The sequence below is a fragment of the Pseudomonas sp. PAMC 25886 genome (assembly GCF_000242655.1).
In the GTDB taxonomy this organism is placed as follows: domain Bacteria; phylum Pseudomonadota; class Gammaproteobacteria; order Pseudomonadales; family Pseudomonadaceae; genus Aquipseudomonas.
In genome coordinates this window covers 56,835-111,532 of sequence record NZ_AHHC01000083.1, presented here as the reverse complement: position 1 = coordinate 111,532, position 54,698 = coordinate 56,835, and the positions used below count along the sequence as shown (strand labels likewise).

The following is a 54,698-nucleotide window of genomic DNA, read 5'->3' as shown; positions in this document are numbered from 1 at the left end:
GCTGGTGACCGCCCGTTCTGCACCTTCCCACGAGCGGGTGATTCGCACGCTGCGCGAATGGGATATCCGTCTCGATGAGTCGCTGTTTCTCGGTGGCCTCGAAAAGTCGGCGTTCCTCGAAGCCTTTGCCGCCGATGTGTTTTTCGATGACCAGGAAGGGCATTGCGAGAAGGCCAGGGAGTTCGTGGCCACCGGGCACGTCCCCCATGGGATCAGTAACGAGTTGAAAATTCAGACCGAGGGCTGAGCACTGCCAAAGGCGCTGCTAAGCTGAATCAATCTCCGCCATCCTGGCTGTCCAGGAGGTTCTATGATTCGTTCGATGTTGTACGCCACGGACCTTGGTCTGTACGCGCCTTATGTGATGCAACATGCCCTGGCGCTGGCACGAACGTTCAAGGCTGATCTGTATGTGATTCATGTGGTCGAGCCCATCGGGCTGTTCGCCGAATCCGTGTTGCAGAGCTACCTTGATGAGCGGGCCTTGAGTGAATGGCAAAGCCAGGGGCTGACCACGGTGATGGCAACCATCGAACAACGGGTGCTCGACAGTTTTCGCGAGGAGTTGGGGGAAGGGGAGCAGGACCTCAAGTTGATCCGTTCGGTGCGAGTGATCCAGGGCGATCCCTGCGAAGTGATTCTCGACCAGTCGCAGAAACTCTCCGTGGATTTGTTGATCGTAGGTAGTCACAGCCAGGCGGTCGGGGTGGCGACACCCCTGGGGAGAACCGCCGCACGGGTGTTGCAGCTGTCTCAGGTGCCGGTGTACCTGGTGCCGCTGTTGCAGCGTCGACGCAGTGATGACGTGTGATTGGTAGAAAACGATAAAAAGTTCTAGATTTATCCGTCTAACCTTTAATATAGTTATATACCGTCGCTGATACCCGTGGCGTCTATCCGCTTTGAGGGACACATATGAAGCTTCAACAACTGCGCTACATCTGGGAAGTGGCGCACCACGACCTCAACGTTTCCGCTACTGCTCAAAGCCTTTACACCTCGCAACCCGGTATCAGCAAGCAGATCCGCCTGCTCGAAGACGAGCTGGGCGTTGAAGTGTTCGCGCGCAGCGGCAAGCACCTGACCCGCGTCACCCCGGCCGGTGAGCGCATCATCACCACCGCTGGCGAGATCCTGCGCAAGGTCGAAAGCATCAAGCAGATCGCCCAGGAATTCTCCAACGAGAAGAAGGGCACCCTGTCGATCGCCACCACCCACACCCAGGCACGTTACGCGCTGCCACCGGTGATCAGCAGCTTCATCAAGCAGTACCCGGACGTGGCCTTGCACATGCATCAGGGTTCGCCGATGCAGATCGCCGAGATGGCCGCAGACGGCACCGTCGATTTTGCCATCGCCACCGAAGCCCTGGAGTTGTTCGGCGACCTGGTGATGATGCCGTGCTACCGCTGGAACCGCTGCGTGGTGGTCCCTCAAGGTCACCCGCTGGCCAAGCTGCCGAAGCTGACCCTGGAAGCCCTGGCTGAATACCCGATCGTGACGTACGTATTCGGTTTCACCGGCCGTTCGAAACTCGACGAAGCCTTCAGCCACCGCGGCCTGACGCCGAAAGTGGTGTTCACCGCCGCCGACGCCGACGTGATCAAGACCTACGTGCGGCTGGGCCTGGGCGTCGGCATCGTCGCCAAAATGGCGGTCGACACCAAGCTCGACAGCGACCTGGTGGTGCTCGATGCCAGCGAGTTGTTCGAATCCAGCGTGACCAAGATCGGTTTCCGTCGTGGCACCTTCCTGCGCGGCTTCATGTGCGACTTCATCGAGAAGTTTGCGCCGCACCTTACGCGCGAAGTCATGGCCAAGGCCATCCAGTGCCACAACAAGCAGGAACTGGAAGAGCTGTTCGACGGCGTTGAACTGCCGGTTCACTGATCGGCTTATTTCACCTCGGTAACAGCAAACTGTTGCCGAGCGCCTCCCACCAGAATCTCCACCTCATCCCCTTCGAACTTGCCCAACAGGCTTTTGCCCAGGGGCGAGCGTGGGGTGATGACGGTCACCGGTTGCCCCACCACATCGACTTTCAACCCTGCGCCGTCCGGTGCCAGGAATAGCCACTGCTGGCGATCGTTTTCATCCACCAGCCCGAGCAATGCGCCCACCTCGATCCCGCGTTGGTCATCGTAGGCGTGCAACTGCATGTTCTGGCAGAGCATCAGCGCCTGCTTGATCTCTTCGACGCGCCGGGCCTGGCCGGCGGCCAGGTAGGACGCCTCCAGCCCCAGGGTGTCGTACTTGTTCTCGGCGATGTTTTCTTCGTGGGTTGCGGTTTCGTACGCAGTTTGCGCAGCGCGCTGGGCGATATCGAGATCGACTGCGAGCTTGTCCAGGACCAGTTGGTGAACGGCGTGCTTATTCATGGGCGGCTTTCGTGATCAATCGCAAAATTGCAGGACGTTGGCCCGGCTCTTGTCGTTGGGGGCGTTCTGGTCCTGTTGCAGCCAGAACTGGCATTTGGGGTTGGACAGGTTGCGCGGGTTATTGCGGGCCTGGTCCAGGGTCTGCTGTTGCTCCTGCTTGCGCAGGTTCTCCTGGTACTGCTCGAACATACGGTTCGGCGGCTCCGGTGCGACCTCTGCGGGTTTGCTCAATTGCTGCACCACCCGGGCCACCGGTGCCACGGTTTGCTCAGGCAAATAGCGGGACACCAGCCATACGCTCAGCACGATGGCGATAAACCCCAGCCACAGGCCGAAGGCCACGGCGATACTGAGCTTGAACAGCGAGAACGAACGATCAGACATGGTGGCCTCCTGGCGGGCACGTGCGGCATGGCGCCGATTGTCCCACAGCCGCGTGCAGAATAATCGTGATCAACCCTTCGCAATCGAGGCTTTTATGCGGACAATCGAGCCTTTGAATGTTGGAGCCCGGAATGAAAGCCCGCTGGGATATTTTTTGCAGCGTCGTCGACAACTACGGCGACATTGGCGTGACCTGGCGCCTGGCCCGGCAATTGGTGGCGGAACACGGTTGTGCGGTGCGCCTGTGGGTCGATGACCTGCGGGCGTTCGAACGCATGTGCCCCGAGATTGATGTGCAGGTGCACCAGCAATGGCAGGAGGGCGTCGACGTGCGCCACTGGCCTTGCGACTGGCCGCAGGCCGACGCGGCAGACGTGGTGATCGCCGCATTCGCCTGCCAATTGCCGCCTGACTACATGGAAGCGATGGCCGCACGCGAACGCACGCCGTTGTGGATGAACCTGGATTACCTGAGCGCCGAAGACTGGGTAGTTGGCTGCCACGGGCTGCCCTCGGTGAAATTCAAGGGCGTGCAAAAGTACTTCTTCTTTCCCGGATTCCGTCCCGGTACCGGCGGTTTGCTGCGCGAAGCCGGGCTGCTGGAACAGCGCGATGCCTTCCAGCAAGACGCCGCCGCCCGGCAGCAGTTTCTGCAGGCGCTTGGGGTTTTCCCGACCACGGGCGCGCGGATCATGTCGTTGTTTGCCTACGAAAACGCCGGGCTGGCCAGTTGGCTCGACGTGCTGGCCGCCGATGGGCGCGCCACTCATCTGATGGTGCCGGAAGGGCGGATCCTGGGTGATGTGCAGCGCTGGCTGGGCGTCGCGTCGTTAAGCGTGGGCGACGTGCACCAGCGCGATGCCTTGACGGTGCAGGTGCTGCCGTTCGTACGCCAGGAGCAATACGACCGATTGCTCTGGTGCTGCGACTTCAACGCCGTGCGCGGCGAAGACTCCTTTGTGCGGGCGCAATGGGCCGGTCGGCCACTGCTGTGGCACATCTACCGCCAGGACGAAGACATTCACCTGGACAAGCTGGATGCCTTCCTTGAGCTGTACACCGAGGGCTTGTCGCCGGCCGCGAAAGTCGCGTTGATCACCCTTTGGCAAGCCTGGAACGCTGATGGCGATATGGCACAAAGCTGGAAAATGCTCCTCGAACACTGGCCGGAAGTGACCGCGAACGCCGAAAGATGGGCTCTGGAACAAGGCTCGCGGACCGATCTTGCGACGGCGCTGGTACAGTTTTATGTAAATTGGATATGATACGCGACCTTGATTTTTGTAAATCCCATCCAAATTTCGGATATTCGCAATGAAAACTGGTAAAGAACTGAAACCCGGTACAGTGATCCGTCTCGAAAACGACCCTTGGCTGGTTCAGAAAGCTGAGTTCACCAAGTCTGGTCGTAACAGCGCAATCATGAAGACCAAGCTGAAGAACCTGCTGACCGGTTACAAGACCGAGATCGTCTACAGCGCCGATGACAAACTGGACGACGTGATCCTCGACCGCAAAGAAGCGACCCTGTCCTTCATCAGCGGCGACACCTACACGTTCATGGACACCACCGACTACACCATGTACGAGCTGAACGCTGAAGACATCGAAGCCGTTCTGCCGTTCGTGGAAGAAGGCATGGAAGACGTCTGCGAAGCTATCTTCTTCGAAGACCGTCTGGTTTCCGTAGAGCTGCCGACCACCATCGTGCGTAAGGTTGCCTACACCGAAGGTTCCGCTCGCGGCGACACTTCGGGCAAAGTGATGAAGCCTGCCAAGCTGGCTAACGGTACCGAACTGCAAGTGGCCGATTTCATCGAAATCGACGACCTGATCGAGATCGACACCCGTGAAGGTGGTTCGTACAAGGGTCGCGCCAAGAAGTAATTCTTGCGCCACCGGTACGACAGAAAAAGCCCGACCATGAGTCGGGCTTTTTTGTGGCTGCCGTTTTTTACTTCAAGTGTTGCTTCAGTTCCTCGGACGCTTGCAGCAGCGCCGAGCGAACTTCCGGAACCTGGCTGACGACGTTCAGCAAACCGTAGTCATGGATCATGCCGTTGTAGCGCACGGCGGTCACCGGTACACCGGCTTCATCCAGCTTGCGGGCATAGGCTTCGCCTTCATCACGCAGCACGTCGGAGCCTGCGGTCTGAATCAGTGCCGGAGGCAAACCCTTGAGCTGTGCGGCAGTTGCCCGCAGGGGCGACGCATAGATCTCGGCGCGCTGGTTGGCGTCGGTGGTGTAGTTGTCCCAGAACCACTTCATCATGTTGCGGGTCAGGAAGTGGCCTTCGGCAAACTGGTTGTAGGACCCGGTGTCGAAGTTGGCGTCCGTCACCGGCCACAACAGCAGTTGGAACTTGATCGCCGGAGTGCCCTTGTCCTTGGCCATCAGGCTGACCACGGCTGCCATGTTGCCGCCGACGCTGTTGCCGGCGACGGCCAGGCGTTTGCCATCAACGTTGATCTCGCTGCCATGTTCGGCCACCCACTTGGTTGCCCCGTACGCCTGGTTGATCGCCACCGGGTAGTGCGCTTCAGGTGATGGCGTGTAATTGACGAACACCGCCGCCGCTCCCGAACCCACCACCAGGTCACGCACCAGCCGCTCGTGGGTCGGGAAATCCCCGAGGACCCAGCCGCCGCCGTGGAAGAACATGAACACGGGCAATGTGCCCTTGACCCCGGCCGGACGCACGATGGTCAGGCTCAGCGGCTGGCCATCGACCTGAATGGTCTTCTGGCTGACGTCGGCCTTGGGCAGCGTGAGCTTCACTCCCGATTGCGCGCCAGTCAGCACCGCCCGCGCTTCCTTGGGCGTCAGTTGCTCCATCGGTTTGCCGGTGCCGGCGTTCAATGCATCCAGAAACGCCTGGGTGTTGTGCTCCACGTCACCGCTCGCCGCAAAGGCGTTGGTGATCGAGAAGGCGAGCAGGGTGCCGGTGAGGACTTTGCCAAATGTGTTCATGTTCTTCTCCAAAAAACCGCGTGGGTTAGACGGTTACGTGCAGGCGTACATCGACGTTGCCACGGGTGGCGTTGGAGTAAGGGCAGACCTGGTGGGCAGCGTCGACCAGGCTTTGCGCATCGTCCTGGGCCAGGCCAGGCAGGCTGATGTGCAGGTCGATGTCCAGGCCGAAACCGCCGGGGATTTGACCGATGCCGACGTGGGCAGTGATCGAAGCGTCATCCGGGATTTTGCGTTTGGTCTGGCTGGCGACGAATTTCAGGGCACCGATAAAGCAAGCGGAGTAGCCGGCAGCGAACAGTTGTTCCGGGTTGGTGGCCTGGCCGCCTGCGCCTCCCAGCTCTTTTGGCGTGGAGAGTTTTACGTCAAGGATGTTGTCGCTGGAAACAGCACGACCATCACGGCCGCCGGTGGCGGTGGCTACTGCGGTGTAGAGAGTTTGCATGGTGATTTCCTCGTCAGTATTTGCGCTAATTGTTTGCGCGCTAAGTAAGTGGCGAGGTGAATGTATCGCGCTAATAGTTAGTGCGCAAGATAAATTTACAAAAAAATCCGCGTGTGAGAGTTGGAGCCCTCTGGCACGCGGATTCCGGGGTTAAACGCTACGCTGCAAATTCCCGCGCAGCGCCAGCAAATCGCCCTGCAGCTTGCGAAGCTGTTCGATGTCCAACCCGCTGGCACCCAGGATGCACTGTGGGATATCCATGGCCTTGTCCCGCAGGGCGCGCCCGGCCTCGGTCAATTCAACCACCACCACGCGCTCGTCTTCGCGGCTGCGGGTGCGGCTGAGCAGGCCTTCGGCTTCCAGGCGCTTGAGCAGCGGCGTCAGGGAGCCGGGGTCCGTCAGCAGACGATTGCTGATTTCCCCGACGGTCAGGCCATCTTCTTCCCACAGCACCATCATGGCCAGGTACTGCGGATAGGTCAGGCCGAGGGCTTGCAGCAGCGGTTTGTAGACCTTGGTCATCAACAACGACGTGGAGTGCAGGGCAAAACACAGTTGGTTGTCGAGCAACAAGGATTCGCAGGTATCGAGGGGCTTGGTCATGGCAGTGCCTTAAAACGTGTCTGGTTTTGAATCTAGCGGGCAAACCTTTAACGCGCCAGACAATTCTGTCCGGCCGGTCAGCCCAAGCCGCTTTGCAGCGCCAGATCCCAGGGTGGCACGGGGCTGAAGCGTGCCTTGAGGTATTCCAGCAATAAGCGGCTGCGGGCGTTGGCCTGTTGCTCCAGGCGCAGGGCGTAGATGCCGGCGGTTTCAGGTGTCGGCAAGCCGTTCTCGCAGAACAGCGGTACCAGTTCGCCGCGCACCAGGTATTCACTGGCGAGCCAGGTGGGCAGGTGCGCCACACCCAGCCCGGCCAAGGCGCCTGACAGCAGGGCTTCGGCGTTGTTGGCGCTCATGCGGATGCGCTGCGGGCGATAGGTGGCCTTGCGCCCATCCAGTTCAAAGCGCCAGGCGAACATGGGGGCCAGGCCTTCCCAGTCGAGGCCATCGTGTTCGTTCAACTGGCTGGGATGGGTCGGTGTGCCACGGTTCTTCAGGTAGCCGGGGCTGGCGCAGGCGATGCGCACGATGCTGGCCAGGGGCGTGGCGATCAGCCGGGTGTCGACGATATGCCCGGCCCGCAGCACCAGGTCGACCTTGCCCAAATGCTCGCCCTGCATGTCGACAAAGCTGTCGATCAGGTGCAGGTGCACGTCGAGGCCCGGGTACACGTTAAGAAAGTCGGCGATGGCAGGCGCCAGGTGCCGCCTGCCGAAGGCGGCCGGTGCGTCCACGCGGATCAGCCCTTCAGGTGCATGGCTCAGCGACACCGCTTCGGCCCGCGCCAGTTGCAGCTCGCTGACAATCCGCCGGGCGCGCTCGGCGAACGCCAGGCCGGCGGGCGTCGGCACCACAGCATGAGTGCTGCGCTGAAACAGCCGGCTGCCCACCGAGGCTTCCAGGCTGTCGATGCGCCGCGCCACGGCCGAAGGCGTGAGCGGATGACGGCGGGCAGCGGCAGAAAAGCTGCCGGCTTCCAGCACATCGAGAAACAGGCTCAGTTGATCGGTCAGGGTATTGGGGTTCATCAGTGGCTGCTTGTGCGAAGTTGGCATAGCCATTGTGCGTTGCTGTGCGTTTCCGCGCCAGAGCGGACTGCGTAGCATGCAAGGCCTGGGATCGGCGGGAGCGAAGTGGTGGCAGATTTAGCGTTGTATTTGGTCATGGGCGTGGCGTTGGGCACTGTCGGCGGCTTGTTCGGGATTGGCGGTGGGTTGATTGCGATTCCCGTGTTGGGCGTGTTTTGCGGCCTGGACCAGCAGATCGCCCAAGGTACGGCCCTGGTGATGGTGGTGCCGAATGTGATGCTTGCCTTGTGGCGCTATCACCAGCGCAACCGGATTGAACTGCGCCATGCCTTGCCGCTGGGCGTGATGGGCTTCTCCTTTGCCTGGCTGGGTTCGATCTGGGCGGTGGGCATTGACGCGGGCGTGATGCGGGTGGGGTTTATCGCGTTCCTGTTAGTGTTGGCGTCCTACAACCTGCTCAGAATGTTTACCCATAACGCGCCGCCTTCAGCGCAGATGCGCTATTCCTGGCCATGGCTGGGGGTGCTGGGTGCGGCGTCCGGGTCCATGGGCGGTTTGTTCGGGGTAGGCGGCGCGGTGGTGGCCACGCCGGTGCTGACCAGCATTTTCGGCACCAGCCAGGTGGTAGCCCAAGGGCTGTCGCTGGCACTGGCCTTGCCGAGTACCAGCGTGACCCTGGTGACCTACGCCTGGCACCATGAAGTGGACTGGCTGATCGGCGTGCCCCTGGCCGTCGGCGGACTGCTCAGCATCAGTTGGGGGGTGAAGGTCGCCCACGCCATGCCGGAGCGCCTGTTGCGCGGGCTGTTCTGCGGTTTCCTGGCGGTGTGTGCGGTGATGCTGACCTTTAAAGTTTGAAGCCTTCGAGGATATATTCCGCGAGGCATTCGGTGATCGGCGAGGTGGTGCGCGGGTTGCGCAGCAGCCGCAGATTGACCGACGGCAGCGGCGGGAAACCGTCCGCTGCGCCCAATATGCGCAGGTCTTCGGTCACCAGGCTTTCCATATTGATCGTGACGGCCAGGCCGGCACCCACCACCGCCAGGATCGCGGCGCCGTTGGAGCTGTGATACGCCAGTCGATACTCCTGCCCTTGTGCATCCAGCGCGGCGCGTGCCCACTGCGTGCAAAAGCTGTCGAGGCCGGAAATGGCCAGGGGCAGGGCGCTGTGCTCGTCCATGCAAAAGCAGGGCGCCGCCACCCAGACCATGCGTTCATGGCGCAGCAGTTCGCCGATTTCATTTCCCGGTTCGCGGCTGATAACGGTCAGGTCGAGGTCCCGGCGCTGCATCAGGACCGGTGACGATTCACAGTGCATTTCAATCTGGATCAGTGGGTAAGCCTTGGAAAAGCGCTTGAGAATCCCCGGCAGGTAGCGCATCACGTAGTCGTCTGGCGTGCCGATACGCACCAGTCCGACCATGTGCGGCTCGCGCAGGGTGTTGAACACCTCGCTGTGCAGCTTCAAAATCCTGCGGGCATAGCCCAAAAGCACCTGGCCCTCGGGCGTCAACCGCACCTGTCGGCCATCGCGCTCGAACAGCTTGCGCTGCAACACATCTTCTTCCAGGCGTTTCATCTGCATGCTCACCGCCGACTGGGTGCGGTTGACTTGCTCGCCGGCGCGGGTGAAACCACCCTGATCGGCGATGGCGACGAAGGTGCGCAGCACTTCGGTGTCGATACTCGGGTAGCTGGACAATCGATCAATCTCCGAGATGTATTGCATAAGAAACATTCGTTGGATTGATCATAGCGCCAGGCACAGACTTCAGTCATCCCCACTGGAGGGCGAGATGATGAAAGGTCAAAGAGGTTTTGTGTTGATGGCGAAGCGGCCGTTTTCCGGTTTGCTTCAGTTGGGTTCCCGCTGGATCGCCGTGCACCGTGAACGCCAGTTGTTGATGGGCATGAGCGATGAGGCGCTCAAGGACATCGGGCTCAACCGTGGCGATGTCGAGCAGGAAAGCCGCCGGCATTTTTGGGAAGACCCGCTGCGAAAATGACTCGGGATGCAGTAGGGTGGTTCGCGAGCACACAAGGAGATGCACATGCCCGCAGAACTGTCCTTTTCCCTCAAGCAGGCGCGACGCCTGGCGCTGGCCGCCCAAGGCTTTTCCGGGCGCCAGCCGCCGGCGCTGATCAAGGCCGCGCAGGTCAATCGCCTGGTTGAGCGTTTGGGCGTGTTGCAGATTGATTCGGTAAACGCGGTGGTGCGCTCGCACTACCTGCCGCTGTTTTCCCGTTTGGGTAACTACTCTCCCTTGATTCTTGAACAGGCCGCGTGGAGCTCGGGTCGGCGCCGTTCACTGTTCGAGTATTGGGGCCACGAGGCCTCGTTGCTGCCAATGGCGCTGTACCCGTTGATGCGCTGGCGCATGGAACGGGCGGCTCAGGGGCAGGGCATCTATCAGCAGATGGCCCGCTTTGGTCGCGAACAACAGGCCACCATCACCCGGGTGCTGGGCATCGTCGAACAGCAGGGCGCCTTGGGTGCGGGCAGTTTGTCGACCCGCGAGGAGCGCGCCGGTCCCTGGTGGGACTGGAGCGATGAAAAACATGCCCTGGAATGGTTGTTCGCAGCAGGCTTGGTGACCGTCGCCGGACGCCGGGGGTTTGAGCGGTTGTATGACTTGCCGGAGCGTGTGATCCCGGCGGACATTCTCCAGCAAGCCCCCTTGAGCGAGGCCGAGGCCCAGCGCGGCTTGCTGCTGCACAGCGCCACGGCGTTGGGGGTGGGTACTGAAAAAGACCTGCGCGACTACTTCCGCCTGGACCCGGGCGACAGCCGTGGACGCCTGGCGGAGTTGGTCGAGGACGGGCAATTGGTCACGTGCCAGGTCCAGGGCTGGAAACAGCCGGCCTATTGCCTGCCCGAGCCAAAAGTCCCGCGCAAGGTGCCTGCCAGTGCGCTGTTATCGCCTTTTGATTCGCTGATCTGGGAGCGTAGCCGTACCGAGCGTTTGTTCGATTTCCGCTATCGGCTGGAGATCTACACGCCCCAGGACAAACGTGTGTACGGCTATTACGTGTTGCCGTTCCTGCACAATGAGCGGATCGCGGCGCGGGTGGATTTGCGCGCGGAGCGGGCGGCAGGGCGCCTGGCGGTGCATGCCGTTCACGAGGAAGAGCCGGGGCTGGACGAGGAGGGCATGCAGGCGCTGGCCCTGAATCTGCGGCAGATGGCCGACTGGCTCGGGCTTGAGCAGATACAGCTCAATTGCCAGCGGGCCAGTGCGGCGCGGTTGCGCGTGGCGCTCTTAGCGCTTGACCTGTTTTAGCGTCTCGGCAATCAGGAAGGCCAGCTCCAGCGACTGATCGGCGTTCATCCGTGGGTCGCAGTGGGTGTGGTAGCGGTCCGACAGACCGTCCTCGGTGATCGGTCGCGCGCCGCCGATGCATTCGGTGACATTCTGCCCGGTCATTTCGATATGAATCCCGCCGGCGTAAGTGCCTTCGGCTTCATGCACCTGGAAGAATTCCTTCACCTCGCTGAGGATCTGCGCGAAGTCCCGGGTCTTGTAGCCGCTGCTGGCCTTGATGGTGTTGCCGTGCATCGGGTCGGAGCTCCACAGCACCTGCTTGCCTTCGCGCTGTACCGCGCGGATCAGGTTCGGCAGGTGGTCGCCGACCTTGTTCGCACCCATGCGCGCAATCAGGTTCAGGCGGCCCGGATCGTTGTCCGGGTTGAGGATGTCGATCAGGCGGATCAGGTCGTCGGGGTTCATGCTCGGACCGACCTTGACCCCGATCGGGTTGTTCACCCCGCGCAGGAATTCGACGTGGGCACCGTCCAGTTGACGGGTACGATCACCAATCCACAGCATGTGTGCCGAGCAGTCGTAGTAGTCGTTGGTCAGGCTGTCGCGGCGCACGAAGGCTTGTTCGTAGTTGAGCAGCAGCGCCTCATGGGCGGTGAAGAAACTGGTCTCGCGCAGTTGCGGTGAGCTGTCCATGCCGCAGGCGCGCATGAAGGCCAGGGTTTCGTCGATACGGTCGGCCAGTTGGCTGTACTTCTCGGCCAGGGCCGAGTTGGCGATGAAGTCCAGGTTCCACTTGTGCACCTGATGCAGGTCGGCAAAACCGCCCTGGGCAAAGGCTCGCAGCAGGTTCAGGGTGGCGGTGGACTGGTGATAGGACTGCAGCAGGCGGTCCGGGTCCGGCACGCGGCTTTTTTCGTCGAAGCCGATACCGTTGACGATATCGCCGCGGTAAGCGGGCAGGGTGACGCCGTCGATGGTTTCATCGTTGGAAGAGCGCGGCTTGGCGAACTGGCCGGCCATGCGCCCGACCTTGACCACCGGGCAGCCGGCGGCGAAGGTCATCACAATCGCCATCTGCAGCAGCACCTTGAAGGTGTCGCGAATTTTTGCCGCCGAGAACTCGGCAAAACTCTCCGCGCAATCGCCGCCTTGCAACAGGAACGCGCGACCCTGGGTCACCTCGGCAAACTGACGGCGCAACTCACGGGCCTCGCCGGCAAACACCAGCGGCGGATAGCTCGCCAGGTTTTGCTCGACCTGCGACAAGTGTGCAGCGTCAGGGTACTGGGGTTGTTGCTGGATCGGCAGGGCGCGCCAGCTGTCGGGGCTCCAGGGTTGGCTCATCATGAACTCGAGTGATTTGCGGTCGGGGCTGCCATGTTATCAGCAATTAGTACGTGACCTGCTGCCGCCGGTTCGCCCACAATCCCGGCTTTCCCGTTGGCACGCCGTTAGGAGTTGCAATGTCTGAGGAGCGCGTCGAGCGCCTGCTGGCCGAGGTCCATGATGACTTCGGCATGATCCGCGTGCTGGAAGTGGCCGATTACCGCTTTCTCGAGTTTGGCGATGCCATCGAGCAGAGCTGCGTGTTTACTGCCGACCCGAGTTGGCTGGAATACGACTACACCCGCGCGATGTTGATTGGGGCGTTGTGCCATGAGCGGCCGGAGAGTGCGTTGTTCCTTGGGTTGGGGGCGGGGACGTTGACCCAGGCGTGCCTGAAGTTTCTGCCTCTGGACGATGTTGAAGCCATCGAGTTGCGGCCGGATGTGCCGCGCCTGGCCATCGAGTTTTTGGGGCTGGACGATGATCCTCGGTTGTACATCCGCGTTGGGGATGCCCTGGAGTTACTGCCCACTGCGGAGTCGGCGGACCTGATTTTTGTCGATCTGTATACGGATGTTGGTCCTGGGGTGGGGCATCTGGCCTGGACGTTTCTGGAGAACTGCCAGAAGAAGCTCAATCCTGGTGGGTGGCTGGTGATTAATCAGTGGGCTACCGATGATGGCAAGCCGTTGGGGGCGGCGTTGTTGCGTGGGTTGTATCACCGGCATTATTGGGAGCTGCCGGTGAAGGAGGGGAATGTGATTCTGCTGGTGCCGGCGGATCTGGATCAGGGGCTTGATGTGGCTGCGTTGTCGGCTCGGGCGGAGGTCTTGGCGCCGCGGTTGGGGTATTCGCTGCAATCGCTGATTAAGGCGATTCGGCCGGCTACGTAGGTTTTTGGGGGTGTACATATCCGTTATTTGGGTAACGGCGGCTTATGGTTCCGCTCTTACAGCGGGTCACTTTGCAAAAGCGGCAAAGTAACCAAAACGCTCTGCCCCGCCTGTCGGCACCTCGCCTAGGCTCGGTGTTCCCTCACTCCGGCATTGCTCCGCGGGTCGCCGCGACGGGGCGTCCCTGCCCCGTCGCGGCTAAACCGGCGTCCTGCCGGTTTACCCGCTCCTCAATCCCTGCGTTCGGCCTCGGGCTTATTGGGGCAGTCAGAGCCAGATCAAGATCAAAATCTACAGCACAGCGGCCTACAGGCCGGCTTGAGTGGTAGAAGCCAGAGCAAAAGCCAAAGCCAAAGCGAAAGCCAAAGCGAAAGCCAAATCTGAAACTGATGCAGCTCTGCTTTTCTGTGGGAGCTGGCTTGCCTGCGATGCAGACAACTCGGTTTTTCAGATGCACCCAGTTGATGCTATCGCAGGCAAGCCAGCTCCCACATTTGACCGTGCCCGCTCTGGCTTTAGATTTTGATGTTGCCTTTGCTTCACACCACTCAAGCCGGCCTGTAGGCCGCTGTGCTGTTGATCTGCTTTTGATCTTGATCTTAGGCGCCCCGTTAAACCACGCTGGCCGAACGCTGGTAGTACGGAGCGGGTAAACCGGCAGGACGCCGGTTTAGCCGCGACGGGGCAGGGACGCCCCGTCGCGGCGGCCCGCTTCGTGCTGCCGGAGTGAGGGCACACCGAGCCTAGGCGAGGTGCCGAGTGGTGGGGCAAGAGCCTTTTGGTTACTTTTGGGCTCCTTTCAAAAGTGACCCGCTGTAAGAGCGGAACCCATAGAAGCCATAACCAAAAAAACGGATATGTACCCCGCCCCAAGCCCCGATCAACAGCCTTTAAACACCCCGGGCCGCTTCTCGACCATCGCCCGTACGCCCTCCTTGGCATCCTCACTGTTCAACAGTTTCTCCACCAACACCGGCAACCCGGCCGCCGCGGCGGTCTCCCCCTCAATCCTGGCCTGTCGCGCCGACATCAGCGTGGCCTGCACCCCCAGCGGCGCCTGCTGTGCAATGCGGTTTGCCAGCGCCACCGCCCGGGGCAGCAAATCCTCGCTGGCCATCACCTCCTGCACCAACCCCAACCGCAGCGCCTCATGGGCATCAAATTCATCCCCAGTGAGCAACCAGCGCATGGCGTTCCCCCACCCGGCAATCTGATGAAACCGCAACGTCGCGCCCCCAAAAGGAAAGATCCCACGCTGCACCTCCATCTGCGCAAAGCGAGTGTTGCTGGCGCACAGGTTGATATCCGCCGCCAGCATCAGCTCGATCCCGATGGTCAGGCAATAACCCTGGGCCGCGACAATCACCGGCTTGCTCACCCGGGGCCCCGCGAAAACACCCCACGGATCACAACCACCCAACGGCGGCTGCCAGCCTTGTGCCATGGTCGGGCCCACATTGGCCAGGTCCAGCCCGGCGGTAAAGTGGTCGCCATGCCCAAAGACAATGGCCACCCGCGCTTCCTCATTGCGATCAAATTCGCCATACGCCAGGCTCAACTCATTGAGCAATTCCAGGTCGAACGCATTGCGCTTGGCCACGCGATCCAGGCCCAGTAACAGGATATGGCCCTGCTGTTCACGGCTGACGCGGCTGCTGGTGGCTGGGTTCATGGCGTGTGCCCTCGGGCGCAAAGGGAGGTTTCGGACCGAAGGGCCCGCTGTTCAGGGTGAACCGTTTAAGCGTCATGACCAACAGGGCCGGGCCTTTGAAAAATAGACCCTGGCGCCCGGATGCGCAAAGCCTTTGATGCAGAGCCGTTCACCTGGGTTTTCCGATAAAAAAAGCTCCCTTTTTCAGCGATTTCCGGTATAGTGCGCGCCGGCCTTTAACCGGGCCGCGTTTAGGTAGCGCAATTCCCCGAAGTCAGCTTCGGCTGCACGTCCGCACAGCGGACTCTTCCTTGACGAATCTTTTTCATTCATTCGTTTTCGCAAATCCCCGCCGACAAAGCAGCCAGGGCGACTCTTGAGTCTCAACACGGCATGCGCAGCTTTGGAGCATGGGTCTTTGCGGATGCACTTAGAGGCAGACCCATGACCCAGGAAACCGGCGGCTTCGCCGCTTTTAATCTTAACCCGAATATTCTTGCTGCCGTCATCGCGACTGGCTACGAAGAACCTTCGGCTATTCAGCAGCAATCGATCCCGATCATCATGGCCGGCCAAGACATGATTGGCCAAGCGCAAACCGGTACCGGTAAAACCGCCGCGTTCGCCCTGCCAATCCTGCACTGCATCGATCCTGCCAAGCGCGAGCCGCAAGCCCTGATCCTGGCGCCAACCCGTGAGTTGGCGCTGCAAGTAGCAACCGCTTTCGAAACCTACGCCAAGCAAATGCCGGGCGTTACCGTTGTGGCCGTTTACGGCGGCGCGCCTATGGGCCCACAACTGAAAGCAATCCGTAACGGCGCACAGATCGTTGTCGCCACTCCGGGCCGTCTGTGCGACCACCTGCGTCGCGACGAAAAAGTGCTGTCGACCGTGAACCACCTGGTTCTGGACGAAGCTGACGAAATGCTCAAGCTGGGCTTCATGGACGACCTGGAAGTCATCTTCAAGGCGCTGCCAGCGACCCGTCAGACCGTACTGTTCTCGGCTACCCTGCCACAGTCGATCCGTGCCATTGCCGAACGCCATCTGCGCGATCCGCAACACGTGAAGATCCAGACCAAGACTCAGACCGTTACCGCGATCGAACAGGCTCACCTGTTGGTTCACGCTGACCAGAAGACCTCGGCTGTATTGAGCCTGCTGGAAGTCGAAGACTTCGACGCCCTGATCATGTTCGTGCGCACCAAGCAAGCGACCCTGGACCTGGCCAGCGCCCTGGAAGCCAAAGGCTACAAAGCCGCTGCGCTGAACGGTGACATTGCCCAGAACCAGCGTGAGCGTGTGATCGACTCCCTCAAGGATGGCCGTCTGGACATCGTTGTGGCGACCGACGTTGCTGCCCGTGGCCTCGACGTTCCACGTATCACCCACGTGTTCAACGTTGACATGCCTTACGATCCAGAGTCCTACGTTCACCGTATCGGCCGTACCGGCCGTGCGGGTCGCGAAGGTCGTGCACTGCTGCTGGTGACTCCACGTGAGCGCCGCATGCTGCAAGTGATCGAGCGTGTAACCGGTCAGAAAGTTGCTGAAGTCCGCCTGCCGGATGCCCAGGCCGTTCTCGATGCCCGCATCAAGAAACTGACCAACAGCCTGTCGCCGCTGGTGGCTGACGCTGAATCGACCCATGGCGACCTGCTGGACCGCCTGACTGCCGATATCGGTTGCACCCCGCGTGCCCTGGCTGCAGCCCTGCTGCGCAAGGCTACCAACGGTCAGGCCCTGACCCTGGCTGCCATCGAGAAAGAACGCCCACTGGTACCGAACAACGCCCCGCGCGGTGATCGTCCAGAGCGTACCGGTGACCGTCCGGACCGTGGTGATCGTGAGCGTCGTGCTCCGGTTCCATTGGCTGAAGGCCGTGCTCGCTGCCGTACCGCGCTGGGCGCGCGTGATGGCATCGCCGCCAAGAACCTGCTGGGCGCTATCCTCAATGAGGGTGGCCTGGCACGTGAAGCGATCGGTCGCATCCAGGTGCGTGACAGCTTCTCCCTGGTGGAGCTGCCGGAAGATGGTCTGGAGAAACTCCTGACCAAGCTGAAGGACACTCGCGTTGCCGGTAAGCAGTTGAAGCTGCGTCGCTACCGCGAAGATTGATCCGCCCCTGGGCTGATTGATCGAACATAAAAAATCCCCGACTGGTTCGGGGATTTTTTTTGCCTGCAATCAAGCGAAACGATAGATATCCATGCCCAGCGCGCCCAGGGTGAAGCCTTGGTGGGCGGTGCTGAATTCTCCGCCGGCGCCCCGGGCGAAATACAGCGGTAGCAGATGCTCGTCGCTGGGATGACTACGCACGGCATGGGGGGCCTGGCGGCGATAGTCGTGCAACGCGGCTTCATCGTTGGCTGCCAGTTTGCTGACCATCCAGTCGCGAAAGTCCCGCGCCCAGGGCTCGATGCTTTCCGGCCCGGCGTGCCAGTCCAGTTCGCCCAGGTTATGGGTGATGCTGCCGGAGCCGATCAGCAGCACGCCTTGTTCCCGCAGGCTCGCCAGTGCGTGCCCGACGCGGGTTTGCAGGGCAGGGCCCATGCGGCTTGGCAGCGACACCTGCACCACCGGGATATCGGCAGCCGGGTACATCAGCGACAGGGGTACCCAGGTGCCGTGGTCGAAGGGGCGTTGGTCATCAAGGCGTGCCTCCAGGCCATCAGCCTTGAGCAATTGCACGATTTGGGTGGCCAACTGCGGGTCACCGGGGGCCGGGTACTGCACGGCAAACAATTCCCGGGGGAAGCCGCCGAAGTCGTGCCAGGTCTCGGGGGCCGCGCTGCCTGTCACGAGCAAACCCTGGCTTTCCCAGTGTGCCGAGACCACCACAATGGCCTTGGGTCGTGGCAATTCGGCCGCCAGGCGCTTGAGGGCCGGGCCGCTGGCACCGGGTTGCAGGGCAAGCATGGGCGAACCGTGGGAGATAAACAGGCTGGGAAGCATGAGTAGGGTCCTGAGGGTTAAGATGGGACCATCTTCAATCAGATCATTGATCTAAATCTAATATAAGTTTTAGCGCTATTTGATCAAGTTTTAGGGTGAATCATGGAACCTGGATTTTGGCATGAGCGTTGGGCGCGCAATCAGACGGGTTTCCATCTGCCCGAGGTGAATCCTTATCTGCTGCGCCACTGGCCCGATCTGGGCGTGGCGAGCGGGGCGCAGGTGCTGGTGCCGTTGTGCGGCAAGAGCCTGGACCTGGTGTGGCTGGCGAGCATCGGGCATCGGGTGGTGGGGGTTGAGCTGTCGGAAAAGGCCGTTGAAGAGTTCTTCCGCGAGCAGGAGCTGACGCCGCAGGTTAGCCAGCGGGGCGCTTTCAAGGTCTTCCAGGCGGGCCCCATCGAACTGTGGTGCGGGGATTTCTTCGCGCTGGATGCCGGGGCCGTGGTTGATTGCACAGCGCTTTACGATCGTGCGGCGTTGATTGCCTTGCCACCGTTGATGCGGGCGCGGTATGCCGCGCATTTGAGCGGGATCATGGTCGGAGGCAGTCGCGGCCTGTTGATCACCCTCGACTATGAACAGACGCAAAAGGCCGGCCCGCCATTTGCGGTGAGCCACGAGGAAGTGAAGTTGCTGCTCGGCGCGCAGTGGAGCCTGGAGGTAATGGAGCAGCAGGACATTCTGGACGACAGCTGGAAGTTTGTTCAGGAGGGGGTCACACGCCTGGACGAGCGGGTTTATCGGTTGGCCAAGGGCTGAATCGCGCCCACAAAAAAGGGGCGATTGAATCGCCCCTTCTTCTTGTCGCTGTCAGCCGCGACGACGCAGTGCGTCAATCCGCTCTTCCAGCGGTGGGTGGCTCATGAACAGGCGAGCCATGCCCTGCTTGATGCCACCGTTGATGCCAAAGGCCGTCAGGGTGTTCGGCATGTGCACCGGCAAGCCCTGTTCGGAGCGCAGGTGTTGTAGGGCGCTGATCATGGCGCCGGTACCGGCCAGGCGTGCACCGGCTTCGTCTGCGCGGAACTCCCGTTTGCGCGAGAACCACATCACGATCGAGCTGGCGAGGAAGCCCAGCACCAGTTCGGCGAAGATGGTCGCCACGTAGTAGGCCATGCCTTGGCCCTGTTCGTTCTTGAAGATCACCTTGTCGACAAAGTTGCCGATGATCCGCGCGAAGAACATCACGAAGGTGTTCACCACGCCCTGCACCAGTGCCAGGGTGACCATGTCACCGTTGGCGACGTGGCCGATCTCGTGGGCCAGCACCGCCTTGATCTCGTCGGGCGAGAACCGCTCCAGCAAGCCCTGGCTGACGGCTACCAACGCGTCGTTCTTGTTCCAGCCGGTGGCAAAGGCGTTGGCTTCATAGGCCGGGAAGATCCCGACTTCGGGCATCTTGATCCCGGCTTCGCGGGACAGTTGCTCGACGGTTTGCAGCAGCCATTGCTCATGCCGGGTACGTGGCTGGGTGATGATCTGGGTGCTGGTGCTCATCTTCGCCATCCACTTGGAGATGAACAGCGAGAAAATCGAACCGGCGAAACCAAAGACCGCACAGAAGATCAGCAGCTGATTGAGGTTCAGATCAACCCCGTTGGCCGCCATGATCCCATTGAAGCCGAAAAGGCTCAGCGTGATGCTGGCAATCAGCACGACCGCCAGGTTAGTGGCCAAGAACAGCAGAATGCGCATCATGGTTGTAGAATTCTCCTCATGCTTAATATGTCGCGTACTGCGGGGTATATAAGGTGCGGCATGGGGCTATTCAACCGAGGGACTATTTCAAACTGTGTCCTACAGCTTGAATGTAGAGCCTTGAAGGGAATTTCCGAAGCCACGGGTGGCCCGGGCGTTCCGCTCCATTGCCTTGCGGCCCTGTAATTATAGGGTGATGCCGGAACAAGGGGCGAACCGGTAAGTGTAAAAGGTGAAGGGGCCCGCACAGGGCAGAGAAGTGTTGCCAGATAATCGCCGTACGACCGCGAGTGGGCCGTACGACGCAATGTTCGTTACTGGCGATAGGACTTCAGGAAATGGCCGATACGACCGATGGCCATCTCCAGGTCATCCACCCGCGGCAAGGTTACCACCCGGAAGTGATCCGGCCACGGCCAGTTGAACGCCGTGCCCTGGACCACCAGCAGCTTTTCCGACAGCAACAGATCGAGCACGAACTTCTCGTCGTTGAGGATCGGGCACACTTTCGGGTCGATCCGCGGGAAGGCGTACAGCGCGCCCATGGGTTTGACGCAGCTGACACCCGGAATCGCGTTCAGCAGTTCCCAGGTACGGTTGCGTTGCTCTAGCAGGCGGCCTTGTGGCAGCACCAGGTCGTTGATGCTCTGGTAGCCGCCCAGTGCGGTCTGGATGGCGTGCTGGCTCGGCACGTTGGCACACAGGCGCATGTTGGCCAGCATGTCGATGCCTTCGATGTAGCTTTGGGCATTGTGCTTGGGACCGGAGATCGCGATCCAGCCGGAACGGAAGCCCGCCACCCGGTAGGATTTCGACAGGCCGTTGAAGGTCAGGCACAACAGGTCCGGGGCCAGGGAGGCGGTGCAGATGTGCACGGCGTCGTCGTACAGGATCTTGTCGTAGATCTCGTCGGAGAACACCACCAGGTTGTGCTGGCGGGCCAGTTCGAGCATGCCCAGCAACACTTCCTTGGAATACACCGCGCCGGTGGGGTTGTTCGGGTTGATGATCACCAGGGCTTTGGTGTTCGGGGTGATCTTGGCCTTGATGTCGGCCAGGTCCGGGAACCAGTCGGCGCCCTCGTCACACAGGTAATGCACCGGATGGCCGCCGGCCAGCGTCACGGCAGCGGTCCACAGCGGGTAGTCGGGCGCCGGCACCAGCACTTCGTCGCCATTGTTGAGCAGGGCCTGCATGGACATGACAATCAGTTCGGACACGCCGTTGCCCAGGTAGATGTCTTCAATGCCGACACCTTCAACCTGCTTTTGCTGGTAGTACTGCATGACCGCCTTGCGCGCGCTGAACAGGCCTTTGGAGTCGCTGTAGCCCTGGGCGGTCGGCAGGTTGCGGATCACGTCCTGGAGGATTTCGTCCGGCGCTTCGAAACCAAAGGGTGCCGGGTTGCCAATGTTCAGCTTGAGGATGCGATGGCCTTCCTCTTCCAGGCGTTTGGCGTGCTTGAGCACTGGGCCGCGAATGTCGTAGCAGACGTTGGCGAGCTTGTTCGATTTGCTGACCTGCATGGCGATGTGATCCTGAAAATGAACGATCCAGACGGTGTGAAGACTACCGTGCTGAGAATCCTGCGTTGGCCTGATCCATAAATACGTTTGAATGCCGGTAACGCGGGTGCCAGACTGGCGCTTTGAAGAGGCGCAATCATACGTGCCGCCTGATCCATGGAAAAGACACAGATCAGGCTTTTTCAGTTGCCGAGGTGTACCGATGGAAAAGTTGCAGAAAACCGTTGATGAATGGAAAGCCATGCTCGACCCGGAGCAGTACAACGTGTGCCGTCTCAAAGGCACCGAGCGACCGTTCAGCGGCAAGTACAACGGCACCAAGACCGACGGCGTTTACCACTGCATCTGCTGCAATGAGCCGCTGTTCGATTCCAGGGCCAAGTTTGATTCCGGCTGCGGCTGGCCCAGCTTCTACGAGCCGATTGCCGAGCAGGCGATGGTCGAGATTCGGGACATCAGCCACGGCATGATCCGTACCGAAGTCACCTGTGCCAAGTGCGATGCGCACCTGGGCCACGTGTTCCCGGATGGCCCGCCGCCGACCGGCTTGCGGTATTGCATCAACTCGGTGTGCCTGGACCTCGTGCCACGCTAGACCCTGCGCCGGCTGCGGACCTTTGCGTCCGCAGCGGCCGTTATATCCAGGTATAAGTCCGGGCAATTCAATTGCACACAATTGAATTGTCTACTATCTTTTGGTTCTTCCTGTTTATTACGAGGCACTGCCATGAGCGACAACCTGCTGAGCATTCCTTGCACCACCATCAAGGGTGAGCAAAAGACCTTGGCCGACTTCGCCGGCAAGGCGATTCTGGTGGTCAACACCGCCAGCAAATGCGGCTTCACCCCGCAATACAAGGGCCTTGAAGAACTCTGGCAGCACTACAAGGACCAGGGCCTGGTGGTGTTGGGTTTCCCCTGCAACCAGTTCGGCAAGCAGGAGCCGGGCAACGAAGGCGCCATTTCGGAATTTTGCGAGCTGAACTTTGGTGTCAGCTTCCCGCTGTTCAAGAAGATCGACGTCAACGGCAGCGAAGCGCATCCGTTGTTCGTCCAGCTTAAAAAGCAGGCCCCGGGTTTGCTGGGCTCCAAGGGCATCAAGTGGAACTTCACCAAGTTCCTGATCGGCCGCGACGGCCAGGTGGTCAAGCGCTTTGCGCCTACCACCAAGCCCCAGGATCTGACCCAAGAGATTGAAGCCCTGCTCAAATGACCGACCTGTCCCTGGCCCTCGATGACCAACTGTGCTTCAAGCTGTACGCCGCCTCCCGCGCAGTCACCCGGGCCTACAAGCCGATGCTCGACCGGTTGGGCCTGACCTACCCGCAATACCTGGTGATGCTGGTGCTGTGGGAATGGCAGGCGGCAGCCCTGCCACAACCTACGGTCAAGGCGTTGGGCGAGCGCTTGTTGCTGGACTCCGGCACGCTGACGCCGCTGCTCAAGCGCCTGGAGCAGCTTGCGCTGGTGCGGCGTCAGCGCAGTACGCTGGATGAGCGGGAAGTGCACCTGAGCCTGACGGATGAAGGCCGGCACCTGCGTGATCAGGTGCAACCGCTGAAGGCACAGCTGTTGTGCGACAGCGGAGTTGATCTGAACCAGGCTGATGCCTTGCGTGACGGCCTGGATGAGTTACTGCGCCAGGTCAGAGACTTGTCGTAGTCGGCACCCACAGGTCGAGCAAGGCCTTGAGTTCTTCCCGGCGAAACGGCTTGGCCAGGTAGTCATTCATGCCTGCCGCCCGGCAGCGCTCGCGTTCCTCGGACATGGCGTTGGCGGTCAGGGCGACAATCGGCAGGTCCGGCCAGCGCCCGCTGCGGCGAATCTGCCGGCTGGCTTCATAGCCATCCATCACCGGCATGTTGCAGTCCATCAGCACCATGTCGAAGCTGTGTTCTTCCAGCAGCTTGAGGGCTTCGCCACCGTGGGCGGCGACGGTCACCTCGCAGCCAAGCTTGCCAAGCATGCCCTTGGCCACCAGTTGATTGACCGGGTTGTCTTCCACCAGCAGGATGCGCGCCCGGTGAGCGAGGGGGCCGGTTTCCAGCTGGATCAGGTCAAGGACCAGGTCCGGATCGATGCGCAAGTTGCGTTGCAGTATCTGGTACAGCGCCGTGCGGCTGAGAGGTCGGGCCTGTTGCTGCAAAGGCGCCAGGGCTGCGACCTCTTCACTCGGCATGAAGTTGCCGTAGGCGGTCACCAACAGGATCGGCGCGGTGATCGCCGGGCGCAGGCGAAACAGGCATTCGGGGCAGTCGGTGATCAGCAGGTCGGGATTCTGCCCGCTCAAGTCATCGTCGATGGAATAGAAGCGCGGCGCCAGCCCCCAACTCGGCAGCAGGCTGTCGAGCAGTTCAGCCAGGCCGCTGCTGGTGCTGGTGATCGCGATCACTTCCCCTGCCAAAGGTGCCAGGCGCGCAGCCGGTAAATGCGTCGGCAATGGCAGGTCGGCGCAGAACTGGCTGCCAAAGCCTGCCTCGGAACTGATGCTCAGGCGGCCCTTCATGGCCTCGCACAAATTGTGGGTCAGTGCCAGGCCCAGGCCGGTGCCGCCGAATTGACGCGTGATGCCCGCACCGGCTTGGGTGAACGGCTGGAAGATTTTGACCTGGGCGTCCTGGGCGATCCCGATGCCGGTGTCGCAGACCTCGATCCGGACACGGCCGGCCTGGGCGCTGAGGCGCACGTCCACTCGGCCAAAGCGTGTGAATTTCAGGGCGTTGGACAGCAGGTTGCTGACAATCTGCCGTACCCGCGTCGGGTCGCCCAGCACCTGGGCGGGAAACTGCGGGTCGATCAGGCACGTCAACTCCACACTGGGCGCGGCGTTTTGCGAGAGCAGGTTGGCCGTGTCTTCCACCAGTGAGCCGAGGTCGAAGGGGATGCTTTCCAGCTCCAGCTGGCCGGCGTCGAACTTGGACAGGTCGAGGATATCGTTGAGCAATTCCACCAGCACTTTGCCCGAGTCATGGGCGATTGACAGCTGCTGGCGTTGCTCGGCATTCAGCGGGCTGTCGAGGGAGAGAGCGATCATCCCCAGCAGGCCGTTGAGTGGCGTACGGATTTCATGGCTCATGTTGGCGAGGAACGCCGCCCGTGCCTGAGCCATGCCAAGGGCTGTCATCTTCGCGGCTTCCAGCTCGTCGTTCGACAACGTCAATCGGTGGTTGATGGCCTTGAGTTCGGTAGTGCGCGCGGAAACGATGTCTTCCAGTTGCCCGAGGTATTCCGTCAGGCGGTTCTCGGCATGCCGACGTTGCTGGATTTCGGTCTCCATGTTTTCAAACTGCTGGTTGGCGACGTTGACCAACACCCCGATTTCGTCGTGTTCGTGCCCCGGCGGGCAGTCCAGGCGTTCGTGCTTGCGGGAGCTCAGCTCGCGGATAATGCGCACCAGCGGCTTGGTCAGCATGACGTAGAACAGTGCCAACAGAATCCCGGTGAGGATCAGGCTGCGGGCGAATCCGTTGAGCAGGGTGATCTCGGCGCGGCGCAGGAAGCGGCTGCCGAACGCGTAGGTGTCGACGTCGAGCCGCAGCACACCGAGGGCGTCATTCGGCATGTGGGTGAGGTACAACCGGTCTTCGAATTCACGGTTGGCGCCAAACAGGAAGTCGCTGATGGGGCGGTAGGTACTTTCCTTGCGCGGGCGATGCACATCGGCCAGTACCAACCCGTTGTTGTCGATCAGTTGTGCACGGGTGATGGCAGGGGAGTGCAACAGGCCCAGGGTCAGTTCCTGAGCGAGTTCGGCGTCGATGTTATAGGCGATGCGCGAAGCCGGGTTATGGCTGATTTCAATCAGCGCACGTATTTCACGGTTGATGGAAGCGTCTTCGCTGGCATAATCAATCCCAATCTGTATCAGGCTGAGCAAGGTTCCCAAGACGAATCCGACCAGCACTGTCAGTCTGGCTTGTTTATAAGACAAGCGGTGGGCGAACTTGATATCCATCGGGTGCTGTACCACTTTACGTTTCCTTTCGCCCGGCAAGCATAGCTGAACATCCACAGGCTCAAACTTGCCCGGCATGAATCGATTTTATTCGGTGCAGCCCTGCACGGTCTGCCTCAGGGTTGCCAATACGCCATCTTTTACAAGAACTTGCCAGAGGAATAGTCGTGGATTCTCGATTGAATGCCTTTCTTGAGCGTGCCGATGCGGTGCTTGCTCGCCTGGAACCCCTTTTGCCTGCCCCGCGCGAAGCCGTTGACTGGAACCATTGCCTGGCTGCCCGTTGGCAGCGCGAAGGCCGCAGCGGCTTTTTGTTGCCGCTGGAGGTCAGCCTGGACATGCGCCTGTCCGACTTGATCGGTGTGGATAAACAGCGCGAACAATTGGCCCGCAACACCCAGCAGTTTCTCGAGGGTTTGCCGGCTAACCATGCGTTGCTCTGGGGCTCGCGCGGCACCGGTAAATCGTCCATGGTGCGGGCCTTGCTGGCCCAGCATGCCAAGGCCGGATTGCGCTTGATCGAGATCGAACGCGATCATCTGGCGGATTTGCCGCGGGTGGTTGAGCAACTGATCAAATTGCCACAACGCTTTGTGCTGTTCTGCGACGACCTGTCCTTCGAGGCCGGTGAGAGCGATTACCGCGTGCTCAAGAGCGTACTCGACGGCTCCCTGGAGCAGGCACCGGAAAACGTCTTGTTATACGCCACCTCCAACCGTCGTCACCTGGTGCCCGAAAACCAGAGTGATAATGAAAACTGGAAGAACATAGACGGTGAACTGCACCCCAACGAAGCGGTGGAGGACAAGATCGCCCTGTCTGACCGTTTCGGCCTGTGGCTGTCGTTTTACCCGTTCAACCAGGAGCACTTCCTGGATGTGGTCGAGCACTGGATCGGTGAGTTGGCGAGCAAGGCCGGTTTGCAGTGGCAGCGTGATGAAGCGCTGGACATCCTCGCGGTGCGCTGGGCAACCGGGCGTGGCAATCGCAACGGTCGTTGTGCCTATCAGTTCGCCCGCTATTGGGTGGGCCTCAAATTACTGGAGCGTCAACCATGATCGATTTGCAACAGGCCGGCACCGGCCTTGATGGTTACGCCATGCTCCACGCGCAGCTGGAATCCTTGCTGGCGGATGAGCGGGATTTCATTGCCAATGCGGCACAGTTTTCCGCGTTCCTGTTCAATCAGCTGGACGATTTGAACTGGGCGGGCTTCTACCTCAACCGCAATGAAGAGTTGGTGCTTGGGCCGTTCCAGGGGCAGATTGCCTGTGTGCGCATTCCGTTTGGCCGCGGTGTGTGCGGCGCGGCTGCGGCCTCGCGGCAAACCCAGCGGGTGGAAGACGTGCACGCGTTCCCTGGGCATATTGCTTGTGACAGCGCCTCGAACAGCGAACTGGTGGTTCCGCTGGTCAAGGAAGGGCGCCTGATTGGCGTACTGGATCTGGACAGTCCATCGCTGTCGCGGTTTACCCCGCAGGATCAGGCCGGCATCGAGCAGTTGGCGGCGATTTTCCTGCGGTTGACCGATTGCTGATGGGCTGACCCTCCTGTAGGAGCGAGCAAGCTCGTTCCTACAGACGGCCCAGCACGTCCAGTTGCATCTGTAACATCCTCTCCAGCTCAAGCATGGATTTCTCTATTGCCTTGATGCCTGCCTCGATCACGTGTGGATTGTCGCGTTCGCCACATGCCAGTTCCAACGCTTCGCATTGCCCGGACAGGGTATTGGCCTGGATGATCCGGGCGGCGCCCTTGATTTTGTGGGCCTGGTCGATCATGTCGTTGGCAGAGGCTTGCCGGGCCAGCAGGGCCATCAGGTCGACCCGATCATGCCGGCTGCTGTTGAGCAATTCTTCAAGCAACCGGCGGCTCAACTCTGGGTCGCCGCCTGTCATCGCGTCCAGGCTTTGAAGGGCAAACGCGTTGCGGGTGGGGAGCGGGTCGACTTGCGCCAGATGCTGCTCCAGCGCAGTGAGGCTGATGGGTTTGAACAGGCAATCATTCATGCCCGCGTCGAAGCAGCGTTGTTTCTCCTCCGGTTGGGCATTGGCAGTGAAACCGAGTATCACACACGGTGCTTTTTGCTCGCGCTGCTCATACTCGCGAATGGAACGACTCAACTCGTAGCCATTCATGATCGGCATATTGCAGTCGGCGATGACCAGGTCGAAGTGTTCCTGGCGCCACGCCTGGAACCCGGCAGCCCCATGATGCGCGGCGGTGAACTGATGGCCGAGAAAGCCCAGTTGCTGGCACATGAGCAAGCGGTTGGCCGGGTGGTCGTCCACCACCAGTACATTGAGAACCGGCGCCGGCGTGGTCGCGGCAGGCTCCAGTTTGTCGACGGCCTTGACCGGCTGCAGGCTGGTCATCGTCAGGCTGACGTGTACCTGGGTGCCCACCATGGGTACGCTGCTCAGGCTCAATTGGCCGCCCATCATCGCGCACAGGCTGCGACAAATTACCAGGCCCAGGCCCGCGCCGCTCCGGGCCAGGTGCCCGGAGTTGTCGGCTTGGGCAAAAGGTTCGAACAGGCGTAGCTGGTCTTCGCGGTTGATCCCGATGCCGGTGTCCTCCACCACCAGTTTCATCTCGATCTGTTGGGGTTGCCCGGTCTCCTTCAGGTGCACCTTGATCTTTACCTGCCCGCGCTCAGTGAACTTGATCGCGTTGCTCACCAGGTTCGACAGCACCTGCTTGAACCGCAAGGGGTCGATCAGTACGTCGGTGCCGTCGACATCGGGGGTAAACTCCAGCGCCAGGCTCAGGGTTTTCTGGCGCGCCAGGCCATCGAACACGCGGACCACCGACTCGATCACCTCCCGCAGGTTGACCCTTTCCGGGGCCAGGCTCAGCCGACCGGATTCGATGCGTGCGATGTCCAGAATGTCGCCGATCAGCTCCAGCAGGTCCTTGGCCGAGTTGTAGGCCACCTCGATGGCGGGGCGATCCAGATGCCCCTGGTCGGCACGCTTGAGTGTCAGCTCGAGCATGCCAATCACCGCATTCATGGGGGTGCGGATTTCGTGGCTCATGGTCGCCAGGAACGTGCTCTTGGCGCGGTTGGCCTCGTCAGCGCGTTCCTTGGCAGCGCGAAGTTCATCGAACAGTTGGCGCCTTTCACTGATATCGATCCAGCCGCCGATGATGCCCTGCACCTCGCCCATGGAGTCGCGGTACGGAAGGATCCAGTGATAGATCGTGAGTTTTTTTCCGTGAACATGCAGGGTGCGATCAAGGATCAGTGGTTTGCCTTCGGCCACGACCTGTTGATAGTCGGCATGGTATTGAGCCGCTTCCGTCTCAAGGGCCATGCCCATCTGGGTGATGCTCTTGCCGATGACGTCTGCGCGCTTGACGTCGAACGTTTGCAGGTAGCTGTCGTTGCAGGTCTGCAGGAAACCGTTGTGGTCACGTACGTAGATCGGATGCGGCGTTTCATTGACCAGCGCCCGCATGAATTCGAACTGGTCACTCAGGGCACGTTCGGCCAGCTTCCGATGCTTGATCTGGCGCTGCAGATAGCCGTTCCACGTCAGGGAAATCAACAACAGCAGCCCGGTGCCGATGATGATCTGGGCGATCAGGCGATGATAGTTGCGCCAGTAACCATCGGATGCGGCGTTGTAGCCACGCCAGCGGCTATTGATGGCCGTCAACTCATCCGGCGCAATACTGAGCAGCGCCTTGTCGAGGATCGAACTCAGCTCGATGGCGTGACGGGACGTTGCCAGGGCAAACGTGGCTGGCAGCGTGCCGATGCTGGAACTGATCTGCAATTTATCCTGGAACACCGGTGACGAGAGGAAGTAGTTGGCGATCACCAATGGGGTCACGGCACCTTCTACCTGTCCCTGCACCAATAATTCGGATGCCTTGAAGGTATCACCGGCTTCCACCAGGGTGATCCGGGCAAATTCCTGGCGCAGGAACTTTTCCAGCGGATTGCCCTGGGTGATCGCCAGGCGCGTGCCGGCCATCTGTTGAAGGCTGGCGGGCGCCCCCGTCTCTTTGCGTGTCAGCAGAACGTAGGAGTTTTCCAGATAGGGTCGGCTGAAGGTCAGCAGGGACTCGCGCCCGGTACTCGGCGTGATGGCGCCGATGATGTCGGCAGCGCCGGAGTGGACCAGATTGATCATGCTGGAGACGTCGCGCACGTGTTGAATCTCGAAGCGCAGGCCGGTTCGCAGTCGGATCAGCTCAAGCAGGTCGGCGGTGACGCCCCGGAAGTTGCCATCGGTATCAAAGAATGTGAGTGGGGCGAAGGTTTCGTTGACGACGACCTTCACCACCGGGTTTTCCTTGAGCCAGCGTTCTTCGCGCAGGGTCAGTTGCAGCTTGCGGTCGGTCAGCAGGATGTCGCTGCCGGCGCTCCAGCGTTTGGCGATGCTGTCGCGTTCATAGGTCGATACGCCGTCGAGCACCGAGTCGACGATGCTCAGGAGAATAGGCTGGTCCTTGCGCAAGGCGAAGCTGAAACCGTGCGCCTCGTGCTTGCCGAAGTTGGCCATGCGGATATTTCTCAGGTAGCCCTTGTTGATCATGTAGTGAGTGGAAATGGTGTCGCCCAGGAAGACGTCAGCCTGGTCGAACGCCACCGCGTTCAAGGCATTTTGATAGGACGGGTAGGCGTGGATGGTTGCTTTTGGATACAGTGCCTGCACCTCGTCCATGGGCAGGTAGTGGTAGACAAGACTCAGGCGCAGGCCTGCCAGGCCGTTGCTCAGGTTGCGGTTTTCGCCTTCGCGGGTGACCAGTACCGGCTGGTCCACCGCGTAGGGCAATGACAGGATGATGTCCGGATTTGCCGCTTCAAAACCGTTGGAGGATCCGAGAAAGTCGATCTCGCCGTTTTCCAGCGCCTGGATCGCGGCCTCTCGGGTGGAGTAGCGCAACACCGTCAGCGGTATTGCCAGCGTTTTGGCCACCAGGCCGGCGTAATCGGCAGTCAGCCCTTCATAGTCACGCCCGCTGGAGGTGATGTCGAAGGGCGGGTAGTCGGGCCCGGAGGTGCCCAGTATCAATTCCCGCTTGTTTTGCAGCCACTGGCGTTGTGTCTTGTTCAAGGGGGTGTCGAGTTGAACGGCACCCGCACGCCCCAGCAGTGCATATTGCTCGGGAACCGGTTGTTCGGCAGGCACGGAAGTGCTGAGGCATACCCCGATACTCAAAATGATTAGATAGTCCTTTATACGCCTGGGCATCCGATTTCTCACACTAGCGCGTTACGTTTTGCCATCTCGATAAGTTCTACCAAGGATTTGGCTTTTAGTTTTTGCATGAGCCTTTTTTTGTACGTACTGACGGTTTTGTTACTAAGGAACATGCCTTTGGCTATTTCCTTGTTTGTCCGGCCCTGGGCAAAAAGTTGTAATACCATGAGTTCGCGATCATTGACCACTTTGAAAAGTTCAAGCTCTTCGTTGCAATCTGTTTCATTGTTGTTGCCATTAAGGGCCTGGCTCGGGAAGTAGTTGTAACCTGACAAGACTGCCCTGATGGCACTGAGCAGCTCACTCAGGTCGCCTTCCTTGCAGACATAACCATCGGCGCCGGAGCGCATGCACCGAGTGGCAAAGAGCTTGGGGGTCTGGGCCGTCAGGATCAACGTCTTGGTCGAGGTACTCATTGCGTTGAACCGGCACAGTACTTCCAGGCCGTCGAGTTTCGGAATCCCGATATCAAGGATGATGAGGTCCGGCTGGCACTCCTTGACCATTTGTATCGCATCACATCCGTTATCGGCTTCTCCAACAACTTTATAGCCCTCGTGTTCTAACAACATTCGAATGGCAAGCCGGATAACAGGGTGGTCGTCGATAATAAAAACTGAGTTCATAATCAAATCCCATACAAGCGCAAATAAAGTCGGCACATTAGCTCACATGGCAATGAAGGAGGATGAACTTGATGTGGAACAAACGTAAAACAAGAATGTTCCTACATTAAAAAAAGCAAAGGATTACGCTTCGTGAGGTATTTGTTGTTGGGGTGCAAGCGTTTTGCGTGGCTGAAATTTAAAAGTAAGTGGCAGTGGGTGGGCGGTTTTATAAAGAGGGTTTTTCGTATGGCTCAGGCGTTTAACTTCCTACTTTTTTGTTGAGCGCGGAAGGGGCAATTGGCGTATGAGTTCGCTCAACTCAATGGCGCTCAACGGCTTCGGCAAGTAGCCAAGTAACGGAAAGTTACGCTGGTATGCCTGAGCCTTCAGGTTTTCCAGTTCATTCACGGGCAGGCCGCTGAGCAAGATCGCGGACCTTATAAAGCCTCTGCGGTGGGCGATTTCAATCAACTCCAGCCCGGGCAGGTCTGGCAAGCATTGATCACACAGCAGAATATCGAATGGCAGTGCGGTTTGTGTCATCTGTCGAATGGCCTGTTCGGCATTTTCAGCGAGGGCCAGGTCGTGGTAACCATAGTTTCGTAACAAACATTGGGTCGCCAGCAATTGAAAAGGATGATCCTCCACCAACAGGATACGAAGTTGTTCGTGCATGGTTTTTTCCATGAAAGGGGCAAGTGCCCTGAAGACGCTCCGCCAGGGCGTGTAGTAAGAAGTTAATGGGCCCGTCAGCTATCGGGCGTAGGAACAGTTCGAAAGACTGCGATCAGGGCGCGCGATTATTCATTGCGGCGGGGAAGAACTTCGATCAGGCCGCTCTGTTCCGTGCGTAGGGCGATTCTTTGAAAAAGGGGCCCTGGCCATAAGCCAGGGCTGTGCTTCATTGCGGGCTGGAGCGTCCGGTCATTTCGCGGGCCATTTCACTGGCGTAGCTGTCGGTCATGCCGGCGATGAAGTCGATCATGCGCAGGAACGAGGCGTGTAATGACCACGAGGGGTCGGGGGCACTGTTGCCCAGCAGGTCGAGGATGCGCCGGTTCTTGAACGACGGAGTACGCCCGCCATGTTGTTCCAGGGCCGCCCCGCAGAAGGCGTTCAAGAGGATTTCCAGGGTGGTGTAGGCGCCGATTTCATGCAGGGTCTTGCGCTTGTCCTGGAAGATTTTCTTGCGGGCCATGTCCTTGGCATCCAGCACGCAGCGCTTGGCCGGGCCGTGCATGTGTTCCACCAAGTCTCCCGGCAGGGTACCGGCCAACAGGGCGTCCTGTTGTTCGACGAACGCCCGGGCTGCGGCATTGGTCAGGTGCTCGATGGCCTTGCCCCGCAGAATCGCCAGCTTGCGTCGACGGGAGTCCAGCGGGCCGAGCTGCCGATAGGTTTGCGGCAAGTCGTCGCCCACCAGGTCCAGCAGCAATGACTCGACCTCGGCGTATTCCAGCAGCTCCATTTCCAGGCCGTCTTCAAGGTCGATCAGCGCGTAACAGATATCGTCGGCAGCCTCCATCAGGTACACCAGCGGGTGGCGGGCCCAGCGTTGCTCTTCCAGTTGCGGCAAGCCGAGCTTCTGGGCGATCTGTTCGAGAATCGGCAACTCGCTCTGGTAGCAGCCGAACTTGTGCTTCTTGTAGCCCAGGGAGTCGGCGTGCCGGGCAGTCCAGGGGTATTTCAGGTAGGTGCCCAAGGTGGCGTAGGTGAGCCGGGTGCCGCCATCGAACTGGTGGTATTCCAGTTGGGTGAGCACCCGGAAACCCTGGGCATTGCCTTCGAAATTGAGGAAGTCATTGCGCTCGGCGCTGCTCATGTCATCCAGCCAGCCACGCCCTGAAGCCTGCTGGAACCAATGCCGGATCGCGTCTTCACCAGAGTGGCCGAAGGGTGGGTTGCCGATGTCGTGGGCCAGGCAGGCCGATTGCACCACCATGCCCAGGTCACTCGGGTCGCACCAGTCGGGCAGGGCGCTGCGGATCGTCTCACCCACACGCATGCCCAGGGACCGGCCCACGCAACTGACTTCCAGGGAGTGGGTCAGCCGGGTGTGGATGTGATCGTTGCTGGTCACCGGGTGCACTTGGGTCTTGCGGCCCAGGCGGCGAAACGCGCCGGAAAAGATGATGCGGTCGTGGTCTTTGTGAAAGGGGCTGCGGCCCAGTTCTTCCGGGCTGTGCAGGGGTTTTCCAAGACGTTCGCGGGTAAGCAGGGTGGGCCAATCCAAGGCGGGTACTCTCCGTGCGGTGAATGACGTCGCCCAGCTTCCCGGTTCAGCCAGGCCTGCGCAAGCGAAAAACTACAGGCCGACGGCGTCGATATCGATTAACAGCAGGCGCTGACCGTTATCAAAGAATTGTCCGGCCGTCAGGCAGTATTGGTTGGTGGTGGCGTCGCGATAGGTTGATGACAGGCTCAAGCGCCGCTCCTCCCAGCCCTCGGCGAGCAGATGATAGAAGTACGGGCGCCATGACCAGTTATGTCCCAGGTAGCGGCTGTCGGCTTGCCAGGCACCCTGGTGCCATTCGAAATTGGGCGTCAGTTGCGTGCCATGCCGATCACACTGGTAAAAACGCAGCAGCCAGGGAAACGCCGGCAATTGCGGCAGCTGGCTCAGGGGCGCCTGTGCCTGCGCCCAGGTTTGCAGGATCTGCATCAGTTCTGCCAGTTGGTGGCGCAGGTGCATGATCCGGCCGCGCTCGGCCAGCTTCTGCTGGACATACCCGGTGCGCAGATGGGCGAAACGCGGCACGAACGCGTCGGTGGCGAACCAGTCCAGTTGGGCCTGGGCAAACAGGTAGCCCTGGACATAACGTGAACCACATTCCAGGGCGAAATTCAGCTGTGCCTCGGTTTCCACGCCTTCGGCAATGATCCAACAGCCGGTTTTTTCCGCCATCTGCGCCAGTGCGCGTACCACCTCACCACTTGGGCCGCCCCGGGCAGCGGCCTGGAACAGGCGCATGTCGAGCTTGAGGATGTCTGGCTGCAAGGCCAGCACCCGGTCCAGCTGGGAATAGCCGGCGCCGAAGTCATCAATGGCAATCCGCGCCCCGGCCTCGCGGTAGCGCTCCACCACTTCGGCCAGGCGCAGGATATCGCCGCCCAGTTCCGTGATCTCGAACACGATGCGGCGCGGGTCGACGTTGTGTACCTGCAGTTGTTTGAGGCTCGGCAGGGCCTGACCCGGGCGCAGGCGGGTGATCCAGCGTGGCGAAATATTCAGGCTGAGGAACCAGTCTTCCGGCGCTTCATGCAGGCGGCTCAGGGCGTTGTCACGGATCTGCCGGTCCAGTCGGCGCAAGGCCACGGAGGGCGTGCGCGGGTCGGCAAACAGCGGACCCACCGAGCGCAGTTGGCCGTTCGCCTGGCGCAGGCGGCCCAGGGCTTCTACGCCGGCGATGCGGCCGGTGGCGGTATCGATGAATGGCTGGAAGCAGGCGAGCGGTTGCCCGTCGATCACGGGGCCTCCTTAAAAGACCGGAAATGAAAAAGGCCCGGCCCTCGATGGAGAGGGCCGGGCCTGATCTGTTTGCAAGAATGCAGCCAGCGCGGCTCAACTTTTGCGCGAAGCTCCTTGCATGGCCAGTTTGATCAGCGGGATCAGACCGGCACCCAGCCGCACCAGGCGGGTCATGGTGCCGATTCCGCCGCCCTTGGCGCCTTTGCCGGTGAGAAAGCCCAGCAGTGTCACCACGCCCACGCCCCACAGCGGCGCGTGCTTGATGCCAAAGCCGTCCTGCCAGCTCTGGCCCATGTTGCGGACCTTTTGCAGCGGCAGCATCAGTTGCTGGGACTCGTGACGAATTTCCTGGCGGTGCATTTCCATGCGCAGGCGGATCAACGCCTTGCGCATCTCCCGCCGGGAAGTGTTTTGCGGCAATTCAGTCAGGCTCATGGCAGCAGGCGCTCCCGGTCGTTGGCCAGTTCTTCGAGGGTGGCGTGGAACGGCGTGGACTCATCGAACACCGCCGCCTTCAAGCGCAACCCGCAGAAAGCGGCGGCCAAGATGTAGAACACACACAGGCTGATGATCCCGGTCAGGCGGTAGGTGTCCCACACCAGAATCATCACCAGCGCCGACAGGCCCACCAGCAACAGCAAGGCAAACACCAGCGCCAGGCCGGCAAACAGCAGCAGGCTGACGGTGCGGGCTTTCTGCTCCTGCAGCTCGATGCCAAACAGCTCGACGTGGCTGTGCAGCAAACCCAGGACAGCCGCGCCCAGGCGCCGTGAAGTAGAACTTGGGCCCGTGGACGAGCCGGATTCGCCGATAGACATAAATTAGCGCCTTGTAGCCAGCAGGCCGATCAAAAAGCCCACACCGGCCGCGATGCCGACGGACTGCCAAGGGTTGGCCTGGACATAGTCTTCCGTGGCCGTGACAGCCGCCTGGCCGCGTTCGCGCAGGGAGTCTTCGGTCAGTTGCAGGGTTTCCCGGGCCTTGAGCAGGCTTTCGTGAATCTTGCTGCGCAGTTCATCCGCCTGGTCGCCCGCGAGGATCGCGGTGTCGTCCAGCAGCTTCTCGGTATCGCTGACCAGGGTTTGAAAATCCGCCATCAATATTTCTTGAGCAGTCTTTGCCGTATTTCTGGCCATGGTTATCTCCGTGAGTGGCTGGTCTGTTTACTTTTGGTTTCGAGTCACCGGTGTCGGTGAAGGTTCACTGCAATTGTCTGGTACAGCTTTTGCTTTGCCTTGGTGCGCGGGCCAGGGGCCTTGCGCTGAATCCGGGCGGTTGGGGCTCAAACCCTGAAAAACCTTACCCTAAATAACTAAAACTCGCGGAAAAACCCTGTCGGATTCTGCCTTTCTCACTGAACGCTGCGCTAAAGCGGTTCACGGCCTCAAAAGAGGGTCGGGCCGCCGGTGCCAATTTAGTGCGCGTCATGAAGGTCATGAACTGCTTTGGTGCTTTTTCCTGCATGTGCAGGCCTGCCATTCTCCATGGAAAATTTGCAAAGCGCGGTGGACACCCTCGTCCACAGTTCCAACACGCTGTTTATTCTGATTGGTGCGGTCATGGTCCTGGCCATGCACGCCGGCTTTGCATTCCTGGAAGTCGGCACCGTGCGCCAGAAGAACCAGGTCAATGCCCTGTCGAAAATCCTCAGTGACTTCGCCATCTCCACATTGGCCTATTTCTTTATAGGCTATTGGATCTCCTATGGCGTGACGTTCATGCAACCGGCGGCGGTGATCAGCGCCGACCACGGTTATGGCCTGGTGAAATTCTTCTTCCTGCTGACTTTCGCTGCGGCGATCCCGGCGATCATTTCCGGGGGGATTGCCGAGCGTGCACGTTTTGTTCCGCAACTGTGTGCCACCGCGTTGATCGTGGCTTTCATCTACCCGTTTTTCGAAGGCATGGTGTGGAACGGCAACTACGGCCTGCAAGCCTGGTTGCTGGCCACCTTCGGCGCCAGCTTCCATGACTTTGCCGGCAGCGTCGTGGTGCACGCCATGGGCGGCTGGCTGGCGCTGGCGGCGGTGTTGCTGCTGGGGCCACGGCAAGGGCGTTATCGGGAAGGTCGCCTGGTGGCGTTCGCGCCGTCGAGCATCCCGTTCCTCGCGTTGGGCTCGTGGATTCTGATCGTCGGCTGGTTTGGCTTTAACGTCATGAGCGCGCAAACCCTCTCTGGCGTCAGCGGGCTGGTGGCGGTCAATTCGTTGATGGCGATGGTCGGCGGCACGGTCGCGGCGTTGGTGATCGGGCGCAACGACCCTGGCTTCTTGCACAACGGCCCGTTGGCCGGCTTGGTGGCGATCTGTGCCGGTTCCGACCTGATGCACCCGGTAGGCGCGCTGGTGACGGGCGTGGTGGCGGGGGGCTTGTTTGTCTGGTGCTTCATCGCGGCCCAGGATCGCTGGAAGATCGATGATGTGCTGGGCGTGTGGCCACTGCACGGCCTGTGCGGCGTGTGGGGCGGGATCGCCTGCGGGATCTTCGGCCAGACCGCCCTCGGTGGGCTGGGCGGCGTGAGTCTGTTCAGCCAGTTGATCGGCACCGCGCTGGGCGTGCTGGTGGCGCTGGTCGGCGGCTTCCTGGTGTACGGTGTGATCAAGCGCGTTTACGGCCTGCGCCTGAGTCAGGAAGAGGAGTATTACGGCGCCGATTTGTCGATCCACAAGATTGGCGCCGTCAGTCAGGACTGAGGGGCGGTTTGCGTTTAGGGGGTTGCGCCTTGCCGCTGCTAATATGGGCAAACAACAACCAGGCGACACCCTTTCAAACGGAACTTGAATGCCAACCTCTCAACGTTTGCCCCTTGCCCACAGGCCAATAATAATCCTGGGGACCGGGCATGCACTGCCTGAGCACATCCTCACCAGTGCGCAACTGGATGTTCAACTCGGCCTGGTAGCCGGCAGCGTCGCTCGCGTCAGCGGCGTCACCCATCGGCACGTGGCCAGCCGTCGCGAAAACGCCGCGAGCCTCGGTGCCATCGCCGCACACCGGGCATTGCTGGCCGCGGGGCTGGCGCTGGAGCAGATCGACCTGGTGGTCTGTGCCAGTGGCACCATGGACCAGGGCATGCCGTGTAACGCCGCGTTGTTGCACCGCGAATTGGGGTTGGGGTCTTCCGGCATTCCCGCCATGGACATCAATGCAAGTTGCCTGGGGTTTATCGCCGCGCTGGATACGCTGTCCTGGCCGCTGCTGGCCGGGCGCTACCAGCGCATCTTGCTGGTGTGTTCGGACATCGCTTCCTGCGGGCTGGACTGGCAGCAGGTGGAAGTCTGCGCAATCTTCGGCGACGGTGCTGCGGCGGTGGTGCTGGCGGTCAGCGACGGCGGGTCGAAAATCCTGGCCTCAAACCTCAAGACGTATTCCGAAGGCGCAGATTTGTGCCAGATCCCCGCCGGCGGTTCGCGTCATCACCCGCGGCGCATCGACGGCCCGTTCGAACCACTGACCAGTTTTTCGATGCAGGGCAAAAGCGTGTTTCGGCTGGCGGCCAAACACCTACCCATGCTGGTGGAAGAACTGCTGGATCAGGCCGGTTTGACCAAGTCGCAGATTGATTGGGTCATCCCGCACCAGGCCAGCCAGCAGGCGATGCAGCATGCGGCCCGGCGGTTGGGATTTGCCCCTGAACAGGTCATCGACATCTTCGCTTCGCACGGCAATCAGGTGGCGGCGTCACTGCCCACCGCGCTGGATATCGCCATCCGTGACCAGCGTATCCAGCGCGGCCAGCGCCTGATGTTGATAGGTACCGGCGCGGGCTTATCCCTTGGCGGCATGGTCCTGGAGTACTGATGAAAGTTCTCGTCACCGGTGGCACCGGATTCATTGGTCGGCACATTGTCTGGCGCCTCGTCGGCCAGGGGTGTGAGGTGCAGTTTACCGGCCGCAATGCCCGTGCTGCGGCCGAGGTCATTCGCCAGAGCCCCGGCGTGGCATCCTGGGTGTCGCTGGAACACGGCACCTCAGGGGCTTGCCGCACCTTGCTTGATGCCTCGCATGCGTGTGCGGCGGTGGTTCATTGCGCGGCGCTGTCCTCGCCATGGGGCACGGTGCCAGCATTTGCCCGAGCCAATCTCGATTCCACTGCCGAGGTGCTGAATGCCTGCCGCGTCAACCAGGTGAAGCGGCTGGTGCACTTGTCCACACCCAGTCTGTATTTTGCGTTCCGTGATCGTCTCGATATTCGTGAAGACGAACCACTGCCACCCCCGGTCAACGAATACGCGCGCAGCAAGGCATTGGCGGAAGTGCGGGTGAATGAGGCGGGGCTTGCCGAAGCAGTGATCCTGCGCCCGCGTGCGGTGTTTGGCCCGTGGGATGCCACCTTGATGCCACGTCTGGTGCGGGTGATGCAGCGCGGGCCGATTCCGCTGATGCGAGGGGGGCAGGCGCAACTGGACCTTACCTGCGTCGACAACCTGGTACACGCGGTGCTGTTGAGCCTGACCCAACCGCTGCCACGGGCGGTGTGCACCTATAACGTCAGCAATGGCACGCCGTTGACGGTCGCTGACTTACTGCAACGCGTCGCCGAGCAGTTTCAACTGAATCTGCGCACCCGGCGCGTGCCATGGCGACTCATGGACGCGCTGGCTCGGGTGCTGGAAGTCGGCGCACACCTGAGAGGCAGCGGCGAGCCGTTGCTGACACGCTATGGCGCCGGTGTGCTGGCGTTCAGCCAAACCCTGGACCTGAGTGCCATTCGAAACGAGCTGGGCTACCGCCCGGTCGTGACGCAGGACGAAGGCATCCGCCAGCACGCACAGTGGTGGCTTGCCCAACAAGGAGTGGGAGCATGAGCCGTACTGTCAGCCTGAGTGTGTTGCGCGCCGGCTGGTGCCAGCACCTGGAATGCCTGGCCGATCGGGGAGGGCGCTGGGTGCCGACGCGTTTTCCGGCCTTGTGCGGTTTGATCCGCCATCCCGACGCGGGCTGGATACTCTACGACACCGGTTACGCCGAGCACTTTTTTAACGCCACCCAGGCACTGCCCGAGCGCCTGTATCGCAGCGCGGTGCCGGTCGAGCTGCCGGTGAAAGAACAGCTGCTCACGCAATTGCGCGCATTCGGTATCGGTCCCGATGACATACGCACGGTGATCATTTCGCACTTCCACAGCGATCACATCGCCGGGCTCAGGGACTTCCCCCAGGCCAAGTTCATCGCATTGGAGGCCGACCGCAAACACATCGACAGCCTGCGGGGCCATCGCTGGCGAGCGACCCTGGGCGGTCATCTGCCGGCGTTGTTGCCCGACGATTTCGCCGCGCGCATGACCCTCGCCGACACCTGCAAAAAAGCCGCGCTGCCGGACTGGATGACACCGTTTCATCAAGGTCTGGATCTGCTCGGCGATGGCAGCCTGCTGGGCGTTCCGCTGCCGGGGCATAGCGAAGGGCAGTTGGGTTTGTTCATGCCCGATGCCCAGGGGCGACCGGTGTTTCTGGTGGCCGACGCGTGCTGGTCGGTCCCCGCCTGCCGTGCCGGGCGGTTGCCGGCGCCACCGGCCTTGTGGTTTGCCAGCCACGATGCCAAACAGTATCGCCAGACCTACAGCGGCTTGGGCGAGTTGATTCGCCGCGAACCGGCCGTGGCCGTGCTGCCTTCCCATTGCACCCATGCCTGGGAGGCGTTCGGCGATGAGCGATGAGCGCTTGATCGGCACATTGCGCAGCGCAGCCAGTTTCCTGCACAGCCGCTACCGGCTGCAGTTTGCCCGCCGGGAACAACTGGAAGCCTGGCAGGCACGCCAGTTGAAGTATTTCCTGCAACGGGTATTGCCTCAGTCGCACCGTTTCAAGGGGCAGGTGGTGACGGACCTGAGTGCTTTGCCGCTGATGGACAAAGCCACGCTGATGGGCGATTTCGCCGGGTTCAACACCCGTGGCTTGAGCCTGGCGCAGGTGCTGCCGGTGGCACGCCGGGCTGAAGAGTCCCGGGATTTCAGCCCGACGCTGGGTGACCTCACCGTCGGCTTGTCGAGCGGGACCTCGGGTAATCAAGGTGTATTCCTCGTCAGCAGCCTTGAGCGTCAACGTTGGGCCGGCATCCTGCTGGCGCGCACGCTGCCGCGTCATCTGCTGCCACGCCTGCTTTTTCCATGGCGCGCGCCGTTGCGCATCGCATTCTTTCTACGGGCCAATAGCCGGCTCTACACAACGCTGGCCAGTCGACGCATCGACTTTGCCTTCCACGACCTGACCCTTGGGCTCGACGCCAGCCTGTCGCGTCTCAACACTCAGCAACCCGACGTACTGGTGGCGCCGGCCACGGTATTGCGCGGGTTGGCCGAAGCCGCGCTGGCCGGGCGCCTGTCCATCCGCCCGAGCCATATCCTGTCGGTGGCGGAAGTCCTCGAAACGGCGGATGCAGAAGCGGCGCAGGCGGCGTTCGGCGTGGCTCCCCGGCAGATTTACCAGGCCAGCGAAGGCTTCCTTGGCTACACCTGCGAACAGGGTACTTTGCACCTGAACGAAAGCCACCTGCACATTGAGGCGGATTGGCTGGACGCCGCGCGCACACGTTTTCAGCCGATCATCACCGACTTCTCCCGACGCACCCAGTTGATCGTGCGTTACCGTCTCAACGATGTGTTGCGGGTGACCCAGGCGCCTTGCGCGTGCGGGCGTGTCGAACGCGCGATTGCCGCGGTCGAGGGGCGTATGGATGACATTCTTTGGCTGCCCGACGTGAGCGGTGTTCAATTGCGCGCGCTCTATCCGGATGTGCTGCGGCGCGCCTTGCTGATGCACGGTGAGTGCTTGCGGGAATATGAAATTCACCAGCAAGGCCTGCACTGGCAGATCAACGTGCAAGCTGGCGGTGATCACGCCGACCTGTGCCAGGCCTTGATCCAAAGCATTCACGCATTCTGCCAGCAGCAGGGGCTGCAACCTCCGGCGTTCAGTTTCGGCCAGTGGCAGCCGCCGCCGGCGTTTGCCAAGCGCCGCCGTCTGAAACTGCTGCAACTGCCCGAGGGTTTGCCATGCATGTACTGATTCTTGGCGCACGCGCCCCAGCGTGCCTGGAGTGGGCGCGGGCCTTTGACGAGGCGGGCTGGACGGTCAGCGTGGGTGATTCCGTGAGCCAGCCGCTGAGCCGTTTCAGCTGTTCGGTGCAACACTTTGTGCGCTTGCCGGAACCTCGACAGGCTCCCGCCGCCTGGATCGAGGCGCTGGCGCGGGTGATCCAGGCGCAGCACATCGATTTGCTACTGCCCACCTGCGAGGAAGTGTTTTACCTGGCTCACGGTCTCGCACGCCTGGCGCCGCTGTGCCGGATATTGACCAGCGATTTTGCCTTGCTGCATCGTTTGCATCACAAGGGGCGCTTTGCCGCCATGACCGAGGGGTGGGCGTTGGCGGCGCCTGAAACCCGGCTGTTGACCGATCGCCCGGCGGTGCAGGCATTGATGGATGAAGCAGGCCAGTGGGTGTTCAAGCCGGCTTATTCGCGTTTTGCCTCCCAGACGTTGATTCGTCCGTCTGCCGGGCAACTGGTCAAGGTACAGCCCAGTGAAGCGGCGCCGTGGGTGGCGCAGCGGTTTATCGAGGGCCGGGAATACTGCAGCTTCAGCGTGTTGATCGACGGTGAGTTGCGCGCCCACAGCTGCTACCACCCGCGCTACCGGGTGGGGCGTGGGTCGGGGATTTATTTCGAGCCTTGTATGCCAGTGCCAGTGCGCCAGTTTCTAGAACAATTCGGTCGCGAAACGGGCTACACCGGGCAGGTCGGCTTCGACTTTATCGAAGAGTCGGGCGGACATTTTCATGTCCTGGAATGCAACCCGCGAGCCACCAGTGGGGTGCACCTGTTTGACAATCAGCGCAAGCAACTGGTGGCCAGCCTGACTGGCAGCGGCGTGCTTGAACCCACCTGCGAACCCCGGATGATTGCGCTGGCGATGCTTCTGCTGGCAGCGCCGCAGCGGGTATTGAATGCGGGCTTCTGGCGTGACTATAGCGATGCCCGGGATGTGATTACCCGCCAGGGTGACTTCTGGCCCCTGCCTGCCCAACTCCTGAGCCTGGCGGAAATCATCGCCCGCGCGGCTTCCCGGCGCTGCGGGCTGCTGGCCGCGTCCACCGCAGACATCGAGTGGAACGGCCAGCCGTTGAGCGAGTACCTGCCATGAGGTTACTGTTCGAAGAGCAACTGCTCAATGAGCCCCCACCCGCCGACGATAGCCTTGCCCGGCGCTATGTGCGCACCTGCGCCGGCGGCGCGCTGATCGGCAACGTCAGCACCCGCATGGCGCTGCTCGACACCGGGACGCAGCAGTTCCCCGTCAGTATCACCGAGGGCCTTGAGCCGGATGGCAATTGCTACGTGGTGTCGCCTCAAACCGCCTTCAGCGGTTACGCCCTCGAAGAGATCAAACGCCTTGGGCGGCCCCGGCTGACCTGGCCGCTGAAGGTCCTGACCCAGGGCGTGCAGCACATGTTGCGCTGGGCCAGGATCGACAAGCTGGTGCAGGTCAACAACTGGCTTCTGTCCACCAACCTTTACCCCGGCGATTGGGACATCAACGAGTTGCCGGCGATCACCGCCTTGCTGCAGCGAACGTTTCCCGATCACGGGTTTGGTTTTCGCTCGCTGAATGACTTCAGCAATCGGCCATTGCGCCAGCGTCTGGAAAACCTCGGCTACCTGAGTATTCCCACTCGGCAGGTCTATCTGTTCGATGGCCGGGCGGGGGCACAGGCCGGGTTTCTCAACCACCACAACACCCGGCTTGATGCCACGTTGCTGCGCCGCAGCCCCTATGAAGTGGTGCCGGGCGCAGCGCTGGACGACGCCGACTTCCAACGCATCGAGCATCTTTACAACCTGCTTTACCTGGACAAGTACAGCACGCTGAACCCGCACTACAGCGCCCAGTGGATGCAGCGTGGTCAGCGCGAAGGCTGGCTGGAGATGCGCGCGTTACGCAACGGTGAGGGGCGCATTGACGGTGCCCTGGGCTGGTTTGCCAATGCGGCACTGATCAGCACGCCGATCGTGGGGTACGACACGGGCTTGCCACAGCGGGCCGGGTTGTACCGCCAGCTCACGCGGTTGTGCCTGCAAGAGGCGGTTGAGCGCGGTGTGGTGCTGAATTTCAGTTCGGGTGCTGCCGGGTTCAAACGCTTGCGCGGGGGCCAGCCGCAGATCGAATACAGCCTGATCCATGTCGCCCATTTATCCTGGGGCCGCAGGTGGGTTTGGTGTGTCCTGAGCCAACTGTTGCATGGCATCGGTGTGCCCCTGATGCGCAGGTTCAAACTATGAGTCAGGTAAACGCCTGGTGGCCGGTAGCCCTGAGCCACCAACTGCGCAATGCTCCGTTGGCATGCCAGCTTTTGGGGCTGCCGCTGGTGCTGTTTCGGGATGAGGGCGGGCGCGCCGCCGTCCTGCCTGATCGCTGCCCGCATCGCTTTGCGCCATTGAGCGCAGGCAAGGTGCGCGATGGGCAGATCGAATGCCCCTATCACGGTTGGCGATTTGCCGCCGACGGGCGCTGTACGCGGGTGCCGGGCACCGAGCAGGCAGCGTGCAACAAGCCGTTGCTGGATAGTGTGCAGAGTTGCGAGGCCCACGGTCTGGTCTGGGTCAGTCCAGGGCCCGAGCGTCCGCAAACACCGCCGGTGGCGCCTGCCCCGCAGCAGCAGAACCTCGACACATTCTGGATAACCGACCAGGTGCAGTGCTCACTCCAGGACGCTGCGGAAAATTTCCTCGACGGGTTTCACACGCATTTCGTGCATGCCGGGTGGATACGACACGACAGGCAGCGGCAAAAACTCAGGGTTCGGGTGCGCGCCCTCGCAGACGGCGTGGAGGCGGTCTATAGCGAAGAGGGCAAGCAATCAGGGTTGATCTCACACTGGTTCGAGGGCGAGCGTGGCGTCAGCATGGGACGCTTTCGTTTGCCGGGGCTGGCCGAGATCGAATACCGCGATGCACGCGGCGGCGTTAACTTGCTGGTCAGTGCGTGGATGACGCCGAGTGGCGATGGCCAATTGCGCTTGTTTGCCCGGGTGGCCACGACATGCGGAGTATTGCCGGCGCTGCTCAAGCGTTGGGTGTTGCGCCGGCTGTTCGGGGTGATCCTGCGCCAGGACCGTCAGATCCTCGAGCGTGTCAGCGCTAATCAGCGGCGCTTTCACCGCATCCCGGCGACGCCTCTGGATGGGCCGCAAGACCTGCTGGGGCCAGGCATACGACAGTTGCTGGAGAACGGTCAGCCACTGGTCTTTGCCGAGCGAGAGCTGGAAATCTGGCTATAGGGGCGTCGGGAAGGGGCCGTGTTTTGCGGTACCCGGACACTGTTAGAATAGGCACCTGATTCTTTTCGGACCCTTTGCCATGCTTCCTGAATGTCAGTTGTTCGGCACCCTGGGCTGCCATCTGTGTGAGTTTGCCGAAGCCGAAATCATGCCGTTGGTCGAACACGGCCTGTTGGTGGAGTTGGTGGATATCGCCGATTCCGAAGCCTTGTTCGAGGCCTACGGCCTGCGGATTCCGGTGCTGCGCCGGGTGGACACGGGCGCGGAGCTGGAGTGGCCGTTCGACGAAGCGCAGGTGGTGAACTTTCTTGGCTAGCACTCGGCGATGGCGAGTTCCCGATTATTCGGTTACTGTATGTTTGTACAGCGATTGAATGAGAGGGAACGCCCGTGGTGAATGTTGAACAACTGAAAAGCAGCGTCAATCGCATGTCCGCCGACGTCGTGCGCGACGCGGTGAACGAGCTGCGCCTCGATGGCCTGGTCACGGAAGGCAAGACGCCGTTTAACAAAGTGCATTTCAATACCTGCTTTGCCGAGATCGAGGCGCTGTTCCAGCGTGCCGGTTATCACAAGCAGCTGGATGTGGTGGGCTATCAGGGCTTGCTGTACGCGCTTTACGATCCAGGCCGCTGGGAAGCGGTGGATGTGCTGCGCTGGCTCAAGGAATTCACCGAGGCGGCCAGTGCATCGCCGGTGTTGCGCGCGGAATTGGTCAAGGCCTGAATCTGTGCTGGGCCTGATCCAGCGGCATGCGGGATAATGCCCGCCTGTATGTCCACGTCTTGAGCCTGCCCATGTCCGTTTTTTCCGCTGCCCAGCACCAAGCCAGCACCTTGTACCTGCCGCCAGGCGCCTGGGCGACCGTGCTGGATTGCCTGTGTGAGCACTTCCCGGCCATCAGCCGTGAACAATGGCTGGACCGCGTCGCCCGGGGCCGGGTGCTGGACATCAATGGCGCCCCCATCCACCAGGACCTCGCCTACCGCGAAGGCCTGTGCATCTACTATTTCCGTGAAGTGCCGAACGAGAAAGTGATCCCGGTACAGGAGACCATCCTGTACGCCGATGAACATTTGGTGGTGGCCGACAAGCCGCATTTTCTGCCGGTAACGCCCGCCGGTGAGTACGTCGAACAAACCCTGTTGCGGCGCTTGATTCGCCGCTTGGACAACCCGGCCTTGGTGCCGCTGCATCGCATCGACCGGCATACGGCGGGGCTGGTGTTGTTTTCGGCCAATCCCCGGACGCGTTCGGCGTATCAACAGCTGTTTCCCACGCGCAAGATCGACAAGTTCTATGAAGCCATTGCCCCGGCCTTGCCCGGGCTGACGTTTCCGTTGGTGCATAAAAGCCGGCTGGTGGATGGCGAGCCGTTCTTTCGCATGCAGGAAGGCGAGGGGGCGAGCAACACCGAGACCGCAGTCGAGGTGCGGGAAAAGCAGGGTGACTTGTGGCGCTATGGCCTGTTTCCGGTGACCGGCAAGAAACACCAGTTGCGGGTGCACATGACGGCGTTGGGCGCGAGTATCTGCAATGACCCGTTCTACCCTGACGTCATCAAGGATGCCGAGGACGACTACGCCAATCCGCTCAAGCTGCTGGCCCAGGGCGTGCGTTTTATCGACCCGGTGACCGGCCAGGAGCGCAGTTTCCGCAGCGAGATCAGCCTGGACTGGTAAACCCCAGGTACGAAAAAGCCCGCATCAAGCGGGCTTTTTCGTATCCGGCGTTAAGACTTACAGGTCTTTAACGGTGCGAACCTGATCCTTGTTGATCTGGGTGCGCTTGCCATCCAGCTGTTCGAATTCGTAGAAGCCGGTGGACTTGTCGAATTTAGGAGTGTCGACGGCCTGGATTTCGCGACCGTCATTCAGGGTGATCACTGTTGGCGAGGCGCAACCGGCAAGGGTAGCGAGGCCCAGTGCAAGCATGAGAGCGGCGATGGTCCGTTGAGTCATGAGTTTGTCTCCGAGAGAATGCTTTGTTGAGTACTGACCTTGTGACGTGTGCAACGCCGGCAAAGTTCCTTGTTCGACGTTCATTCTGACACGCTGGGCGGGCGGTGCAACAACTCAGGTGTGTTGAAGTTGGCCAGGCGAGGGTCATCCGCAGGGCAATCCAGGGCCTTGGCCCCCAGCGCCTGCATGATCTGGCGTGGGCTGCGCTCGCCGGCTGCCCAGGCACGCTCGAAAGTTTCATGTAGCAAAGTAGGTATCACACACAGCAACGGCTCCCAGAAGTCGCCATGGCGCACCATCACCGGCAGCAACGGGTTTTGCCGGGCCGTGCTGAGCAGGTCGGCGAGCAGTTGCTCATCGATTTGCGGCACGTCGCACGGCAACACCAGCAGATGCCCATGCCGTGCCGCCGCCAGCCCTGCGCGGATACCGGCAAGGGGGCCGGGGAAGTCCGGGCTGTCATCGCCGACCAATTGGTCGGCGTACGCCGCGTACTGCGCCTGGTTGCGATTGCAGGAGATGATCAGGTCGTCGGTCAACGGCCGCACCAGGCGCTGCAGGTGCGCAATCAGCGGCTGCCCGTGCCAGTCGAGCAAACCCTTGTCGAGGCCGCCCATGCGCTGGCCGCGGCCGCCGGCCAGCAACAGCACGGAGCAGGGCGGTGGGAAAGAATGGCTTGGCATGACGGCTCCTGCGGGCAGTGAAATGGGGGGCTGTGATATAACATCGGGCTGTTCCTTCGACAACCGGACCGAGCCATGAAAGCCAAGGCTGATGCGCCCTTTGTACCCCTGAATATCGCTGTATTGACGGTCAGCGACACCCGCACCCTGGAAACCGACACCTCGGGCCAGGTCTTCGTCGACCGCCTGACCGCCGCCGGCCACCTGCTGGCCGAGCGGGTGCTGCTTAAAGATGATCTGTACAAAATCCGTGCGCAAGTGGCGCACTGGATTGCCGAAGATGTGGTGCAGGTGGTGTTGATCACCGGCGGCACCGGCTTCACCGGACGCGACAGCACCCCGGAAGCGGTGAGCTGCTTGCTGGACAAGCAGGTAGATGGTTTTGGTGAGCTGTTCCGGCAAATTTCCGTGGCCGATATCGGCACCTCCACCGTGCAGTCCCGTGCCCTGGCCGGCCTGGCCAATGGCACCCTGGTGTGCTGCCTGCCGGGCTCCACCAACGCGGTGCGTACCGGCTGGGACGGGATACTCGCCGAGCAACTGGATAACCGTCACCGCCCGTGCAATTTTGTCCCGCATCTGAAACAGGCCGAGCCCTGTGAATCCCGTGGGTAAGCCGGGCAAGACCGGCGCGTTGATGCCGGTGGAAGACGCCCTCGAGCAACTGCTGGCGATGGCCGAGGCAGCGCCGATTCGCGAGCAGGAAACCTTGCCGCTGGCCGAATGTGACGGCCGGGTGCTGGCGCAGGCGCTGGTTTCTACCCTGGACTTGCCGCCGTGGCCCAACAGCGCCATGGACGGGTACGCCCTGCGCCTGGCGGACTGGACCGGCGAGCCACTGGTGGTCAGCCAGCGCATTTTCGCCGGCACGGCGCCGCAGCCCTTGGCCGCCGGCACCTGTGCACGGATCTTCACCGGCGCCCCGGTGCCGGAAGGGGCGGACTGCGTTGAGATGCAGGAAAACGCCGTGGTCCACCCCGATCAGCGCGTGAGCTTTACCGAGTCGCTGCAGGTGGATCAAAACATCCGTCCCCAAGGCCAGGAAACCACCGTGGGCGAATTGGTGCTGCCCGCGGGTACACGCCTGGGCCCGATCGAACTGGGGCTGGCCGCATCCCTGGGCCGTGATCGCCTGGAGGTGATCAGTCGCGCCCGTGTGGCCGTGCTGTCCACCGGCGACGAGTTGATCGAGCCGGGCCTGCCGTTGGGCCCCGGGCAGATCTACAACAGCAATCGCCGGGTGTTGTGCAGCTGGCTGGAACGCCTGGGCTGCGAAGTGGTGGACGCCGGGATCCTGCCGGATGACCTGGAGCAAACCCGCGAGCGCCTGGGGGCGTTGGGCTCGGTTGACCTGATCCTGTCCACCGGCGGTGTGTCGGTGGGCGAGGCGGATTTCCTCGGGATTGCGCTGCGCGAAGAAGGTGAACTGGCGCTGTGGAAGCTGGCGATCAAGCCGGGCAAGCCGCTGACGTTCGGGCATTTCCGTGGCGTGCCGGTGATCGGTTTGCCGGGCAACCCGGCGTCGACGCTGGTGACCTTCGCCTTGCTGGCGCGGCCTTACCTGTTGCGCCGCCAGGGCGTGCAGGACGTGCAGCCGTTGCGCATTGAAGTGCCGGTGGGGTTTGTGTGGGCCAAGCCGGGGAACCGTCGCGAGTACTTGCGCGGTCGGCTGGAGCAGGGCAAGGCGATCATCTACCGCAACCAGAGCTCGGGTGTGCTGCGCAGTGCGGCCTGGGCCGAGGGTTTGGTGGAAGTACGGGAAGGGACGACGCTGGAGATCGGTGATCGGGTCAACTTCATTCCGTTGAGTGAAGTCTTGAGTTAGGTATTGCAGTGCCCTGTGGTGAAGGGGCTTGCCCCTCACCACAGGTACAGCATTAGCCTCGGTTACGGCAAATCACGACTCGCGTAAAACGCACTCAACACCTTCACCAGGTGCGCCAGGTCATGGCTGCCGCACAGCTCGCGAATCGAGTGCATGGCAAACGTCGGCAAACCGATGTCCACGGTGCGCACGCCAAGGTGGCTTGCCGTGATCGGGCCGATGGTCGAGCCGCACCCCATGTCGCTGCGTACCACAAAGCTCTGCACCGGCACTTCTTCAGCCATGCACAGATGGCGGAAGAACCCGGCCGTTTCGCTGTTGGTGGCGTAGCGCTGGTTGCTGTTGACCTTGATCACCGGGCCGGCATTGAGTTTCGGGCCGTGGTTGGCGTCGTGCTTCTCGGCGTAGTTGGGGTGCACGCCGTGGGCGTTGTCCGCAGACACCAGCAGCGACTTCTGGATGGTGCGTACGAATTCATCACCTTCCGGCAGCAGGCGACGCAGGGTCTGCTCCAGCATCGGGCCGTCGGCACCGCAGGCGGAGCAGGAGCCAACTTCTTCGTGGTCGTTGCACACCAGCACGCAGGTTTCGTCGGTTTCGGCGGTGAGCAAGGCTTGCAGGCCGGCGAAGCACGACAGCAGGTTGTCGAGGCGCGCGCCGGCGATAAAGTCGCCATTGAGGCCAATCACCGCGGCGCTCTGGGTGTCGTAGAAGCTCAGTTCATAGTCGAGCACCACATCGGCGTTCAGGCCGTGTTCACGGGCCAACTGCTCGGTGAGCACTGCGCGGAAGTCCACACGCTCGTCACCGGCAAACTGCGCGAGGATCGGCGGCAGTTCGGTCTGGGCATTGATCGCCCAACCCTGGTTGGCTTCACGGTTCAGGTGAATGGCCAGGTTGGGGATGATCGCGATGGGCAGCTTGAAGTCGATCAACTGGCTTTCGACCTTGCCGTCACGGCGGAAAGTCACGCGGCCAGCCAGGGACAGGTCGCGGTCGAACCACGGTGCCAGCAGCGCGCCGCCGTACACTTCCACACCCAGTTGCCAGAAGCCCTGGCGTTGCAGTTCAGGTTGTGGCTTGACCCGCAGGCACGGGCTGTCGGTGTGGGCGCCGACCAGGCGGATGCCGCCTTGCAGGGGCGAGTGGCGGCCGAGCTTGAAGGCGATGATCGAGGAGTCGTTGCGGGTCACGTAATAGCGCCCGTTGGCCTCGGTGGTCCAGGTCTCGCGCTCGTCAAGACGCTGGAAACCGGCCGCTTCCAGGCGCTGTGCAAGGGCGGCGGTGGCATGAAACGGGGTAGGGGAGGCCTTGAGGAAGTCGATCAGGCCTTGGTTCAACTCTTCGCGCATAAGTAGCTCCAGACAGCAATGGCGCGAGTTTACCGTATTGGCTCAGAATTTGGAGGGAAGCTGCTTTCTTGATACGGGCACAGAACCCATGTGGGAGCTGGCTTGCCTGCGATAGCGGTCTGCCAGTCACCAATATGGGGCTGACACACCGTTATCGCAGGCAAGCCAGCTCCCACATTTGATCGGGGTTGCAGCTTAAAACGGCGCCGGGCACTCGAAGCGCAGACGCTCGCCGCTCTGGGGATGGGTGAAGCTCAACATGCTGGCGTGCAGGCACAGGCGTGGCCAGGCGGCCAGTGCCTGTTCATGGGCGTACAAACCGTCACCCAGCAACGGATGCCCGATGGACAGCATGTGCACCCGCAGTTGATGCGAACGGCCGGTGATCGGCGTCAGTTCAACCCGGCACCAGTCGCCGCAGCGCTCCAGGACTTTCCAGAAGGTCAGTGCGTTCTTGCCGAACTCATGGTCCACCACGTGCCGTGGCTTGGTCGGCGGGTCGTAGCGCAATGGCAAGTCGATGCTGCCGCTGTCCAGTTCCGGTTGGCCCCAGCACAGCGCGGTGTAGGCCTTTTCGGTTTCCCGGTCGTGGAACTGACGGGACAGTTCACGGTGGGTGTCTGCGTCGCGAGCCAGCAGGATGATGCCCGACGTTTCCCAGTCCAGCCGGTGGACGATGCGGGCTTCGGGGTAGCCGTTTTCCTGCAGGCGGGTGATCAGGCAGTCCTTGTTGTCGTCGGCGCGACCGGGCACCGAGAGCAGCAGGGTTGGCTTGTTCACCACCAGGACAGCAGCGTCCTGATGAAGGATATGGACATTGGACAACGGCATTAAAACAGCCTCGTAACAAACGCCAACGGCGGCTCGCTCACCCGGCCCCTTGTGGGGAGCCAGGTAACCGAGCCGCCGTGGCGACCGCCTTTTCGATCAACGATCAGGCAGGGTGATATTGAGTTCCAGAATCGAGCAGCTGCCGTCATTTTCCAGGGCGACATGCACGTCATCGTTGCCGATATTGACGTACTTGCGGATCACCTCAACCAGTTCCTTCTGCAAGGCTGGCAGGTAATCCGGGGTGCTGCGTTGGCCGCGTTCGTGCGCCACGATGATCTGTAGACGCTCTTTCGCTACCGACGCGGTACTTGGCTTTTTGTTGGCGCGAAAGAAGTCGAGAAATTTCATTGTTTAGTTGCCTCCAAAGATACGCTCGAAGAATCCCTTCTTCGCTACATCGAGGAAGCGATGTTCCACGGTTTTGCCCAGCAAGCGATCAACCGCATCGCTGTACGCCTGGCCGGCGTCGCTCTGGTCGTCGAGAATCACCGGCACGCCCTGGTTGGAAGCCTTCAGCACAGCCTGGGATTCCGGGATCACGCCCAGCAGGGTCACGGCCAGGATGTCCTTGACGTCTTCAACGCCGAGCATCTCGCCCTTGCTGACGCGCTCAGGGTTGTAACGGGTCAGCAGCAGGTGTTCCTTGATCGGCTCTTCGCCTTTCTCGGCGCGCTGGGACTTGCTGGCCAGCAGGCCGAGCATACGGTCCGAGTCACGTACCGACGACACTTCAGGGTTGGTCACGACGATGGCTTCGTCGGCGAAGTACATCGCCAGGTGAGCACCGGTCTCGATACCCGCCGGGGAATCGCACACCACGTATTCGAAGGTTTCTTTCAGTTCGGCGAGGACTTTGCCCACGCCTTCCTTGGTCAGCGCTTCTTTGTCGCGGGTCTGGCTGGCGGCCAGTACGTACAGGTTCTCAAGGCGCTTGTCCTTGATCAGGGCCTGTTGCAGGTTGGCTTCGCCGTTCACGACGTTGACGAAGTCGTACACCACGCGGCGTTCGCAGCCCATGATCAGGTCGAGGTTACGCAAACCGACGTCGAAGTCGACGATGACTGTCTTGTGGCCGCGCAGAGCGAGGCCGGTACCGATAGCGGCGCTGGTGGTGGTCTTACCCACACCACCCTTGCCGGATGTAACCACGAGAATCTTGGCCAAGGTGTTTCACCCCTAAGGAAAAAGGACTTTTTAGCCCCTGAAAAACATCTCTTGAAACTCGCTGCAGGCGGGCAGCTCTTGTAGGAGAAAGCACGGTTTGCCTGGGCAAACCCCGCCTTAAAATTATTCCTACACAAGTTTTGCCGTTTTCGCTGTGCTATCAGAGTCTAGAGATGCTTGGAAAATGCGGCAGTATCCGTTAAAGACGAACGATGTTCAACACATCGCCCGACAGGCTGACTTGTACCCCGGCCCCCCACAGCGGATCGCGGCGCAAATCTTCCGAAACCTTGTACTGGCCTGCGATGGACACTAGCTCAGCGGTTAACTGCTGGCAAAAAATACGGGCCTTTGTGTCACCTTTTATGCCGGCCAGTGCACGACCACGCATGGGGCCGTATACATGGATGTTTCCGTCGGCGAGAAGTTCCGCCCCCGGACTGACCGGGGCGATGACGACAAGGTCGCCACCCTGGGCGTAAATCTGCTGCCCGCCCCGTACGGGAGAGGTGATGATCTTTGTAGGCTTGATCGTCGGCTCCGGCGGTTTTTCCGGTTTTTTCTTCTCTTCGCCGACCAACGGGTCGAGCGGACGCTCCCGTGCACCGGACGGCGGCAGTACTGGCAGTTCAATGGCGATTGCCGCGGCAATGTCTTCGATACGGCTGGCGCGAATCGCCAGGGTGCGCAGGCCATGTTGGCGGCACACACGCATCAGACCGGGCAGGTCGACAGCGCCCTGGCCGGCCGGGAGTTTGTCCAGGGCCAGCACCAGCGGCGCATTGTTGAAGAAGTTCGGCGCGAGGGCGACCTTGGCGGCGAGCTGGCGGTCCAGGGCATCAAGGTCATTGCGGGCCAGTTCCAGCACGGTAATGGCGAGCATGCTGCCTTTCAGCTGGAACACGGGATCTTGGTCTAGCGGTTCGGTTTGGCTCATGGTCGGCAAAGCGGCTTGTCACGAAAAGTGTCGAGACTTATAACGAGAACATCCGCTAGCCGCAAGCCGGGTCGAACCGTTGTAGAATGCGCGGCCGTTGTCTTTGCCGGAATCATTAATGGATCGCCCGCGTTTTCGAGCTGAATTTTTTCACCCGCGTTTTTGGCTGTTATGGCTGGGACTCGGTTTGCTGTGGCTGATTGTGCAGTTGCCATACCGGGTTTTACTGGGGATTGGCCGTGCCCTGGGTGCGGGAATGTACCGGGTAGCCGGTGAACGTCGACGCATTGCGGCGCGAAACCTGGAACTGTGCTTCCCGGAAAAATCCGCCAAAGAGCGTAAACATTTGCTCAAGGAAAACTTTGCCTCCACCGGCATCGCCTTCTTCGAGATGGCCATGAGCTGGTGGTGGTCCAAGCCGCGCCTGGCGCGCCTGGCCCATGTCGAAGGGCTGGAGCACCTCAAGCAGGCGCAACTGGAAGGCAAGGGCGTGATCCTCATGGCCCTGCATTTCACCACCCTGGAAATCGGCGCCGCGTTGCTGGGGCAGAAACACACCATCGACGGCATGTACCGCGAGCACGGCAACCCGCTGTTCGATTTCGTCCAGCGCCGTGGCCGCGAGCGGCACAACCTCGACTCCCTGGCCGTAGAGCGCGAAGACGTGCGCGGCATGCTCAAGCTGCTGCGCGCTGGCCGCGCCATCTGGTACGCACCGGACCAGGATTACGGCGCCAAGCAAAGTATCTTCGTGCCGTTGTTCGGCATTCAGGCCGCCACCGTCACCGCCACCAGCAAATTTGCACGCCTGGGCAAGGCGCTGGTGGTGCCGTTCACCCAGGAACGCCTGGCCGACGGCAGTGGTTATCGCCTGGTGATCCATCCGCCGCTCACCGACTTCCCCGGTGAAACCGACGAGATCGATTGCCTGCGCATCAACCAGTGGGTTGAGGCGTCCGTGCGCGAATGCCCCGAGCAATACCTGTGGACTCACCGCCGCTTCAAGAGCCGGCCACCGGGTGAGCCTAAGCTGTATGAAAAACGCCGTCGTTGATCTGAAGTCCCCAAGCAACATGGAGTGATGCAATGCGCCCAGCTGAACCGGTCACAGGTTTGATTCTTTCCGGAGGCGGGGCGCGGGCCGCCTATCAGGTGGGGGTATTGGCGGCGATTGCCGAACTGTTGCCGCCGGGGGCGGCCAATCCGTTTCCGGTGATTGTCGGCACCTCGGCCGGGGCGATCAATGCGGTCAGCCTGGCCAGCGGCGCGATGGATTTTACCGCCGCCATCCAGCGC

Annotated in this window: 59 protein-coding genes (2 of these 59 cut by a window edge); 31 read left to right on the top strand and 28 right to left on the bottom strand. The window is 61.1% G+C overall.

The genetic code is table 11. The features are described from left to right. The 3 genes from MUM_RS0127085 to cysB all read left to right on the top strand — a co-directional run. Window positions 1-247, top strand: partial view of a 5'-nucleotidase gene (locus tag MUM_RS0127085; RefSeq protein WP_010176168.1) — the 3' portion only. It extends 671 nt beyond the left edge of the window; 247 of the gene's 918 nt are visible here — the last part of the coding sequence; its start codon lies off the left edge, out of view; the stop codon is at window positions 245-247. Window positions 248-310: 63 nt separating this feature from the next. Then, window positions 311-811, top strand: a complete 501-nt coding sequence (locus MUM_RS0127080; RefSeq protein ID WP_010176167.1) for a universal stress protein — start codon at window positions 311-313, stop codon at window positions 809-811. Window positions 812-915: 104 nt separating this feature from the next. After that, a complete protein-coding gene (cysB, locus tag MUM_RS0127075) occupies window positions 916-1,890 on the top strand; it encodes an HTH-type transcriptional regulator CysB (protein ID WP_010176165.1) in 975 nt (324 codons plus the stop codon). A gap of 5 nt (window positions 1,891-1,895) precedes the next feature. Here the strand turns inward: cysB and MUM_RS0127070 are convergent, their stop codons facing one another. Beyond that, window positions 1,896-2,378 carry a GreA/GreB family elongation factor gene (locus MUM_RS0127070; RefSeq protein WP_010176164.1) on the bottom strand — a complete coding sequence of 161 codons (483 nt, stop codon included), beginning with the start codon at window positions 2,376-2,378 and terminating at the stop codon, window positions 1,896-1,898. A 15-nt stretch (window positions 2,379-2,393) separates the two neighbouring features. Then, the gene (locus tag MUM_RS0127065; RefSeq protein ID WP_010176163.1) at window positions 2,394-2,762 is read right to left on the bottom strand and encodes a hypothetical protein; all 369 of its coding nucleotides are present in this window, start codon (window positions 2,760-2,762) and stop codon (window positions 2,394-2,396) included. A 131-nt stretch (window positions 2,763-2,893) separates the two neighbouring features. Here MUM_RS0127065 and earP point away from each other — a divergent pair, with 131 nt between their 5' ends. Both earP and MUM_RS0127055 read left to right on the top strand, forming a co-directional pair. Beyond that, window positions 2,894-4,027, top strand: a complete 1,134-nt coding sequence (gene earP, locus MUM_RS0127060) for an elongation factor P maturation arginine rhamnosyltransferase EarP (RefSeq protein WP_010176162.1) — start codon at window positions 2,894-2,896, stop codon at window positions 4,025-4,027. 49 nt (window positions 4,028-4,076) lie between these two features. Further along, window positions 4,077-4,649, top strand: coding sequence for an elongation factor P (locus MUM_RS0127055; protein WP_003218698.1), 573 nt, complete (start codon window positions 4,077-4,079; stop codon window positions 4,647-4,649). 67 nt (window positions 4,650-4,716) lie between these two features. Here MUM_RS0127055 and MUM_RS0127050 read toward each other — a convergent pair whose 3' ends face one another. The 4 genes from MUM_RS0127050 to MUM_RS0127035 form a co-directional block, all read right to left on the bottom strand. Beyond that, entirely contained in the window at window positions 4,717-5,733 is a 1,017-nt protein-coding gene (locus MUM_RS0127050; protein ID WP_010176161.1) for an alpha/beta hydrolase, read from the bottom strand. A gap of 25 nt (window positions 5,734-5,758) precedes the next feature. Further along, a complete protein-coding gene (locus MUM_RS0127045; RefSeq protein WP_010176159.1) occupies window positions 5,759-6,178 on the bottom strand; it encodes an organic hydroperoxide resistance protein in 420 nt (139 codons plus the stop codon). Between the two features lie 150 nt (window positions 6,179-6,328). Next, window positions 6,329-6,781: a MarR family winged helix-turn-helix transcriptional regulator gene (locus tag MUM_RS0127040; RefSeq protein ID WP_010176158.1), complete on the bottom strand. Its 453-nt coding sequence runs from the start codon at window positions 6,779-6,781 to the stop codon at window positions 6,329-6,331. A 77-nt stretch (window positions 6,782-6,858) separates the two neighbouring features. Beyond that, entirely contained in the window at window positions 6,859-7,809 is a 951-nt protein-coding gene (locus MUM_RS0127035) for a LysR family transcriptional regulator (RefSeq protein ID WP_010176157.1), read from the bottom strand. Window positions 7,810-7,917: 108 nt separating this feature from the next. On the opposite strand from MUM_RS0127035, the gene MUM_RS0127030 reads away from it, so the two are divergent. Continuing rightward, entirely contained in the window at window positions 7,918-8,667 is a 750-nt protein-coding gene (locus MUM_RS0127030; RefSeq protein WP_029616122.1) for a sulfite exporter TauE/SafE family protein, read from the top strand. Here the strand turns inward: MUM_RS0127030 and MUM_RS0127025 are convergent. After that, window positions 8,657-9,538: a LysR family transcriptional regulator gene (locus tag MUM_RS0127025; protein WP_032882278.1), complete on the bottom strand. Its 882-nt coding sequence runs from the start codon at window positions 9,536-9,538 to the stop codon at window positions 8,657-8,659. The two genes, MUM_RS0127030 and MUM_RS0127025, sit on opposite strands and share 11 nt — an antisense overlap. A gap of 70 nt (window positions 9,539-9,608) precedes the next feature. Here MUM_RS0127025 and MUM_RS0127020 point away from each other — a divergent pair, with 70 nt between their 5' ends. Both MUM_RS0127020 and MUM_RS0127015 read left to right on the top strand, forming a co-directional pair. Beyond that, window positions 9,609-9,815 (top strand): DUF1127 domain-containing protein, encoded by a 207-nt coding sequence (locus MUM_RS0127020; protein ID WP_010176154.1) that lies wholly within the window; start codon window positions 9,609-9,611, stop codon window positions 9,813-9,815. 45 nt (window positions 9,816-9,860) lie between these two features. Continuing rightward, on the top strand, window positions 9,861-11,090 hold the full coding sequence (locus MUM_RS0127015) for a winged helix-turn-helix domain-containing protein (RefSeq protein WP_010176153.1): 1,230 nt from the start codon (window positions 9,861-9,863) through the stop codon (window positions 11,088-11,090). Here the strand turns inward: MUM_RS0127015 and MUM_RS0127010 are convergent. Then, the gene (locus MUM_RS0127010; RefSeq protein ID WP_010176152.1) at window positions 11,070-12,416 is read right to left on the bottom strand and encodes a class II 3-deoxy-7-phosphoheptulonate synthase; all 1,347 of its coding nucleotides are present in this window, start codon (window positions 12,414-12,416) and stop codon (window positions 11,070-11,072) included. The genes MUM_RS0127015 and MUM_RS0127010 overlap by 21 nt on opposite strands. 119 nt (window positions 12,417-12,535) lie before the next feature. Between MUM_RS0127010 and MUM_RS0127005 the strand changes: the two genes are divergently transcribed. Continuing rightward, entirely contained in the window at window positions 12,536-13,291 is a 756-nt protein-coding gene (locus MUM_RS0127005) for a spermidine synthase (protein WP_010176150.1), read from the top strand. 880 nt (window positions 13,292-14,171) lie between these two features. Here MUM_RS0127005 and MUM_RS0127000 read toward each other — a convergent pair. After that, a complete protein-coding gene (locus tag MUM_RS0127000) occupies window positions 14,172-14,963 on the bottom strand; it encodes a crotonase/enoyl-CoA hydratase family protein (protein WP_010176149.1) in 792 nt (263 codons plus the stop codon). 423 nt (window positions 14,964-15,386) lie between these two features. Between MUM_RS0127000 and MUM_RS0126995 the strand changes: the two genes are divergently transcribed. Beyond that, window positions 15,387-17,060, top strand: a complete 1,674-nt coding sequence (locus MUM_RS0126995; RefSeq protein WP_003209050.1) for a DEAD/DEAH box helicase — start codon at window positions 15,387-15,389, stop codon at window positions 17,058-17,060. Window positions 17,061-17,129: 69 nt separating this feature from the next. Here MUM_RS0126995 and MUM_RS0126990 read toward each other — a convergent pair whose 3' ends face one another. Continuing rightward, entirely contained in the window at window positions 17,130-17,897 is a 768-nt protein-coding gene (locus MUM_RS0126990) for a DODA-type extradiol aromatic ring-opening family dioxygenase (protein WP_010176148.1), read from the bottom strand. 102 nt (window positions 17,898-17,999) lie between these two features. Between MUM_RS0126990 and MUM_RS0126985 the strand changes: the two genes are divergently transcribed. Further along, a complete protein-coding gene (locus MUM_RS0126985) occupies window positions 18,000-18,656 on the top strand; it encodes a thiopurine S-methyltransferase (RefSeq protein WP_010176147.1) in 657 nt (218 codons plus the stop codon). Between the two features lie 51 nt (window positions 18,657-18,707). On the opposite strand, the gene htpX is transcribed toward MUM_RS0126985, so the two are convergent. After that, the gene (htpX, locus tag MUM_RS0126980; protein WP_003209055.1) at window positions 18,708-19,595 is read right to left on the bottom strand and encodes a protease HtpX; all 888 of its coding nucleotides are present in this window, start codon (window positions 19,593-19,595) and stop codon (window positions 18,708-18,710) included. A 314-nt stretch (window positions 19,596-19,909) separates the two neighbouring features. After that, window positions 19,910-21,121, bottom strand: coding sequence for a pyridoxal phosphate-dependent aminotransferase (locus tag MUM_RS0126975; protein WP_010176146.1), 1,212 nt, complete (start codon window positions 21,119-21,121; stop codon window positions 19,910-19,912). Between the two features lie 202 nt (window positions 21,122-21,323). Here MUM_RS0126975 and msrB point away from each other — a divergent pair, with 202 nt between their 5' ends. The 3 genes from msrB (at window position 21,324) to MUM_RS0126960 (ending at window position 22,783) form a co-directional block, all read left to right on the top strand. Then, the gene (gene msrB, locus MUM_RS0126970) at window positions 21,324-21,716 is read left to right on the top strand and encodes a peptide-methionine (R)-S-oxide reductase MsrB (RefSeq protein ID WP_010176145.1); all 393 of its coding nucleotides are present in this window, start codon (window positions 21,324-21,326) and stop codon (window positions 21,714-21,716) included. A gap of 132 nt (window positions 21,717-21,848) precedes the next feature. Beyond that, window positions 21,849-22,334 (top strand): glutathione peroxidase, encoded by a 486-nt coding sequence (locus tag MUM_RS0126965; protein ID WP_010176144.1) that lies wholly within the window; start codon window positions 21,849-21,851, stop codon window positions 22,332-22,334. After that, window positions 22,331-22,783, top strand: coding sequence for a MarR family winged helix-turn-helix transcriptional regulator (locus MUM_RS0126960; protein WP_010176143.1), 453 nt, complete (start codon window positions 22,331-22,333; stop codon window positions 22,781-22,783). The genes MUM_RS0126965 and MUM_RS0126960 overlap by 4 nt, the downstream gene beginning before the upstream one ends. On the opposite strand, the gene MUM_RS0126955 is transcribed toward MUM_RS0126960, so the two are convergent. Next, window positions 22,767-25,076: a hybrid sensor histidine kinase/response regulator gene (locus tag MUM_RS0126955; RefSeq protein WP_010176142.1), complete on the bottom strand. Its 2,310-nt coding sequence runs from the start codon at window positions 25,074-25,076 to the stop codon at window positions 22,767-22,769. The genes MUM_RS0126960 and MUM_RS0126955 overlap by 17 nt on opposite strands. Window positions 25,077-25,243: 167 nt before the next feature. Here MUM_RS0126955 and MUM_RS0126950 point away from each other — a divergent pair, with 167 nt between their 5' ends. Beyond that, a complete protein-coding gene (locus tag MUM_RS0126950; RefSeq protein WP_010176140.1) occupies window positions 25,244-26,134 on the top strand; it encodes an ATP-binding protein in 891 nt (296 codons plus the stop codon). Then, complete coding sequence (locus tag MUM_RS0126945) at window positions 26,131-26,613, top strand: GAF domain-containing protein (protein WP_010176138.1); 483 nt, start codon at window positions 26,131-26,133, stop codon at window positions 26,611-26,613. The genes MUM_RS0126950 and MUM_RS0126945 overlap by 4 nt, the downstream gene beginning before the upstream one ends. A gap of 37 nt (window positions 26,614-26,650) precedes the next feature. On the opposite strand, the gene MUM_RS0126940 is transcribed toward MUM_RS0126945, so the two are convergent. The 8 genes from MUM_RS0126940 to MUM_RS0126905 all read right to left on the bottom strand — a co-directional run bounded on the left by MUM_RS0126940 (window position 26,651) and on the right by MUM_RS0126905 (window position 35,505). Beyond that, window positions 26,651-30,283, bottom strand: a complete 3,633-nt coding sequence (locus tag MUM_RS0126940; RefSeq protein ID WP_029616121.1) for a transporter substrate-binding domain-containing protein — start codon at window positions 30,281-30,283, stop codon at window positions 26,651-26,653. 8 nt (window positions 30,284-30,291) lie between these two features. Continuing rightward, window positions 30,292-30,918 carry a response regulator transcription factor gene (locus tag MUM_RS0126935; RefSeq protein ID WP_010176136.1) on the bottom strand — a complete coding sequence of 209 codons (627 nt, stop codon included), beginning with the start codon at window positions 30,916-30,918 and terminating at the stop codon, window positions 30,292-30,294. 249 nt (window positions 30,919-31,167) lie between these two features. Continuing rightward, window positions 31,168-31,575, bottom strand: a complete 408-nt coding sequence (locus MUM_RS0126930; protein WP_010176135.1) for a response regulator — start codon at window positions 31,573-31,575, stop codon at window positions 31,168-31,170. A 226-nt stretch (window positions 31,576-31,801) separates the two neighbouring features. Then, window positions 31,802-33,133 (bottom strand): deoxyguanosinetriphosphate triphosphohydrolase, encoded by a 1,332-nt coding sequence (locus tag MUM_RS0126925; RefSeq protein ID WP_003209075.1) that lies wholly within the window; start codon window positions 33,131-33,133, stop codon window positions 31,802-31,804. Window positions 33,134-33,205: 72 nt separating this feature from the next. After that, window positions 33,206-34,369, bottom strand: a complete 1,164-nt coding sequence (locus tag MUM_RS0126920; RefSeq protein WP_010176134.1) for an EAL domain-containing protein — start codon at window positions 34,367-34,369, stop codon at window positions 33,206-33,208. Window positions 34,370-34,462: 93 nt separating this feature from the next. Continuing rightward, window positions 34,463-34,804 carry a hypothetical protein gene (locus MUM_RS0126915; RefSeq protein ID WP_010176133.1) on the bottom strand — a complete coding sequence of 114 codons (342 nt, stop codon included), beginning with the start codon at window positions 34,802-34,804 and terminating at the stop codon, window positions 34,463-34,465. After that, entirely contained in the window at window positions 34,801-35,187 is a 387-nt protein-coding gene (locus MUM_RS0126910; protein ID WP_003209078.1) for a phage holin family protein, read from the bottom strand. Before MUM_RS0126910 ends, MUM_RS0126915 begins: the two co-directional genes overlap by 4 nt. A 3-nt stretch (window positions 35,188-35,190) precedes the next feature. Further along, complete coding sequence (locus MUM_RS0126905) at window positions 35,191-35,505, bottom strand: DUF883 family protein (protein WP_010176132.1); 315 nt, start codon at window positions 35,503-35,505, stop codon at window positions 35,191-35,193. A gap of 348 nt (window positions 35,506-35,853) precedes the next feature. Between MUM_RS0126905 and MUM_RS0126895 the strand changes: the two genes are divergently transcribed. The 11 genes from MUM_RS0126895 to MUM_RS0126845 all read left to right on the top strand — a co-directional run bounded on the left by MUM_RS0126895 (window position 35,854) and on the right by MUM_RS0126845 (window position 46,328). Then, window positions 35,854-37,062, top strand: a complete 1,209-nt coding sequence (locus MUM_RS0126895; protein ID WP_010176130.1) for an ammonium transporter — start codon at window positions 35,854-35,856, stop codon at window positions 37,060-37,062. An 88-nt stretch (window positions 37,063-37,150) separates the two neighbouring features. Next, on the top strand, window positions 37,151-38,170 hold the full coding sequence (locus MUM_RS0126890; protein ID WP_010176128.1) for a beta-ketoacyl-ACP synthase 3: 1,020 nt from the start codon (window positions 37,151-37,153) through the stop codon (window positions 38,168-38,170). Beyond that, window positions 38,170-39,177: an NAD-dependent epimerase/dehydratase family protein gene (locus tag MUM_RS0126885; RefSeq protein WP_010176125.1), complete on the top strand. Its 1,008-nt coding sequence runs from the start codon at window positions 38,170-38,172 to the stop codon at window positions 39,175-39,177. The genes MUM_RS0126890 and MUM_RS0126885 overlap by 1 nt, the downstream gene beginning before the upstream one ends. Next, entirely contained in the window at window positions 39,174-40,028 is an 855-nt protein-coding gene (locus MUM_RS0126880) for an MBL fold metallo-hydrolase (RefSeq protein ID WP_010176123.1), read from the top strand. The genes MUM_RS0126885 and MUM_RS0126880 overlap by 4 nt, the downstream gene beginning before the upstream one ends. Next, window positions 40,018-41,376, top strand: coding sequence for a F390 synthetase-related protein (locus MUM_RS0126875; protein ID WP_010176121.1), 1,359 nt, complete (start codon window positions 40,018-40,020; stop codon window positions 41,374-41,376). Before MUM_RS0126880 ends, MUM_RS0126875 begins: the two co-directional genes overlap by 11 nt. Beyond that, the gene (locus MUM_RS0126870) at window positions 41,364-42,512 is read left to right on the top strand and encodes a hypothetical protein (RefSeq protein ID WP_010176120.1); all 1,149 of its coding nucleotides are present in this window, start codon (window positions 41,364-41,366) and stop codon (window positions 42,510-42,512) included. Before MUM_RS0126875 ends, MUM_RS0126870 begins: the two co-directional genes overlap by 13 nt. Then, entirely contained in the window at window positions 42,509-43,648 is a 1,140-nt protein-coding gene (locus MUM_RS0126865) for a hypothetical protein (RefSeq protein ID WP_010176119.1), read from the top strand. Before MUM_RS0126870 ends, MUM_RS0126865 begins: the two co-directional genes overlap by 4 nt. Then, window positions 43,645-44,646 carry an aromatic ring-hydroxylating oxygenase subunit alpha gene (locus MUM_RS0126860; protein ID WP_010176118.1) on the top strand — a complete coding sequence of 334 codons (1,002 nt, stop codon included), beginning with the start codon at window positions 43,645-43,647 and terminating at the stop codon, window positions 44,644-44,646. The genes MUM_RS0126865 and MUM_RS0126860 overlap by 4 nt, the downstream gene beginning before the upstream one ends. Before the next feature lie 79 nt (window positions 44,647-44,725). Further along, complete coding sequence (locus tag MUM_RS0126855; protein ID WP_010176117.1) at window positions 44,726-44,962, top strand: glutaredoxin family protein; 237 nt, start codon at window positions 44,726-44,728, stop codon at window positions 44,960-44,962. Between the two features lie 74 nt (window positions 44,963-45,036). Next, window positions 45,037-45,372 carry a hypothetical protein gene (locus MUM_RS0126850; RefSeq protein WP_029616120.1) on the top strand — a complete coding sequence of 112 codons (336 nt, stop codon included), beginning with the start codon at window positions 45,037-45,039 and terminating at the stop codon, window positions 45,370-45,372. Window positions 45,373-45,437: 65 nt separating this feature from the next. Then, window positions 45,438-46,328, top strand: coding sequence for a pseudouridine synthase (locus MUM_RS0126845; RefSeq protein ID WP_085989930.1), 891 nt, complete (start codon window positions 45,438-45,440; stop codon window positions 46,326-46,328). 57 nt (window positions 46,329-46,385) lie between these two features. Here the strand turns inward: MUM_RS0126845 and MUM_RS0126840 are convergent, their stop codons facing one another. Together MUM_RS0126840 and mobA are read right to left on the bottom strand one after the other, a co-directional pair. After that, a complete protein-coding gene (locus MUM_RS0126840; RefSeq protein ID WP_003209090.1) occupies window positions 46,386-46,607 on the bottom strand; it encodes a YgdI/YgdR family lipoprotein in 222 nt (73 codons plus the stop codon). An 80-nt stretch (window positions 46,608-46,687) separates the two neighbouring features. After that, window positions 46,688-47,290, bottom strand: a complete 603-nt coding sequence (gene mobA / locus MUM_RS0126835; protein ID WP_010176111.1) for a molybdenum cofactor guanylyltransferase MobA — start codon at window positions 47,288-47,290, stop codon at window positions 46,688-46,690. A 75-nt stretch (window positions 47,291-47,365) separates the two neighbouring features. Here mobA and moaB point away from each other — a divergent pair, with 75 nt between their 5' ends. Together moaB and MUM_RS0126825 are read left to right on the top strand one after the other, a co-directional pair. Beyond that, on the top strand, window positions 47,366-47,905 hold the full coding sequence (moaB, locus tag MUM_RS0126830) for a molybdenum cofactor biosynthesis protein B (RefSeq protein WP_003209092.1): 540 nt from the start codon (window positions 47,366-47,368) through the stop codon (window positions 47,903-47,905). Continuing rightward, the gene (locus MUM_RS0126825; RefSeq protein ID WP_029616119.1) at window positions 47,889-49,115 is read left to right on the top strand and encodes a molybdopterin molybdotransferase MoeA; all 1,227 of its coding nucleotides are present in this window, start codon (window positions 47,889-47,891) and stop codon (window positions 49,113-49,115) included. The genes moaB and MUM_RS0126825 overlap by 17 nt, the downstream gene beginning before the upstream one ends. Window positions 49,116-49,177: 62 nt before the next feature. Here the strand turns inward: MUM_RS0126825 and MUM_RS0126820 are convergent, their stop codons facing one another. The 5 genes from MUM_RS0126820 to minC form a co-directional block, all read right to left on the bottom strand. Then, window positions 49,178-50,467, bottom strand: coding sequence for a M18 family aminopeptidase (locus tag MUM_RS0126820; protein ID WP_010176109.1), 1,290 nt, complete (start codon window positions 50,465-50,467; stop codon window positions 49,178-49,180). 195 nt (window positions 50,468-50,662) lie between these two features. After that, entirely contained in the window at window positions 50,663-51,298 is a 636-nt protein-coding gene (locus tag MUM_RS0126815) for an RluA family pseudouridine synthase (protein WP_008432172.1), read from the bottom strand. Window positions 51,299-51,394: 96 nt separating this feature from the next. Continuing rightward, on the bottom strand, window positions 51,395-51,649 hold the full coding sequence (minE, locus tag MUM_RS0126810) for a cell division topological specificity factor MinE (protein WP_003175252.1): 255 nt from the start codon (window positions 51,647-51,649) through the stop codon (window positions 51,395-51,397). A gap of 3 nt (window positions 51,650-51,652) precedes the next feature. Next, window positions 51,653-52,465: a septum site-determining protein MinD gene (gene minD / locus MUM_RS0126805; protein WP_010176105.1), complete on the bottom strand. Its 813-nt coding sequence runs from the start codon at window positions 52,463-52,465 to the stop codon at window positions 51,653-51,655. 199 nt (window positions 52,466-52,664) lie between these two features. After that, complete coding sequence (gene minC / locus MUM_RS0126800; RefSeq protein ID WP_003209099.1) at window positions 52,665-53,402, bottom strand: septum site-determining protein MinC; 738 nt, start codon at window positions 53,400-53,402, stop codon at window positions 52,665-52,667. A gap of 118 nt (window positions 53,403-53,520) precedes the next feature. Here minC and MUM_RS0126795 point away from each other — a divergent pair, with 118 nt between their 5' ends. Then, window positions 53,521-54,456: a lipid A biosynthesis lauroyl acyltransferase gene (locus MUM_RS0126795; protein WP_010176103.1), complete on the top strand. Its 936-nt coding sequence runs from the start codon at window positions 53,521-53,523 to the stop codon at window positions 54,454-54,456. Between the two features lie 32 nt (window positions 54,457-54,488). Continuing rightward, window positions 54,489-54,698, top strand: the 5' end (the start) of a protein-coding gene (locus MUM_RS0126790) for a patatin-like phospholipase family protein (protein ID WP_010176102.1). The gene runs 936 nt beyond the window's last position; only the first 210 of its 1,146 coding nucleotides appear in the window; it begins with the start codon at window positions 54,489-54,491; its stop codon lies off the right edge, out of view.

Bases quoted from the DNA above. Each gene is read 5' to 3' on its own strand.
- MUM_RS0126985 (WP_010176147.1), top strand. From the start codon at position 18,000: ATGGAACCTGGATTTTGGCATGAGCGTTGGGCGCGCAATCAGACGGGT.
- MUM_RS0126860 (WP_010176118.1), top strand. From the start codon at position 43,645: ATGAGTCAGGTAAACGCCTGGTGGCCGGTAGCCCTGAGCCACCAACTG.
- MUM_RS0126880 (WP_010176123.1), top strand. From the start codon at position 39,174: ATGAGCCGTACTGTCAGCCTGAGTGTGTTGCGCGCCGGCTGGTGCCAG.
- MUM_RS0127040 (WP_010176158.1), bottom strand. From the start codon at position 6,781: ATGACCAAGCCCCTCGATACCTGCGAATCCTTGTTGCTCGACAACCAA.
- MUM_RS0127050 (WP_010176161.1), bottom strand. From the start codon at position 5,733: ATGAACACATTTGGCAAAGTCCTCACCGGCACCCTGCTCGCCTTCTCG.
- MUM_RS0126890 (WP_010176128.1), top strand. From the start codon at position 37,151: ATGCCAACCTCTCAACGTTTGCCCCTTGCCCACAGGCCAATAATAATC.
- MUM_RS0126820 (WP_010176109.1), bottom strand. From the start codon at position 50,467: ATGCGCGAAGAGTTGAACCAAGGCCTGATCGACTTCCTCAAGGCCTCC.
- MUM_RS0127020 (WP_010176154.1), top strand. From the start codon at position 9,609: ATGAAAGGTCAAAGAGGTTTTGTGTTGATGGCGAAGCGGCCGTTTTCC.
- mobA (WP_010176111.1), bottom strand. From the start codon at position 47,290: ATGCCAAGCCATTCTTTCCCACCGCCCTGCTCCGTGCTGTTGCTGGCC.
- htpX (WP_003209055.1), bottom strand. From the start codon at position 19,595: ATGATGCGCATTCTGCTGTTCTTGGCCACTAACCTGGCGGTCGTGCTG.
- moaB (WP_003209092.1), top strand. From the start codon at position 47,366: ATGAAAGCCAAGGCTGATGCGCCCTTTGTACCCCTGAATATCGCTGTA.
- MUM_RS0126930 (WP_010176135.1), bottom strand. From the start codon at position 31,575: ATGCACGAACAACTTCGTATCCTGTTGGTGGAGGATCATCCTTTTCAA.
- MUM_RS0126905 (WP_010176132.1), bottom strand. From the start codon at position 35,505: ATGGCCAGAAATACGGCAAAGACTGCTCAAGAAATATTGATGGCGGAT.
- MUM_RS0127015 (WP_010176153.1), top strand. From the start codon at position 9,861: ATGCCCGCAGAACTGTCCTTTTCCCTCAAGCAGGCGCGACGCCTGGCG.
- minC (WP_003209099.1), bottom strand. From the start codon at position 53,402: ATGAGCCAAACCGAACCGCTAGACCAAGATCCCGTGTTCCAGCTGAAA.
- MUM_RS0126875 (WP_010176121.1), top strand. From the start codon at position 40,018: ATGAGCGATGAGCGCTTGATCGGCACATTGCGCAGCGCAGCCAGTTTC.
- MUM_RS0126945 (WP_010176138.1), top strand. From the start codon at position 26,131: ATGATCGATTTGCAACAGGCCGGCACCGGCCTTGATGGTTACGCCATG.
- MUM_RS0127010 (WP_010176152.1), bottom strand. From the start codon at position 12,416: ATGAGCCAACCCTGGAGCCCCGACAGCTGGCGCGCCCTGCCGATCCAG.
- MUM_RS0127080 (WP_010176167.1), top strand. From the start codon at position 311: ATGATTCGTTCGATGTTGTACGCCACGGACCTTGGTCTGTACGCGCCT.
- MUM_RS0127065 (WP_010176163.1), bottom strand. From the start codon at position 2,762: ATGTCTGATCGTTCGTTCTCGCTGTTCAAGCTCAGTATCGCCGTGGCC.
- MUM_RS0127000 (WP_010176149.1), bottom strand. From the start codon at position 14,963: ATGAACCCAGCCACCAGCAGCCGCGTCAGCCGTGAACAGCAGGGCCAT.
- MUM_RS0126870 (WP_010176120.1), top strand. From the start codon at position 41,364: ATGCATGTACTGATTCTTGGCGCACGCGCCCCAGCGTGCCTGGAGTGG.
- minE (WP_003175252.1), bottom strand. From the start codon at position 51,649: ATGAAATTTCTCGACTTCTTTCGCGCCAACAAAAAGCCAAGTACCGCG.
- MUM_RS0126815 (WP_008432172.1), bottom strand. From the start codon at position 51,298: ATGCCGTTGTCCAATGTCCATATCCTTCATCAGGACGCTGCTGTCCTG.
- MUM_RS0126960 (WP_010176143.1), top strand. From the start codon at position 22,331: ATGACCGACCTGTCCCTGGCCCTCGATGACCAACTGTGCTTCAAGCTG.
- MUM_RS0127035 (WP_010176157.1), bottom strand. From the start codon at position 7,809: ATGAACCCCAATACCCTGACCGATCAACTGAGCCTGTTTCTCGATGTG.
- MUM_RS0126865 (WP_010176119.1), top strand. From the start codon at position 42,509: ATGAGGTTACTGTTCGAAGAGCAACTGCTCAATGAGCCCCCACCCGCC.
- MUM_RS0126955 (WP_010176142.1), bottom strand. From the start codon at position 25,076: ATGGATATCAAGTTCGCCCACCGCTTGTCTTATAAACAAGCCAGACTG.
- MUM_RS0126935 (WP_010176136.1), bottom strand. From the start codon at position 30,918: ATGAACTCAGTTTTTATTATCGACGACCACCCTGTTATCCGGCTTGCC.
- MUM_RS0127005 (WP_010176150.1), top strand. From the start codon at position 12,536: ATGTCTGAGGAGCGCGTCGAGCGCCTGCTGGCCGAGGTCCATGATGAC.
- MUM_RS0126840 (WP_003209090.1), bottom strand. From the start codon at position 46,607: ATGACTCAACGGACCATCGCCGCTCTCATGCTTGCACTGGGCCTCGCT.
- MUM_RS0127045 (WP_010176159.1), bottom strand. From the start codon at position 6,178: ATGCAAACTCTCTACACCGCAGTAGCCACCGCCACCGGCGGCCGTGAT.
- MUM_RS0127055 (WP_003218698.1), top strand. From the start codon at position 4,077: ATGAAAACTGGTAAAGAACTGAAACCCGGTACAGTGATCCGTCTCGAA.
- MUM_RS0126795 (WP_010176103.1), top strand. From the start codon at position 53,521: ATGGATCGCCCGCGTTTTCGAGCTGAATTTTTTCACCCGCGTTTTTGG.
- MUM_RS0126885 (WP_010176125.1), top strand. From the start codon at position 38,170: ATGAAAGTTCTCGTCACCGGTGGCACCGGATTCATTGGTCGGCACATT.
- MUM_RS0127025 (WP_032882278.1), bottom strand. From the start codon at position 9,538: ATGCAATACATCTCGGAGATTGATCGATTGTCCAGCTACCCGAGTATC.
- msrB (WP_010176145.1), top strand. From the start codon at position 21,324: ATGGAAAAGTTGCAGAAAACCGTTGATGAATGGAAAGCCATGCTCGAC.
- MUM_RS0126915 (WP_010176133.1), bottom strand. From the start codon at position 34,804: ATGAGCCTGACTGAATTGCCGCAAAACACTTCCCGGCGGGAGATGCGC.
- MUM_RS0126965 (WP_010176144.1), top strand. From the start codon at position 21,849: ATGAGCGACAACCTGCTGAGCATTCCTTGCACCACCATCAAGGGTGAG.
- MUM_RS0126940 (WP_029616121.1), bottom strand. From the start codon at position 30,283: ATGCCCAGGCGTATAAAGGACTATCTAATCATTTTGAGTATCGGGGTA.
- MUM_RS0126910 (WP_003209078.1), bottom strand. From the start codon at position 35,187: ATGTCTATCGGCGAATCCGGCTCGTCCACGGGCCCAAGTTCTACTTCA.
- MUM_RS0126990 (WP_010176148.1), bottom strand. From the start codon at position 17,897: ATGCTTCCCAGCCTGTTTATCTCCCACGGTTCGCCCATGCTTGCCCTG.
- MUM_RS0126855 (WP_010176117.1), top strand. From the start codon at position 44,726: ATGCTTCCTGAATGTCAGTTGTTCGGCACCCTGGGCTGCCATCTGTGT.
- MUM_RS0126975 (WP_010176146.1), bottom strand. From the start codon at position 21,121: ATGCAGGTCAGCAAATCGAACAAGCTCGCCAACGTCTGCTACGACATT.
- MUM_RS0126895 (WP_010176130.1), top strand. From the start codon at position 35,854: ATGGAAAATTTGCAAAGCGCGGTGGACACCCTCGTCCACAGTTCCAAC.
- MUM_RS0126995 (WP_003209050.1), top strand. From the start codon at position 15,387: ATGACCCAGGAAACCGGCGGCTTCGCCGCTTTTAATCTTAACCCGAAT.
- MUM_RS0127070 (WP_010176164.1), bottom strand. From the start codon at position 2,378: ATGAATAAGCACGCCGTTCACCAACTGGTCCTGGACAAGCTCGCAGTC.
- earP (WP_010176162.1), top strand. From the start codon at position 2,894: ATGAAAGCCCGCTGGGATATTTTTTGCAGCGTCGTCGACAACTACGGC.
- cysB (WP_010176165.1), top strand. From the start codon at position 916: ATGAAGCTTCAACAACTGCGCTACATCTGGGAAGTGGCGCACCACGAC.